50 protein-coding genes (1 of these 50 only partly in view) are annotated in these 57,671 nt (G+C 70.0%); 21 read left to right on the top strand and 29 right to left on the bottom strand.

Annotation, left to right across the window (positions count from 1 at the left end; translation table 11 throughout):
- From G6553_RS03645 to G6553_RS03635, 3 genes are all read right to left on the bottom strand, one after another.
- Positions 1 to 858: the beginning of a binary toxin-like calcium binding domain-containing protein gene (locus tag G6553_RS03645; RefSeq protein ID WP_166189258.1), read on the bottom strand. Its footprint begins 1,212 nt before the window's first position; only the first 858 of its 2,070 coding nucleotides appear in the window; its start codon is at positions 856 to 858; the stop codon falls past the left edge of the window.
- A gap of 136 nt (positions 859 to 994) precedes the next feature.
- Positions 995 to 2,929 (bottom strand): helix-turn-helix domain-containing protein, encoded by a 1,935-nt coding sequence (locus tag G6553_RS20625; RefSeq protein WP_207619309.1) that lies wholly within the window; start codon positions 2,927 to 2,929, stop codon positions 995 to 997.
- Complete coding sequence (locus G6553_RS03635; RefSeq protein WP_207619308.1) at positions 2,926 to 5,601, bottom strand: DNA translocase FtsK; 2,676 nt, start codon at positions 5,599 to 5,601, stop codon at positions 2,926 to 2,928. The genes G6553_RS20625 and G6553_RS03635 overlap by 4 nt, the downstream gene beginning before the upstream one ends.
- A 255-nt stretch (positions 5,602 to 5,856) precedes the next feature.
- On the opposite strand from G6553_RS03635, the gene G6553_RS03630 reads away from it, so the two are divergent.
- Positions 5,857 to 8,742 (top strand): M4 family metallopeptidase, encoded by a 2,886-nt coding sequence (locus G6553_RS03630; protein WP_166189255.1) that lies wholly within the window; start codon positions 5,857 to 5,859, stop codon positions 8,740 to 8,742.
- Between the two features lie 84 nt (positions 8,743 to 8,826).
- On the opposite strand, the gene G6553_RS03625 is transcribed toward G6553_RS03630, so the two are convergent.
- From G6553_RS03625 to G6553_RS03615, 3 genes are read right to left on the bottom strand one after another with little or no spacing between them, the layout of a single operon-like run.
- On the bottom strand, positions 8,827 to 10,512 hold the full coding sequence (locus G6553_RS03625) for a ribonuclease J (RefSeq protein WP_166189254.1): 1,686 nt from the start codon (positions 10,510 to 10,512) through the stop codon (positions 8,827 to 8,829).
- Positions 10,509 to 11,447 (bottom strand): 4-hydroxy-tetrahydrodipicolinate synthase, encoded by a 939-nt coding sequence (gene dapA / locus G6553_RS03620; RefSeq protein ID WP_166189252.1) that lies wholly within the window; start codon positions 11,445 to 11,447, stop codon positions 10,509 to 10,511. Before dapA ends, G6553_RS03625 begins: the two co-directional genes overlap by 4 nt.
- Before the next feature lie 10 nt (positions 11,448 to 11,457).
- Positions 11,458 to 12,396, bottom strand: coding sequence for an LLM class F420-dependent oxidoreductase (locus tag G6553_RS03615; RefSeq protein ID WP_166189250.1), 939 nt, complete (start codon positions 12,394 to 12,396; stop codon positions 11,458 to 11,460).
- A 39-nt stretch (positions 12,397 to 12,435) separates the two neighbouring features.
- Between G6553_RS03615 and G6553_RS03610 the strand changes: the two genes are divergently transcribed.
- Positions 12,436 to 13,026, top strand: coding sequence for a hypothetical protein (locus G6553_RS03610; protein WP_166189249.1), 591 nt, complete (start codon positions 12,436 to 12,438; stop codon positions 13,024 to 13,026).
- A gap of 130 nt (positions 13,027 to 13,156) precedes the next feature.
- Here the strand turns inward: G6553_RS03610 and G6553_RS03605 are convergent, their stop codons facing one another.
- The 6 genes from G6553_RS03605 to gcvT all read right to left on the bottom strand — a co-directional run bounded on the left by G6553_RS03605 (position 13,157) and on the right by gcvT (position 18,226).
- Complete coding sequence (locus G6553_RS03605) at positions 13,157 to 13,651, bottom strand: dihydrofolate reductase (protein WP_166189247.1); 495 nt, start codon at positions 13,649 to 13,651, stop codon at positions 13,157 to 13,159.
- 10 nt (positions 13,652 to 13,661) lie between these two features.
- Positions 13,662 to 14,471 carry a thymidylate synthase gene (locus G6553_RS03600; RefSeq protein ID WP_166189245.1) on the bottom strand — a complete coding sequence of 270 codons (810 nt, stop codon included), beginning with the start codon at positions 14,469 to 14,471 and terminating at the stop codon, positions 13,662 to 13,664.
- Positions 14,472 to 14,505: 34 nt separating this feature from the next.
- Positions 14,506 to 15,357, bottom strand: a complete 852-nt coding sequence (locus tag G6553_RS03595) for a PhzF family phenazine biosynthesis protein (RefSeq protein ID WP_347565467.1) — start codon at positions 15,355 to 15,357, stop codon at positions 14,506 to 14,508.
- 10 nt (positions 15,358 to 15,367) lie between these two features.
- Positions 15,368 to 16,837, bottom strand: a complete 1,470-nt coding sequence (locus G6553_RS03590; RefSeq protein WP_166189243.1) for a hypothetical protein — start codon at positions 16,835 to 16,837, stop codon at positions 15,368 to 15,370.
- Positions 16,838 to 16,856: 19 nt separating this feature from the next.
- On the bottom strand, positions 16,857 to 17,045 hold the full coding sequence (locus G6553_RS03585; protein ID WP_166189309.1) for a hypothetical protein: 189 nt from the start codon (positions 17,043 to 17,045) through the stop codon (positions 16,857 to 16,859).
- Positions 17,046 to 17,110: 65 nt separating this feature from the next.
- Positions 17,111 to 18,226, bottom strand: a complete 1,116-nt coding sequence (gcvT, locus tag G6553_RS03580) for a glycine cleavage system aminomethyltransferase GcvT (protein ID WP_166189241.1) — start codon at positions 18,224 to 18,226, stop codon at positions 17,111 to 17,113.
- Between the two features lie 39 nt (positions 18,227 to 18,265).
- Between gcvT and G6553_RS03575 the strand changes: the two genes are divergently transcribed.
- The gene (locus G6553_RS03575; protein WP_166189240.1) at positions 18,266 to 19,777 is read left to right on the top strand and encodes a leucyl aminopeptidase; all 1,512 of its coding nucleotides are present in this window, start codon (positions 18,266 to 18,268) and stop codon (positions 19,775 to 19,777) included.
- Between the two features lie 81 nt (positions 19,778 to 19,858).
- Positions 19,859 to 20,893 (top strand): MerR family transcriptional regulator, encoded by a 1,035-nt coding sequence (locus G6553_RS03570; protein WP_166189238.1) that lies wholly within the window; start codon positions 19,859 to 19,861, stop codon positions 20,891 to 20,893.
- Between the two features lie 60 nt (positions 20,894 to 20,953).
- On the opposite strand, the gene G6553_RS03565 is transcribed toward G6553_RS03570, so the two are convergent.
- Positions 20,954 to 22,252: an HNH endonuclease signature motif containing protein gene (locus G6553_RS03565; protein WP_166189236.1), complete on the bottom strand. Its 1,299-nt coding sequence runs from the start codon at positions 22,250 to 22,252 to the stop codon at positions 20,954 to 20,956.
- 172 nt (positions 22,253 to 22,424) lie between these two features.
- Entirely contained in the window at positions 22,425 to 22,784 is a 360-nt protein-coding gene (locus G6553_RS03560) for a hypothetical protein (protein WP_207619307.1), read from the bottom strand.
- 118 nt (positions 22,785 to 22,902) lie between these two features.
- Between G6553_RS03560 and lpdA the strand changes: the two genes are divergently transcribed.
- The 3 genes from lpdA to G6553_RS03545 all read left to right on the top strand — a co-directional run bounded on the left by lpdA (position 22,903) and on the right by G6553_RS03545 (position 27,176).
- Positions 22,903 to 24,294 (top strand): dihydrolipoyl dehydrogenase, encoded by a 1,392-nt coding sequence (gene lpdA, locus G6553_RS03555; RefSeq protein ID WP_347565466.1) that lies wholly within the window; start codon positions 22,903 to 22,905, stop codon positions 24,292 to 24,294.
- Between the two features lie 31 nt (positions 24,295 to 24,325).
- A complete protein-coding gene (gene sucB, locus G6553_RS03550) occupies positions 24,326 to 26,209 on the top strand; it encodes a 2-oxoglutarate dehydrogenase, E2 component, dihydrolipoamide succinyltransferase (RefSeq protein ID WP_166189233.1) in 1,884 nt (627 codons plus the stop codon).
- Positions 26,210 to 26,285: 76 nt separating this feature from the next.
- Positions 26,286 to 27,176 carry a TIGR01777 family oxidoreductase gene (locus tag G6553_RS03545; protein ID WP_166189231.1) on the top strand — a complete coding sequence of 297 codons (891 nt, stop codon included), beginning with the start codon at positions 26,286 to 26,288 and terminating at the stop codon, positions 27,174 to 27,176.
- On the opposite strand, the gene G6553_RS03540 is transcribed toward G6553_RS03545, so the two are convergent.
- The 3 genes from G6553_RS03540 to G6553_RS03530 are packed head-to-tail and all read right to left on the bottom strand — an operon-like array spanning position 27,157 to position 28,844.
- Positions 27,157 to 27,792: a maleylpyruvate isomerase family mycothiol-dependent enzyme gene (locus G6553_RS03540; protein ID WP_166189229.1), complete on the bottom strand. Its 636-nt coding sequence runs from the start codon at positions 27,790 to 27,792 to the stop codon at positions 27,157 to 27,159. The genes G6553_RS03545 and G6553_RS03540 overlap by 20 nt on opposite strands.
- Positions 27,793 to 27,816: 24 nt before the next feature.
- Positions 27,817 to 28,329 carry a GNAT family N-acetyltransferase gene (locus G6553_RS03535; protein WP_166189228.1) on the bottom strand — a complete coding sequence of 171 codons (513 nt, stop codon included), beginning with the start codon at positions 28,327 to 28,329 and terminating at the stop codon, positions 27,817 to 27,819.
- Between the two features lie 32 nt (positions 28,330 to 28,361).
- The gene (locus G6553_RS03530; RefSeq protein ID WP_166189226.1) at positions 28,362 to 28,844 is read right to left on the bottom strand and encodes a nuclear transport factor 2 family protein; all 483 of its coding nucleotides are present in this window, start codon (positions 28,842 to 28,844) and stop codon (positions 28,362 to 28,364) included.
- Positions 28,845 to 28,916: 72 nt separating this feature from the next.
- Here G6553_RS03530 and lipB point away from each other — a divergent pair, with 72 nt between their 5' ends.
- The 3 genes from lipB to G6553_RS03515 are packed head-to-tail and all read left to right on the top strand — an operon-like array spanning position 28,917 to position 31,582.
- The gene (lipB, locus tag G6553_RS03525; protein ID WP_347565465.1) at positions 28,917 to 29,645 is read left to right on the top strand and encodes a lipoyl(octanoyl) transferase LipB; all 729 of its coding nucleotides are present in this window, start codon (positions 28,917 to 28,919) and stop codon (positions 29,643 to 29,645) included.
- Between the two features lie 57 nt (positions 29,646 to 29,702).
- Positions 29,703 to 30,620, top strand: a complete 918-nt coding sequence (locus G6553_RS03520; protein ID WP_166189222.1) for an ATP-binding cassette domain-containing protein — start codon at positions 29,703 to 29,705, stop codon at positions 30,618 to 30,620.
- On the top strand, positions 30,617 to 31,582 hold the full coding sequence (locus G6553_RS03515) for a hypothetical protein (RefSeq protein ID WP_166189220.1): 966 nt from the start codon (positions 30,617 to 30,619) through the stop codon (positions 31,580 to 31,582). Before G6553_RS03520 ends, G6553_RS03515 begins: the two co-directional genes overlap by 4 nt.
- 23 nt (positions 31,583 to 31,605) lie before the next feature.
- Here G6553_RS03515 and G6553_RS03510 read toward each other — a convergent pair whose 3' ends face one another.
- The gene (locus tag G6553_RS03510; protein ID WP_166189219.1) at positions 31,606 to 32,094 is read right to left on the bottom strand and encodes an SRPBCC domain-containing protein; all 489 of its coding nucleotides are present in this window, start codon (positions 32,092 to 32,094) and stop codon (positions 31,606 to 31,608) included.
- Between the two features lie 86 nt (positions 32,095 to 32,180).
- On the opposite strand from G6553_RS03510, the gene lipA reads away from it, so the two are divergent.
- Both lipA and G6553_RS03500 read left to right on the top strand, forming a co-directional pair.
- Positions 32,181 to 33,125 (top strand): lipoyl synthase, encoded by a 945-nt coding sequence (lipA, locus tag G6553_RS03505; RefSeq protein ID WP_166189217.1) that lies wholly within the window; start codon positions 32,181 to 32,183, stop codon positions 33,123 to 33,125.
- Between the two features lie 51 nt (positions 33,126 to 33,176).
- A complete protein-coding gene (locus G6553_RS03500) occupies positions 33,177 to 33,935 on the top strand; it encodes a DUF4191 domain-containing protein (RefSeq protein ID WP_347565464.1) in 759 nt (252 codons plus the stop codon).
- A 96-nt stretch (positions 33,936 to 34,031) separates the two neighbouring features.
- Here G6553_RS03500 and G6553_RS03495 read toward each other — a convergent pair whose 3' ends face one another.
- Together G6553_RS03495 and G6553_RS03490 are read right to left on the bottom strand one after the other, a co-directional pair.
- Positions 34,032 to 34,943, bottom strand: a complete 912-nt coding sequence (locus G6553_RS03495) for a hypothetical protein (RefSeq protein WP_166189215.1) — start codon at positions 34,941 to 34,943, stop codon at positions 34,032 to 34,034.
- Positions 34,944 to 35,044: 101 nt separating this feature from the next.
- Complete coding sequence (locus G6553_RS03490; protein WP_166189213.1) at positions 35,045 to 35,464, bottom strand: RDD family protein; 420 nt, start codon at positions 35,462 to 35,464, stop codon at positions 35,045 to 35,047.
- Between the two features lie 196 nt (positions 35,465 to 35,660).
- Here G6553_RS03490 and glnA point away from each other — a divergent pair, with 196 nt between their 5' ends.
- Positions 35,661 to 37,085, top strand: coding sequence for a type I glutamate--ammonia ligase (gene glnA, locus G6553_RS03485; RefSeq protein WP_166189211.1), 1,425 nt, complete (start codon positions 35,661 to 35,663; stop codon positions 37,083 to 37,085).
- 18 nt (positions 37,086 to 37,103) lie between these two features.
- Here glnA and G6553_RS03480 read toward each other — a convergent pair whose 3' ends face one another.
- The gene (locus tag G6553_RS03480; RefSeq protein WP_166189210.1) at positions 37,104 to 37,418 is read right to left on the bottom strand and encodes a hypothetical protein; all 315 of its coding nucleotides are present in this window, start codon (positions 37,416 to 37,418) and stop codon (positions 37,104 to 37,106) included.
- 50 nt (positions 37,419 to 37,468) lie between these two features.
- Between G6553_RS03480 and G6553_RS03475 the strand changes: the two genes are divergently transcribed.
- Positions 37,469 to 37,741, top strand: a complete 273-nt coding sequence (locus tag G6553_RS03475) for a helix-turn-helix domain-containing protein (RefSeq protein WP_218279195.1) — start codon at positions 37,469 to 37,471, stop codon at positions 37,739 to 37,741.
- 105 nt (positions 37,742 to 37,846) lie between these two features.
- A complete protein-coding gene (locus G6553_RS03470; protein WP_166189208.1) occupies positions 37,847 to 39,034 on the top strand; it encodes a site-specific integrase in 1,188 nt (395 codons plus the stop codon).
- A 129-nt stretch (positions 39,035 to 39,163) separates the two neighbouring features.
- Here the strand turns inward: G6553_RS03470 and G6553_RS03465 are convergent, their stop codons facing one another.
- The 8 genes from G6553_RS03465 to G6553_RS03430 all read right to left on the bottom strand — a co-directional run bounded on the left by G6553_RS03465 (position 39,164) and on the right by G6553_RS03430 (position 53,183).
- Positions 39,164 to 39,967 (bottom strand): restriction endonuclease, encoded by an 804-nt coding sequence (locus tag G6553_RS03465; protein WP_207619306.1) that lies wholly within the window; start codon positions 39,965 to 39,967, stop codon positions 39,164 to 39,166.
- Positions 39,968 to 40,111: 144 nt separating this feature from the next.
- Positions 40,112 to 42,280 carry a BREX system Lon protease-like protein BrxL gene (gene brxL / locus G6553_RS03460; RefSeq protein ID WP_166189206.1) on the bottom strand — a complete coding sequence of 723 codons (2,169 nt, stop codon included), beginning with the start codon at positions 42,278 to 42,280 and terminating at the stop codon, positions 40,112 to 40,114.
- 11 nt (positions 42,281 to 42,291) lie between these two features.
- A complete protein-coding gene (gene pglZ, locus G6553_RS03455) occupies positions 42,292 to 44,790 on the bottom strand; it encodes a BREX-1 system phosphatase PglZ type A (protein ID WP_166189204.1) in 2,499 nt (832 codons plus the stop codon).
- Entirely contained in the window at positions 44,787 to 48,218 is a 3,432-nt protein-coding gene (pglX, locus tag G6553_RS03450; protein WP_166189202.1) for a BREX-1 system adenine-specific DNA-methyltransferase PglX, read from the bottom strand. Before pglX ends, pglZ begins: the two co-directional genes overlap by 4 nt.
- Positions 48,218 to 51,682 (bottom strand): BREX system P-loop protein BrxC, encoded by a 3,465-nt coding sequence (brxC, locus tag G6553_RS03445; RefSeq protein WP_166189200.1) that lies wholly within the window; start codon positions 51,680 to 51,682, stop codon positions 48,218 to 48,220. The genes pglX and brxC overlap by 1 nt, the downstream gene beginning before the upstream one ends.
- A 4-nt stretch (positions 51,683 to 51,686) precedes the next feature.
- Positions 51,687 to 52,289 (bottom strand): DUF1788 domain-containing protein, encoded by a 603-nt coding sequence (locus G6553_RS03440; protein WP_107767052.1) that lies wholly within the window; start codon positions 52,287 to 52,289, stop codon positions 51,687 to 51,689.
- Positions 52,289 to 52,897, bottom strand: a complete 609-nt coding sequence (locus G6553_RS03435; RefSeq protein WP_347565463.1) for a DUF1819 family protein — start codon at positions 52,895 to 52,897, stop codon at positions 52,289 to 52,291. Before G6553_RS03435 ends, G6553_RS03440 begins: the two co-directional genes overlap by 1 nt.
- A gap of 85 nt (positions 52,898 to 52,982) precedes the next feature.
- Entirely contained in the window at positions 52,983 to 53,183 is a 201-nt protein-coding gene (locus G6553_RS03430) for a helix-turn-helix domain-containing protein (RefSeq protein ID WP_107767050.1), read from the bottom strand.
- 269 nt (positions 53,184 to 53,452) lie between these two features.
- On the opposite strand from G6553_RS03430, the gene G6553_RS03425 reads away from it, so the two are divergent.
- The 6 genes from G6553_RS03425 to G6553_RS03400 all read left to right on the top strand — a co-directional run bounded on the left by G6553_RS03425 (position 53,453) and on the right by G6553_RS03400 (position 57,598).
- Positions 53,453 to 53,767 carry a hypothetical protein gene (locus G6553_RS03425; protein WP_166189197.1) on the top strand — a complete coding sequence of 105 codons (315 nt, stop codon included), beginning with the start codon at positions 53,453 to 53,455 and terminating at the stop codon, positions 53,765 to 53,767.
- Between the two features lie 98 nt (positions 53,768 to 53,865).
- On the top strand, positions 53,866 to 55,215 hold the full coding sequence (locus G6553_RS03420) for an ATP-binding protein (RefSeq protein ID WP_107767048.1): 1,350 nt from the start codon (positions 53,866 to 53,868) through the stop codon (positions 55,213 to 55,215).
- A 506-nt stretch (positions 55,216 to 55,721) separates the two neighbouring features.
- Positions 55,722 to 56,129 carry a hypothetical protein gene (locus tag G6553_RS03415; protein ID WP_166189195.1) on the top strand — a complete coding sequence of 136 codons (408 nt, stop codon included), beginning with the start codon at positions 55,722 to 55,724 and terminating at the stop codon, positions 56,127 to 56,129.
- A 110-nt stretch (positions 56,130 to 56,239) separates the two neighbouring features.
- A complete protein-coding gene (locus G6553_RS03410; protein ID WP_166189194.1) occupies positions 56,240 to 56,404 on the top strand; it encodes a hypothetical protein in 165 nt (54 codons plus the stop codon).
- Positions 56,401 to 57,117: a hypothetical protein gene (locus tag G6553_RS03405; protein WP_166189192.1), complete on the top strand. Its 717-nt coding sequence runs from the start codon at positions 56,401 to 56,403 to the stop codon at positions 57,115 to 57,117. The genes G6553_RS03410 and G6553_RS03405 overlap by 4 nt, the downstream gene beginning before the upstream one ends.
- Before the next feature lie 31 nt (positions 57,118 to 57,148).
- Entirely contained in the window at positions 57,149 to 57,598 is a 450-nt protein-coding gene (locus G6553_RS03400; protein WP_107767044.1) for a hypothetical protein, read from the top strand.
- Positions 57,599 to 57,671 lie beyond the last annotated feature (73 nt).

The following is a 57,671-nucleotide window of genomic DNA, read 5'->3' as shown; positions in this document are numbered from 1 at the left end:
GAGCGCGAACTTCGGGATCTCGCCCGAGTCGGGGATCGGCACCTCCGCGCCGCCGGGACCGGTGATCGCGAGGACCGCGGGGTCGTAGGTGACCTTGGCGCCGCCCGGCGTGCCGTCGGCGCGGGCCGTCAGGGTCGGCGGCGCGATGATCTTGACGCCGACGTTGCCGGCGAAGAGCGAGAGGTCGGCGACCGTGCCCGACGCCTGGGAGACGACGGCGCCCCGGCCGGTGTTGCCGACGGGGTCGACCCGGACGGCGTGCTGCACACCGGCGGTGCCCGGCAGGGAGACCAGCGAGAAGTCGCCGATGCCCGGCAGCGAGAGCGGGAGGACCGTCGCGCCGGCGAGCGTCGCGTCGGCCTCGGTCAGCGCGCCGCCGGCGGGCAGGCACTGGTTGTCCCCGGCCCAGCGCGCGAGCGCGGTGGCGGTGGAGACGTCGAGGTCGAGGAGGGCCGGGATGTCGATCGGCAGCGAGGTGTCGCTCACGGCCGTGTTGTTCGCGGGCGCGCCGGTGGTGGACGCCTGCTGCTGGACGGCGGCGAGCCCCGGGATGCTGAAGCCGAGGAGCCCCTCGCCGCCGAGGCCGGCGGCCGTGGCGGTCGCGCGGGGCGCCTTGCTCGAGTCGACCGTCGTGGAGACGTCACCGATCTCGAGGTCCGCGACGCTCGGGATGGGCAGCAGCGGCACCGCGACGGCGTCCACGCTCAGGACGTTGGCGGAGCCGGTGGCCGAGAACGGCGACGGCTCGGCGGCCGCAGCGGCGCCACCGCCCGTGACGGCGAGGCCGGCCGCGGCGGTCGAGACCGCCAGGGAGAGGACAGCGGCCGTTGCGGGGCCGCGGGAGGGACGAATGCGCATGACTTCCTCGAGATCGCTTGCGGGGGGACCGCCGCTCTGGCGTGGGTGACCAGGATCGGACGGCGGCGCCGACACGGTAAGACCTCGTCCGGAACGTTAAGTGGGCTAGACCACACCCGCGGGGCAGGAGCGCCCGTCAGTCGGCCGGGGCGATGAACGTCCCGGTGGCCGGCTGACCGGTCTCGCCGACCGCCTCCGGCTCGTTGCCGGCGACGCCGACCTCGAGGGACCCGTCGGAGGACTGCACCCGCACCGGCGGCGCGACCCGCAGCTCCTTGGACTCGCCGAAGGCGAGGTCGCCGGAGAAGACGATCTCGTTCGAGCCGTCCCGCACCACGACGTTCGTGCCGCCGCCCGCAGCGGTCAGCAGCACCGCGACCGGCTTGCCTACCTGGGTGCCCCCGTTGTCGATCCCGCGCGAACCGTTGAGCACGAGCGCGTCGCCGTTGAGGTCGACCGGGCTCTCCATCACCAGCCGGGCGACCGACCACGCGAGGACGAGCGCCATGACGGCCGCGACCAGCACCGACCAGTTCGGGCCGCCGCGGGTGCCGCGGATCGAGCCGCCGGCGCCGGTGGCGAGCTCGGCCTCGAAGACCCGGCGGGGGTCGATCGGGGCGTCGGCGTACCGCTCGTCGTACGACGCCAGCAGCGGAGCCACGTCGGTGCCCAGCACGCGGGCGAGCGTGCGCAGGTGGCCACGGGCGTAGAAGTCGCCGCCGCACGGGGCGAAGTCGTCGACCTCGATCGACTCGATGACGTGCGGACGGATGCGGGTGCGGTCGGCGAGCTGGTCGACGGTGAGGCCGATCCGCTCCCGGGCCGCGGCCAGCTGCGGGCCGATCACCGGGTCGACGGCCGGCTGCGCCGGCGCCTCGATCGCGAACCCGTCGATGACGACCGGGGTCCGCGGTGCGTCCGTGCGGGCGCCCCAGATCTGGGTGTCCTCGACCAGGTCGACGCTGCCCGGTCGGCGCAGCTCGCGCGCCTCCGGCAGGGTGCGCGACAACGGCGTGACGCCGTCGCCGAGGTCGAGCGCGTTCGCGCCCTGGACCGCGTCGAGCGCCAGGCCGTCGCGGACGCTCTCTGCACGCACCGCCGTCACGGGCGGCCGCAGCGGGTCGGGCGTGGGGCTGGCCGTCGTGGGCTCGGTGGTCGTGGGGCTGCCCGTCGGCAGGTCGAGCGCGTACGGCGCCACCGGCACCGGCTCGGTCGGCAGGCTGACCTGTTCGACACTGTCGCTGCGGCGGGCCAGCCGGGCCGCGATCGCACCGATGCCCCGCGCGATCGTCGGTCGCGGGTCGTGGAGGCGCGGACCGGGTCGCTCGTCGGCGTGCTCGTCCTCGGCGGCCGGGTGCTCGTCCTCGCCGGCCGGGTGCTCGTCGGCCGGCTCGTCGACGTGCTCCACGTCCACGCGGGCGTCCTCGCCGAGGTCCTCGCCGAGGTCCTCGTGGGCGTCCTCGTCGACGTCCTCGTCGACCGGCAGCGTGGGGTCGAGCTCGACCACCTCGGTGCGGCCGTCGGTGAGGGTGAGCAGCACCGAGGTCAGGTCCGGGTCCGCGCTGGTGACGCGCGTCGACATCGAGAGCGGCACCGACAGCACCTGCTCCTCGCCGCCCGGTCCGGTGGTGACCACGTCGATCCGCCCGTCGCGCAGCAGGCCGCGGCGCGGCAGGTGCTCGATCGAGAGCAGCGAGTCCCAGGTCATCCCCTGCCAGGCGCGGCCCTCGCGGATCCGCACGCCGTGGCCGTCGGCCACCAGCAGCGGTCCGCGCGAGTCGAGCAGCCCGAGCAGGTGGACCGCCGCGAGGCCGCCCATGACCACGAAGAGCACCCAGTCCAGCCAGGCGCCCGAGCCGGTCGCCCGGGCCAGGTAGGCGATGGCGACGGCGGACGCGAGACCGCCGACGGCTGCGGACAGCGCCGCGTTGCGCCGCACGACCAGGCCGTCCTCGGGGACCGCCGCCGACCCGTCGTCGTACCCGTCGTACGCCTCGTGGTGCTCGTCGGGCGCGGAGCCCTGGTCGTCGTGGTGGAGCAGTGCTGACTGCTCCTGGGCCGATCCGTTCACATCTCCCCCTGCAGGGTCGCGATGACGCCGTCGATCTCGTCGGGCTTCACGAGCACGTCACGGGCCTTGGAGCCCTCGCTCGGACCCACCACCCCACGGCTCTCGAGGATGTCCATGAGCCGGCCCGCCTTGGCGAACCCGACCCGGAGCTTGCGCTGCAGCATCGAGGTGGACCCGAACTGCGTGGAGACGACGAGCTCGATGGCCTGGATGACCAGGTCCATGTCGTCGCCGATGTCGTCGTCGAGCTCGCGCTTGGCCGCGGCGGGGGCGGTGACGTCCTCGCGGTACGTCGGCTCCAGCTGCGCCTTGCAGTGCTTGACCACCTGCGCGATCTCGGCCTCGGTGACCCACGAGCCCTGCACGCGGACCGGCTTGGAGGCGCCCATCGGCAGGAACAGGCCGTCCCCCTGGCCGACCAGCTTCTCCGCGCCCGGCTGGTCGAGGATGACCCGGCTGTCGGCGAGCGAGGACGTCGCGAACGCGAGCCGCGAGGGCACGTTCGCCTTGATCAGGCCGGTGACCACGTCGACCGACGGGCGCTGGGTGGCCAGCACCAGGTGGATGCCCGCGGCACGCGCCAGCTGGGTGATCCGGACGACCGCGTCCTCCACGTCGCGCGGGGCGACCATCATCAGGTCGGCGAGCTCGTCGACGATGACCAGGAGATAGGGGTACGGCGCGAGCTCGCGCTCGCTGCCCGGCGGCACCTCGACCTTGCCGGCCCGGACGGCCTTGTTGAAGTCGTCGATGTGGCGGAAGCCGAAGTTGGCCAGGTCGTCGTAGCGCATGTCCATCTCGCGCACGACCCAGGCCAGCGCCTCGGCGGCCTTCTTGGGGTTGGTGATGATCGGGGTGATCAGGTGCGGGACGCCCTCGTAGGCGTTCAGCTCCACCCGCTTGGGGTCGACCATGATCATCCGGACCTCGTCGGGCGTGGCCCGCATGAGGATCGAGGTGATCATCGAGTTGATGAAGCTCGACTTGCCCGAGCCCGTGGCGCCGGCGACGAGCAGGTGCGGCATCTTCGCGAGGTTCGCGACCACGAAGCCGCCCTCGACGTCCTTGCCGAGCCCGGCCACCATCGGGTGGTGGTCGCCGCGGGCGGCGCCGGAGCGCAGCACGTCGCCGAGGGAGACGATCTCCTTGTCGACGTTCGGGATCTCGATGCCGATCGCGGACTTGCCGGGGATCGGGCTGAGGATGCGGACGTCGGCGGAGGCGACGGCGTAGGCGATGTTCTTCGACAGCGCGGTGACCTTCTCGACCTTGACCGCGGGACCGAGCTCCACCTCGTAGCGGGTGACCGTCGGGCCGCGGGTGTAGCCCGTGACCTGCGCGTCGATCCCGAACTCCTCCATCACCTGGGTGAGCCGGTCGACCACCGCGTCGCTGGCCTTCGACCGGGCCTTGTGCACCGAGCCGGGCTTGAGCACCTCGTTGCCCGGCAGCGAGTAGACGACGTCGCCGGAGATCGCGAGCTGCTCCGCGCGCTCGGGGAGCGGAGTGTGCGGCGGCGGCTCGATGTCGCCCGCGGCGAGCTCACCGGTCTCGTCGGACACGGCTTCGGTGAGCACGGTCGCGTCCGGGCCCGCCGGGCCGGACGCGGCGGCCTCGTCGGCGTACGGGTCGAAGACCTCCATCGCGGCGTCGGGCTCGACCGGCTCCGCAGCCTTGCGGCCGCGCCGCTTCCTGACCTCGCGGTCCTCCAGGACCGGGGTGTCGTACGCCGGATCGCCCATCTCCGGGTCGATCTCGTCGTCGCCGAGGTCGCGGCGGCCGCGGCGCGAGGTGGGCTCGTCGGGGTCGAGCGGCTCGCGACCCAGGAGCCGGTCGCGCAGCTCGGCGAGCCGCTCCGGCACGAGGTAGACCGGCGTCGAGGTGATGACGAGGACGCCGAAGACCGCCACGAGCAGGAGCAGCGGGACGACGACGTACGCCGTGCGCAGCAGGTCGAGCAGGAGCGAGGAGACGACGAAGCCGACCGCTCCCCCGGCGCCCTGCAGGTCGCTGGCGTCGCCGGCGACCGGCTGCGGGTTGCCGTTGGCGATGTGGACGATGCCGAGCACGCCGAAGGCGAGCGCGGTCCAGCCGATCACCTGACGGCCGGCCGGGCCGTTGCGCACCGGGTCGCGCATGGTGCGGACCCCGGCGTACGCCACGGCCATCGGGACGAACCAGCCGACCTTGCCGACGGTGCCGGAGACCGCGGTGCGGGTGAGGTCCATGGCGCCGCCCGGCACCTGGAACCACACGGCCGCCGCGACGACGAGCGAGAGCCCGAGCAGCAGCAGGCCGACGCCGTCGCGGCGGTGGGCGGGGTCGATGTCGCGGGCGCCGTGGCCGATGCCGCGGGCGACGGCACCGACGCCGTGCGCGATGCCGAGCCAGACGGCGACGACGCCGCGGGCGAGCGCCTGGAAGAAGCGGGCGACCGGTCCGGTGCCGCTGCGCACCGCCCGGGGAGCAGGACGAGCCGGGCGAGCCGCGCCGCGGGCGGGCTTGCGGGCCGCGGGGCGCTTCTTGCTCGCGCTCGCGGCTGGTCGTCGGGTGGGCGTACTCCGGGATCGGGTGCTCGAGCCTCCACGGCCACTGCTGGTGCTGCTGCGTGACCTGGACGTGGACGTGCTCGTGCTCCGCGACCCCGGCGGGGAAGACGTACGGGTCGCCATGGTGGTCAACCTACTTCGGCGTCACACCAGTCACAGGGACCACAGGAGTGCGTGTCGTGCGCCCCCTCCCCCGGCGCTCCCGGCCCGGCTCCCGACCCACCGCCCGGCGACCCGGTGCGCGGTGCACGGCTTGCGGCGCCACGACGGATCCGCCGCCGATCGTCCCGGACCTATGGACCTGCGGGCCGAGCCGTCCTTAGGGTGCCCGGGTCGGCCGGACAACGGCCGCGCCACCCAACTCGGAGGGTTACCTACGTGAAGATCCTGACGACGGGGCTCAGCCTCGTTCTGCTGGGCGCCGGCCTCGCCGCCGTGCCGGCCCAGCTGGCCACCGCGGCGGAGCGGCCCGCTCCCGCGGACGGCCCGTCCCTCGTGCAGCGCCTCAAGAGCGACGCCGAGGGGGCGGTGCGGCTCGCCACCGAGCCCGCCACCGGCAAGATCGGCTTCGCCCGAGCGGCACGCGGCGGCGACCTGCTCCCCGACGTCCGCGCCACCGGGCGCGCCGGTGCCGTCGAGAAGGCGACCGCCTACCTCGACCGCCACGCGCGCGCGTTCGGCGCGACCGCCGACCAGCTGCGCGAGGTCTCCACCCAGGAGACCGCCCGCGGCTGGGCCGTGCGGTTCGACCAGACCTACCGCGGCCTGCCGGTCTTCGGCGCGCAGCTGGTCGCCAGCGTGGACGACGAGGGCGACCTGACCGCGGTCAGCGGGTACGTCGCCCCGGACCTGCGCGTAGGCACCGAGCCGCGCATCAGCGCCGCCGAGGCCGGCCGCCGCGCCGTCGCGCTCGTGCGGGCCGACCCGCCGGGCGAGGCCAACCGCGGCCTCGCGCGCCTGCGGGTCACCGACAACACGCTCTCGATCTACCGGATGGGCTCGGTCAAGGGCGAGACCGGCCCGGCCCGCCTGGTCCACGTCGTCGAGGTCGGCAACGGCACGACCGTGCGCGAGAAGGTCTTCGTCGACGCCCTCACCGGCAAGTCGCTCAACCGCTACTCGATGATCCACGACGCCCTCGACCGCGAGCTGCGCGAGGCGAAGCTCGAGAGCGACGGCGGGACCCCGGACGACCCGACCGACGACGAGATCTCCTACACGGTCGTCTACCGCGAGGGCGACCCGCTGCCCGGCTCGCTCGACGAGGACCAGCTCAACGAGGTCCACGGCACCGGCGAGGCCTACTGGTTCTTCCGCAACGCCCTCGGCCGCGACTCCTACGACGGCAAGGGCGCGAAGATGGTGACGGTCAACAACGACCCGACCATCGCCTGCCCCAACGCCAACTGGAACGGCAAGACGACCAACTACTGCTCGGGCGTCAGCTCCGACGACACCGTCGCCCACGAGTGGGCCCACGCCTACACCGAGTACACCTCCGGCCTCGTCTACCAGTGGCAGTCCGGCGCGATGAACGAGGCGTTCTCCGACATCTGGGGCGAGACGGTCGACCAGCTCAACGACCGCTACAACGAGACCCCCGACACCGTGCGCGCCGACGGCGTCTGCTCGGCGTACACCGGTGCGATCCCGGTCCTCACCATCACCGCGCCGGAGTCGATCGCGAAGGAGTGCGTCACCGGCGGCACGCTCGGCGAGATCGGCGGCCCGGTCACGGGCGAGGTGGTCGCCCCGACCGACGCCGAGGAGGACGGCGGCACCACGACCGACGGCTGCTCGCCGTACGACGACGCGTCCGCCGTCGCGGGCAAGGTCGTCCTGGTCGACCGCGGCCTGTGCACCTTCGTCGAGAAGGCCCAGCGTGCGAAGGCGGCCGGCGCGAAGGCCGTCATCATCGGCAACCGCGAGGAGGCGCCGGTCAGCTTCACCGACGCCGACAAGACCCTCCCGCCGACGGTCTCGATCGGGCTCACCGACCGCGAGGCGATCCGCGCGACGCTCGCTGAGGGCGAGACGGTCGAGGTCGAGATCGTCGACGCCGGCGGTGAGCGGTTCGACTCCTACCGCTGGCTCTCCGGCGAGAGCGACCCCGCCTTCGGCGGCGCGATCCGCGACATGTGGAACCCCACCTGCCTGGGTGACCCGGCGAAGGTCTCCGACGCGGAGTACAAGTGCTCCACCGACGACTCCGGCGGCGTCCACAGCAACTCCGGCGTGGTCAACCACGCCTACGCCCTGCTCGTCGACGGCGGCACCTCCAACGGTGTCGACGTCGCCGGCCTCGGCCTCGACAAGGCCGCGAACATCTTCTGGCAGACCCAGGTCGCGCACCTGACGCCCACGTCGAACTTCGTGGACCTGGCCGACGGCCTCGAGGCCTCGTGCGCCGAGCTCGTCGGCAAGGAGATCAACCGCGTTACCGTCCAGCCCGAGACCACCGAGCCCGCGACGGCGATCGCGACCGAGGACTGCGCGTCGGTCTCCGCCATCGTGGCGGCCACCGAGCTCCGCAAGGAGCCGACGCAGTGCAACTTCGGGCCGCTGCTGCGCAAGGGCGGCCCGGCGACCTGCGGCAGGGGCACGACGTCGAAGGTGCTCTTCCGGGAGAACTTCGAGGACGGCCTCGCCGGCTGGAAGAAGTCCGAGCGCGTCGCGTTCGACGGCGGCAGGGGCATCCCGTGGCGCGTGGGCCGCGGGATCGGCAGCAACGACAGCTTGGTCGCCTTCGACCCCAGCGACGACCGCGGCACGTGCACCTACGACGCCAACGACCGGTCCAGCGCGAACGCCATCACCAGCCGGGCCATCCGCCTAGCGGGCGGCGGCAAGGGACTGCGCCTGCAGTTCCGCCACTACATCGCCAGCGAGCTCGACGTCGACGGCGGCAACGTGAAGGTCAAGCTCGGCAACGGGAAGTGGAAGGTCGTCAAGCCGTCGGCCTACCGGTTCAACGCCCCGAACACCGAGCTGCTGTCCGCGGCCGAGGGCAACACCAACCCCATGGCCTCCCAGCCGGCCTTCTCCGGCACCGACGGCAACGTCGCCGGTGGCTCGTGGGGTCGCTCGATCGTCGACCTGGAGCAGATCGGCGCGAAGCCGGGCATGAGGATCAAGCTCCGCTTCGAGATGGGCCGTGACGGCTGCGGCGGCCTCGAGGGCTGGGCCGTCGACGACGTCAAGATCGTCGCCTGTCAGAAGAAGGCCGGCGGCAAGGGTCGTCGCGAGATGGCCGTCATCCGCTGACCCTGGTCGACCAGCACGACGAGAGGCCCCGCCCGGAGCGATCCGGGCGGGGCCTCTACGCGTCGGTGCTGCTCGACCGGCGGGTCAGGCCTCGATCACGACGGGGATGATCATCGGCCGGCGGCGGTGGGTGCCGGAGACCCAGCGGCCGATCACGCGACGTACCGTCTGCTGGAGCTGGTAGGAGTCGGTGTTGCCCTCGGCGATCGCGCGGTCGAGGGCGTCGATGATCGGCTGCTTGACCTCGTCGAACGACGCGCCGTCGAGCGCGTTGCCGCGCGCGTGGATCTCGGGCCCGCCGGAGACCTTGCCGCTGACGGAGTCGACGACGACGATGACCGAGATGAAGCCCTCCTCGCCGAGGATCCGGCGGTCCTTGAGGTCGGACTCGGTGATGTCGCCGACCGAGGAGCCGTCGACGAAGACGTAGCCGCACTCCACCTTGCCGGCGACCGAGGCGACCCCGTTGACCAGGTCGACCACGACGCCGTCCTCGGCCACGACGACGTTCTCGACGCCGGTGGCCAGCGCGAGGTCGCGGTTGGCGAGCATGTGCCGCATCTCCCCGTGCACGGGCAGCACGTTGCGCGGCTTCACGATGTTGTAGCAGTAGAGCAGCTCGCCGGCGCTGGCGTGGCCGGAGACGTGCACGAGCGCGTTGCCCTTGTGCACGACCCGCGCGCCCCAGCGGGCGAGGCCGTTGATGACGCGGTAGACGGCGTTCTCGTTGCCGGGGATGAGGCTCGAGGCGAGCAGGACGGTGTCGCCCTCCTCGATGTGCACGAAGTGGTGGTTGCGCTGCGCGATCCGGCTCAGCGCCGACATCGGCTCGCCCTGCGACCCGGTCGAGATCAGCACCTGGCGCTCCGGCGGCAGGTCGGCGAGGTCCTTGGTGTCGACCAGCGTGCCCGGCGGGACCTTGAGGTAGCCGAGGTCGCGGGCGATGGCCATGTTGCGGACCATCGAGCGGCCGACGTACGCCACCTGCCGCTCGTGGGCGTACGCCGCGTCGAGCACCTGCTGGACGCGGTGCACGTGCGAGGCGAAGCAGGCGACGATGACCCGCTGCGAGGACTCGCGGAAGACCTGGTCGATGACCGGGGTGATCGACTTCTCCGCCGGCGTGAACCCGGGCGTCTCGGCGTTGGTGGAGTCGGTGAGGAAGAGGTCGACGCCCTCCTCCCCCAGCCGCGCGAACGCCCGCAGGTCGGTGATCCGGCCGTCGAGCGGCAGCTGGTCCATCTTGAAGTCGCCGGTGTGCAGCACCATCCCGGCGGCGGTGCGGATGGCGACGGCGAGCGCGTCGGGGATCGAGTGGTTGACCGCCACGAACTCGAGCTCGAAGGGGCCGAACGTGAGCCGGTCTCCCTCCTTGACCTTGTGGTGGACGGTCTCCTTGAGCCGGTGCTCGCGCAGCTTGGAGTCCAGCAGCGCCAGCGTCAGCTCGGAGCCGACGAGCGGGATGTCGCCGCGCTCGCGCAGGAGGTACGGCGTCGCGCCGATGTGGTCCTCGTGGCCGTGGGTGAGCACCAGCGCCTCGACCTGGTCCAGCCGGTCCCGGATGGGACCGAAGTCGGGGAGGATCAGGTCGACGCCGGGGTGGTGGTCCTCGGGGAACAGCACGCCGCAGTCGACGACGAGCAGGCGGTCCTCGTGCTCGAAGACGGTCATGTTGCGCCCGACCTCACCGAGGCCGCCGAGCGGGATGACCCGGAGGCCGCCCTTCGGGAGGGCCGGCGGCGCGGACAGCTCGGGGTGGGGGTGGCTCAAGCGCGGGTTCCTTGCGTGAGAAGACCGGCGGCCTCGAGGCCGGTCCGCAGCGCGGCGACCTCGTCGTCGTCGAGCTCCACGAGGGGAGACCGCACCCGCCGGTTGTCGAGGACGCCGAGGAGCTGGAGCGCTGCCTTGGCGGTGGTCGCTCCGTAGTTGGCGACGCCCATGACGGCGTCGATCGCGGGGAGCATCCGCGTGTAGGTCTCGAGGGCGGCGGCGGTGTCGCCGGCCCAGTAGCTCTCGGCCATCGCCCGGAGCTGGTCGCCGGCGACGTGGCCGACGACGCTCACGAAGCCGACCGCGCCGTGCGCGAGCCAGCCGAGGTTGGCCTCGTCGTCGCCGGAGTAGACGGCGTACCCGAGCTCACGGATGCGTACGCCGCGGGCGAAGTCGCCGACGGCGTCCTTGACCGCGACGACCTCGTCCCAGGCGATCGCCTGCTCGTAGGTCTCCAGCGCGATCGTCGACCCGGTCCGCCCCGGCACGTCGTAGAGCATGACCGGCAGCTCGGCGGCACCGCTGACCTGTCGGAAGTGCTGCAGGATGCCGCGCTGGCCGGGCTTGTTGTAGTACGGCGACACGAGCAGCACGCCGTCGGCGCCGTTCTTCCTCGCCTGCTTGGCCAGGCCGAGCGACGTGCGGGTGTCGTTGGTGCCGACGCCGGCGACCAGGTGGATCTCGCTGCCGACCGCGTCACGGACCGCCGCGAGGATGTCGCCGTCCTCGTCCGGGGTGGTCGTCGGCGACTCCCCCGTCGTGCCGGAGACGACCAGCCCGTCGTGGCCGTGCTCGACCAGGTGGCGGGCGATCCGCTGGGTCGCCTCGAGGTCCACCGACCCGTCCTCGGCGAAGGCCGTGGCCATCGCGGTGAGGACGCGCCCGAACGGCGCTCCCGGGCTGGCTGCGGGGGTCGGGGCGGCCGTGTCGGTCATAGGGGTCAGGTTATCGCCCGACGTGGGGCATCACGTCGCGCGCCACCAGCCGGAGGTGGTCGAGGTCGGCCAGGTCCAGGACCTGGAGGTAGACGCGCTCCGCGCCCAGCGCGGCGTACCGCCCGATCTTGTCGACGACCTCCTGCGGGGTGCCGGCCAGGCCGTTCTCGCGCAGCTCGTCCTTGTCGCGGCCGATCGCGGCGACGCGGCGATCGACCTCGGCCTCGTCCTCGCCGACGCAGAGCACGAGCGCGTTGGACCAGGTCATCGTCGCCGGGTCGCGGTCGACCGCCTCGCAGGCGGCGCGGACGCGGGCGAACTGCGCCTCGGTGGTCGTCTCGTCGACGAACGGCAGGTTGAACTCGTCGGCGAACCGGGCCGCCAGCGCGGGCGTGCGCTTCTTGCCGAGGCCGCCGATGAGCACCGGCGGGCCGCCGCGGCGGCCGCCGGTCTGCACGGGCTTGGGCAGGCCGGGGCTGTCGGTGACCGCGTAGTGCTGCCCGGTGAAGTCGAACCCGCCCTCGGTCGCCCACAGGCCGGTGATCACCTCGAGCTGCTCTTCGAACCGGTCGAAGCGCTCGCCCGTGGACGGGAACGGGATGCCGTACTTGGTGTGCTCGGCCTCGAACCAACCCGCGCCGATGCCGAGCTCGACCCGGCCGCCGCTCATCTGGTCGACGTTCGCGACGCTGATCGCGAGCGGACCCGGGTGGCGGAAGGTCGCGCTGGTCATCATCGTGCCGAGGCGGATCGTGCTCGTGTCGCGGGCGAGGCCGGCCAGCGTGATCCACGCGTCGCTCGGGCCGGGGAGGCCCTCGGTGCCCATGCCGAGGTAGTGGTCGGAGCGGAAGAACGCCCCGAAGCCGAGCTCCTCGGTGGTCCGGGCGACAGCGAGCAGGTCGTCGTACGTCGCGCCCTGCTGGGGTTCGGTGAAGATGCGCAGCTCCATGGCGCCAAGCCTGCCAGCACGGCCGATACGGTCTGCACCATGCTCGCCATGGCGCACGCCGGGTTCGTCTTCCTCTCGATGACCAAGACCGGCTCGACGGCGATCCAGCGGCGCTTCGACGCCCACGCGCAGCTCGTCGTCCGCAAGCCGCCCACGATGAAGCACATGCGGGCGCGGACCTTCGAGCAGCGGATCGCGCCGACGCTGGAGGCCTACGGCTTCCCGCGGGAGAGCTACGAGCTGGTCTGCCTCGTGCGCGAGCCGGTGGACTGGGCGGCGTCGTGGTGGCGCTACCGCGCGCGGCCCGGGTTCGAGGGCAAGCCGCGCTACACCGGCGGCATGGCGTTCGAGGAGTTCGCCGAGCAGATCCTGGCCGGCGAGCTCAACCTGGGCAGCTCGGCGAACTTCGTCTCCGACGTCGACGGCAAGGTCATCGTCGAGCGGATCTACCGCTACGAGCACCTCGAGGACGCCGCCGCCTGGATGGCCGACCGGCTCGGCGTCGACCTGTCCGCTCCCTCGCGCGCCAACGCCTCACCGGCGCGCGAGCTGGACGTCTCGCCGCGGACGCGCGCGCGGCTCGAGGAGCACTACGCCGCCGACCTCGAGGTCTACCGCTCGGCGCGTTGAGCCTCGGGGCCCGGCCGGGCGCTGAAACCGCGCAATTGCGCCGGACTGTGCCGGCCCGTCGCGGTCGTGTGCCCTAGAACGAGCCGTGACGCGTCGTCAGGCACACGACCCCGGTCACCGGCCGGCGCCCTCAGGAAGCGGTGGTACGCCGCTCCCAGCGGACGACGTCGTAGCCCTCGGCGGGCTCGCGGGAGACCTCGCGCCACTCCCCCCGATCGACGGCGGGGTAGAGCACGTCGCCGGCCGGCTCGAGGTGGACCTCGGAGATCACCTGCTCGTCGGCGACGGCGAGCGCGGCGGCGTACACCTGGGCGCCGCCGGCGACCATCACGTCGCCCTGGAGCCCGTCGGCGAGGGCCAGCGCCTCGGCGAGGTCGTGGGCGACGAGGACACCGTCGGCGGTCCATGACGGGTCGCGGGTCAGCACCACGGTGGTGCGGCCGCGCAGCGGGCGGCCGATCGAGTCGTAGGTCGTGCGGCCCATGAGCAGCACGTGGCCCCAGGTGAGCTCCTTGAACCGCTTCTGCTCGCCGGGGATCCGCCACGGGATGTCCGCGCCGTTGCCGATGACGCCGTTGGCCGCCACCGCCGCGACGAGCACGACGCGCTTCCCGCCGGGTGTCATCGGCGGGCGCTCATACGGCGATCGGCGCCTTGATGCCCGGGTGCGGGTCGTAGCCGGCGACCTCGATGTGCTCGAGCTCGAGCGCGTCGACCTCGGTGACGGTCGGGTCGAGCACCAGTCGCGGCAGCGGCCGCGGCTCGCGGGTGAGCTGGAGCCGGGCCTGGTCGAGGTGGTTGAGGTAGAGGTGCGCGTCGCCGAGCGTGTGCACGAAGTCGCCGACCTCGAGGCCGGTCACCTGGGCGACCATGTGGGTCAGCAGCGCGTAGGAGGCGATGTTGAACGGCACGCCGAGGAAGACGTCGCCCGAGCGCTGGTAGAGCTGGCAGGACAGCCGGCCCGGTCCGTCGGCCTGCGGCGCGACGTAGAACTGGAACATCGTGTGGCACGGCGCCAGCGCCATGTCCGGGATGTCCGCGACGTTCCACGCCGACACGATGTGCCGGCGGGAGTCGGGGTCGCGCCGGATCTGCTCGACCACCTGCGCGAGCTGGTCGACCGTGCGGCCGTCGGGCGTCGGCCAGGACCGCCACTGGTGGCCGTAGACCGGACCCAGCTCGCCCTGCTCGTCGGCCCACTCGTCCCAGATCGAGATGCCGCGCTCCTGCAACCAGCGCACGTTGGTGTCGCCGCGCAGGAACCACAGCAGCTCCCCGAAGACCGACCTGATGTGCACCTTCTTGGTCGTCACCAGCGGGAAGCCGGCCTGCAGGTCGAACCGCATCTGGTGGCCGAACACGCTCAGCGTGCCGGTGCCGGTGCGGTCGCCCTTCTCGACGCCCTCGTCGAGGACACGGCGGAGGAGGTCGAGGTACTGCTGCACGGGGACGAGCCTAGTTGCTCGGCGCCGGCTCCGCTCAGAGGTCCAGCGTGCCGGTGATGGTGGTGCGGGTGGCGCCGCCGACGTGGACGGCTCCCCCCTCCCCGGGCACGTCGCGGGCGACGTGGACGCGGCCCCGCCGGCCGACCGCGGTCCCCTGCGCCGCGACGTACGACGCCGGCAGGCGGGTGCCCGCGAGCCACTGGCCGATCCCGGCGTTGAGGCTGCCGGTGACCGGGTCCTCCGGGACGCCGTACTCCGGGCAGAACGCGCGGACCTCGACGGCCGCCTCGTGCCCTGCGGGGTGCTCGCCGACGACGCCGATCTTCAGGTCGCCGATCGCCGCGAAGTCGGGCCGGAGCGCCAGCACCGCGTCGGCGTCGCGCAGCAGCACGCCGACCCACCCGGGGCCGTTGTCGATCCAGGCCGCGTCGACGAGGTCGTCGCGGCCGACGCGCAGCGCGGCGGCCACGCCGTCGAGGTCCGCCTCGTCGACCGGACCGGACCGGGTCAGCGGCGGCGCCTCGAAGGCGAGCACCTCACCCCGACGCAGGCGCACCAACCCGGCGCCGCACTCCTGCACGACGTCCTCCCCCGCGGGCACGCCGCCCGCCTCGAGCCAGGCGTGCGCGCTGCCGAGGGTGGGGTGGCCGGCGAACGGCAGCTCTGCGCCGGGGGTGAAGATCCGCAGCCGGTAGTCCGCGGCCGGGTCGGTGGGCGCCAGGAGGAACGTCGTCTCCGAGAGGTTCGTCCACCGCGCGAACGCCGCCATCTGCTCGTCGGTCAGGTCGTCGGCGTCGTGGACGACGGCCACCGGGTTGCCGAGCAGCGGCTCGCTGGAGAAGACGTCGACCTGGCGGAACGGCAGGGAGCGCGCGGGGCTGGTCACCCGGTCGACCCTACGGCGCGGCGAGGACCGGTACGCCGTCGCTCGCCGGCACCGTCACATGGGTGCGGCAGCGACCGGTGCGGAGCCGGCAGGTGCGCAGCTCGAGCCGGTCGGACGTGGCGGCCCGCGCGACGACGACGTAGGTGACGAGGTCAGGGCGTCCGGGCTCGAGAGCGAGCACGGCGTCGTCCGGCCCCAAGCCGGTGGGGAGCCGCTCGCCGGAGCGGGCGTCGTACGCCCGGACGACGCCGAGCGTCGACCGGTCGTCCGCCGCGGTGGTGATCGCGACCGCGCCGTCCGGCGAGACCGACCCGCCGTCGCCCGGACGCGTGAAGCCCACGCTGAAGAACGGCTGCTCGACGCGGACGGTCCCCGGACCGACCCGGCTCAGCGTGGCCCCCGACGCGCGGTCGACCAGCACCGGCGGCTGCGTCACGGTCGTCGAGCTGTCCCCCGGCGCCCACCGGACGTCGCCGTAGGAGGACGTGAGGTGGACCGCGCCGCCGTCGAGGCTGACCACCCGCACGGTGGCCAGGTCGACGATGTCGAGGCGGCGGCGGTCCACGTCCCGGTCGGTGAACAGGTCGTGGACGACCACCGTCCCGTCGGGCTCGATCCAGGCGATCAGCGTCCCGTCGTCGACCGCGAGCCCCGACTCCCGGACGTACCGGCCGAGCACGGTCCGCGCGCCGTCCAGGCGCACGCGCACGACCCGCCCGTCGTCGTCGGTGACGACCGCGCCGTCGTGGACCGCGGCCAGGTCGACGACCTCCGGCACGCGCAACGACACCGCGGCGAGGTGCAGCACGCCGTCGGCCCACCACGACACGGGCGCCGGGTTCGGCGCCTCCTCCACCTCGACCGGGGCGAGGCGCTGGAGTCTCGGCTGGTCCGGGTCGTCGGGGCTGTCGGTCTCGTCGGGGCGGACGACGCCCAGCGCGTACGTCGCCGCCACCAGCAGCGCGACCACGGCCGCACCGACGAGCACCAGCCGGCCGGTGCGCCGCGGCACCAGCCGGGTCGGCAGGTCCGCCGGCGCGGGCGCCGGCCCTACCCGCACGGCCGTCGCCAGACGGCGTACGTCGTCGACGAGCGCCGCGTGGTCGGTCCTCCCCCGGCCGAGCACCGCTGCCACGGCGAGCCTGGTCCGCTCGCGGTCGAGCAGGGCGTCGAGGGCGGCGTAGGTGGCGACGTGGTGGTCGACGGCGTCGGCGTCCGTGGGGTCGGCGGGCCCTTCGGGGCCGTCCGGACCGAAGCGGTGCCGACGGGCCTGGGCCGTGGTCGCCGTCAGGGTGGCGAGCACCTCGCCGTCGAGGTCGCCGGTGTCGCTCAGCTCGCGCCAGTCCCGGCGGCAGGAGCCGAGGGCGGCGGCGACGATGCGCTCGGCGAGGGGAAGCGACCAGCCGAGCAGGACGACGACGCGCACCAGGGGCGCCCACCGCGCGGCGAGGTAGTCCGGGAAGTCGTCCGCCGCGCGCAACCGTCCTCCCGCCGGGTCGCTAGGGGTGCAGCGACATGGGGCCGTAGACGCGACGGTCGAGCTCGAAGAGCGTCACCGCGTCGACCCCCGCGGCGGCCAGCTCGGCGAAGACCTCGCCCACCCACGACTCGGCGTCGGACTGGTTGGAGAAGCGCTCGGCGCCGAGGTCGCCCTCGACCCCGACCTCCTCGCCGGCGGCGTTCTCCAGCCGCCACCACCAGGGGCGCTCGGACTCCGTCGGCGGGCGGAAGGTGCTGGGCTGCTCGGGGAGGTTCACTCGGCGCTCCGGACGTTGCTCCGCACGAACGGCGGCTTGGTCAGCTGGAAGATCTCGCGCCGGCCGCGGATGTCGACACCGACCTCGGCCTCGGGGTCCACGAACGCCGGCAGCAGCGCCAGTCCGACGCCCTTGCGCAGCGTCGGGGAGAACGTGCCCGAGGTGACCTCACCCAGCAGCACGTCGGCGGTCAGCGAGACGCTCATGCCCGGCCGCGGGATGCCCCGGCCGGTCGCGACGAGCCCGCGCAGCACCCGCTTCGGGCCGGCCTCGCGCTCGGCGAGCAGCACGTCGCGACCCCAGAACGCCGGCTTCGACCAGCCGACGGCCCAACCGATCCGCGCCTCGTTCGGGGTGACGTCGAGGGAGATGTCCTGGCCGTGCAGCGGGTAGCCCATCTCGGTGCGCAGCGTGTCGCGCGAACCCAGGCCGCAGGCGAGCATCCCGTGCGGCTCGCCCGCCTCGACCAGGGCGTCCCAGAGCGCGGGGGCCGCGCCGGCGGGGGCGATCAGCTCGTAGCCGCGCTCGCCGGTGTAGCCGGTGCGGCAGACCACGACCTCGGTGCCGGCGAACGGCGCGACGACGAACGACATGTAGTCGTGGCCGGCCGGCAGCCCGACCGCGGTGAGCACCTCGTCGGACCGCGGACCCTGGACGGCCAGCACGGCGTGGTCGCGGTGCTGGTCATCGACCGTGACGCCCTCGGGCGCCTGGGCCTGGAGCCGGCGGACCACCTCGGCGGTGTTGGCGGCGTTCGGGACGAGCAGCACGTGCTCGTCGTCGTGCAGGTAGACGATGAGGTCGTCGACGACGCCGCCGGTCTCCTCGTCGCAGCACAGCGTGTACTGCGCCTTGCCCGGCTCGATCCGTCCGAGGTCGTTGGTCAGCGTGCTGTTGACGTACGCCGCGGCGCCGGGGCCCGACACGAGCGCCTTGCCGAGGTGGCTGACGTCGAACACGCCGACCGCCTCGCGTACCGCCGTGTGCTCCTTGACCGTGCCGGCGGCGTACTCCAGCGGCATCGACCAGCCGCCGAACTCCGCCATCTTCGCGCCGAGCGCGACGTGCCGCTCGTGGAGGGGCGACCGCAGCAGGGTGGGGTCCTCAGCCATGACCGGAACCTACCCCAGCACGTGTCTATCCTTCCTCGGGTGACGTCGTACACCCTGCGCAATGCCAGCCCCGCCAAGACCAAGGCCGACGCGGTGGTGGTCGGCGTCCTGCAGGGCGGTGACGGCCCCGAGCTCGCCGAGGGCGGCGACGACGTCGCCAAGGCCTACGGCCGCAAGCTGCGTCCGCTGCTGTCCACCCTCGGGGTGACCGGCAAGACCGGCGAGGTCGTGAAGGTGCCGACCGGCGACACGGTCGCGACGCCGCTGCTCGTGCTCGTCGGGCTCGGCAAGGAGGTCACGCCCGCCGGCGTACGCCGTGCGACTGGCGCCGCGTCGCGTGCGGTCACCAACGCCGCCTCGGTCGCGCTCGCGCTGCCCGCCGCGACACCCGACCTGGTCCGCGCCGTGGTCGAGGGCCACCGGCTGGGCGGCTACGCGTTCACGGCGTACAAGAAGGACGCCAAGGACGCGAAGGACTCCGCGCCGGCCGAGGTCGTCGTGCTCTCCCCCGCCGCCCGGAAGAAGGAGGCGGCCACCGCGCTGGAGGAGGCGCAGGTCGTCGCGGACGCCGTGGCCGCCACCCGCGACTGGGTGAACACCCCTCCCGGCGACCTCCGCCCGCCCGCGTTCGCCGACGCCGTCGTCGCTGCGACGAAGGCCGCCACCAAGGGCCGCGGCGCACCCAAGATCGGGATCACCGTCCACGACGAGGCCGCGCTCGCCGAGCTCGGCTGCGGCGGCATCCTCGGCGTCGGCGCCGGCTCGGACGCCCCGCCCCGGCTGGTCGAGCTCACCTACGCCCCCCGCGGCGCGAAGCACCACCTGGCACTGGTCGGGAAGGGCATCACGTTCGACTCCGGTGGCCTGTCGATCAAGCCGGCGCAGGGCATGCACGAGATGAAGTCCGACATGGCCGGCGCCGCCGCCGTCGTCCAGGCGACGCTCGCGATCGCCGCGCTCGGGCTGCCGGTCAAGGTCAGCACGTTCGTCCCCATGGCCGAGAACATGATCTCCGGCAACGCCACCCGCCCCGGCGACGTGCTGCGCATCTACGGCGGCACCACGGTCGAGGTCCTCAACACCGACGCCGAGGGCCGGCTCATCCTCGCCGACGCCCTCGTCCGCGCCACCGAGAAGCAGCCCGACACGATCCTCGACGTCGCCACCCTCACCGGCCACATGGTCGTCGCACTCGGCGACAAGGTCGCCGGCGTCATGGGCACCGACGCCGTCGTCCAGGACGTGCTCGACGCCGCCGTCGTGGCCGGCGAGGAGTTCTGGCCGATGCCGATCCCCGAGCACATGCGGGAGCGGATCACCTCCAGCAAGGTCGCCGACCTCGCCCAGCACGACTGGATCCGCTGGGGTGGCGGGCTGTACGCCGCCGCGTTCCTGCGCGAGTTCACCGCCGGTCTCCCCTGGGCCCACCTCGACATCGCCGGCCCGTCGTTCGCCTCCGGCGGACCGTCGGGCCACGTCACCTCCGGCGGCACCGGCGTCGCCGTCGCCACCCTCGTCGACTACGCCCGGGCGCTCGTCGCCCGCGGCTGACCCGCGAGGCTTGACCCTGCCCCTGGGGCAGGCAGCACCGTGCCGTCACCGACGCACCCGCGCCGGTGACGAGGAGGCGAGATGCCCGACGAACCGCTGCTCACCATCGGGGACTTCGCCCGCGCCAGCGGCCTGAGCGTCAAGGCGCTGCGGCTCTACGACGAGATGGCGCTGCTGACGCCGGCGGAGGTGGACGCCGCCACCGGCTATCGGCGGTACGCCACCGGCCAGCTCGCCCGCGCCCGGCTGGTCGCGCGGCTGCGCCTCGCCGGCATGCCGCTGGCCCGGATCCGGGTCGTCGCCGACCTCCCGCCGGCCGCCGCGGTGGCCGAGCTGACGTCGTACTGGCGCCAGGTCGAGGCCGACACCGCCACCGCCCGCGGCGTCGTGGCGGAACTCGTCGAGGAGCTGTCCCCCGAGGAGGAACCCGTGTCCCACGTCCTGACCCCCCACTTCAGCAGCGCCGCCCGCACCGGCGTCGGCGCCCGCGACACCCAGCTGGACGCCGTCCGCGTCGACCGCCCCCTGGTCGCCGTGGCCGACGGGTTCGGCGGCACCAGCGGGATCGCCGAGGCCGCACTGGCCGCCCTCGGCGACCCACGCTCCGTCGTGGAGCTCGACGACGCCGTACGTCGTGCCGCGAAGGCGGTCGCAGCAACAGGGGCGGGACCCCAGGACGGCACGACGATCACCGCACTGGTCGTCACCGGGACCGACGCCCTCCTCGCCCACCTCGGCGACTCCCGCGCCTACCTCGTCCGGGGCGGCCGGGTCGAGCGGTTGACCCGCGACCACACCGTCGTGCAGACCCTCGTCGACGAGGGGCGGCTGTCCGCGGACGAAGCCCGGCTCGACGACCGGCGTGCCGTGCTGAACCGGGCGCTCGCCGCGGACATCTCTCCCCGTCCCGACCTCGCGATCCGCGCGGTCCAGCCGGGTGACCGGCTCGTCCTCACCACCGACGGCGTCCACTCCGCGCTCGATGCCGCCGAGCTGGCCGCTCTCCTGGTGGCCGGAGCCGAGCCCGACGTGGTGGCAGACGCCGTCGCAGGAGCCGTCGAGGTCGCAGGTGCCCCCGACAACTGGTCGGTGGCCGTCGTCGACCTGCTGGCCTGAGGGCCCGGACGTGCCGGTGCCCCGCCGGCTGGGTGCTTCGGCGGGGCGCGGGCTAGGCGGCTACTGCGGTGGCGGGTTGCCGGGTGGGTCGGTGTCGTGGTCGACGGTGCCGTGGTGGTCGACGGTGTACGTCGTGCCGGACGGGCTGGTCCAGCGGTAGGTGCCTGGTGATGGCGAGGTCTGTTGCCAGCCGCCGTGGGTCTTGGCTCGGTGGTGGCGTCGGCAGAGGGGGCCGATGTTCTCGGTGGCGGTGGGGCCGCCGCGGTTGTGGGGGACGACGTGGTCGTCGTCGACCTGGGAGGCGGCGGTGGCGGGGCGGGTGCACCAGGGGAAGACGCAGTGGTGGTCACGCAGCCGGGTCTGCTCGGAGAGGCGGTCCGGGACTTCGTAGGCCTCGACGTGGATGCGTTCGGCCAGGTCGATGACGGGTTTGACGGTGATCCTTGCGGCGCGGGTGCACCACTCGGCGAGCTGACCGGTGAGGACGGAGCCGCGGACGTTCTCGACGCGGACGACGTGGTCGACGGTGCCGTCAGCCGTCTGGTGGACGTGGACGACCAAGGGCTTGGGGTCGGTGTCGAACTCCAGCACGAGCTGCCGGCGGGCCATGTCGCCGAGCGCGGTGGCGCGGCGCGACCCCTCGGCTTCCTTCGAGCCGAGGGCGGCGAGGCGGTCGGCGCCCTTCGCCACTGCGTCCTCGAGGTCGAGGGCGTCGGCGAGGTCGAGGGTGGCCCAGACGTCGACGTGGCCGTCGAAGGTGACCTGGCGGGTCTGGATGGTGACGTGGCGGGTCTCGGTGCGTTCGAACCGGATCCGCTCGGCCTCGTCGGGGTCGAACCGGACGAGTGCTTCGTCGACCAGCCGGGCCAGAGCGGATGGGCTGATCGACGCGGCGCAGTGGGCGACGTGGGTGTCGACGAACCGTGCGCCCTTCATCGGCAACGCAAGGGTCTTGCGGGCGATCGTCCGGGCCTTCCACGCGGGGAGGTTGCCGCTGGTGGTCTTGGCCCACATCTTGGGCAGTCGGTAGCGCAGCTCGAGCGCTTCGGACAGGTACGCGCGGCCCGCGTCCAGCGACTTCCCGAGCGCGGCGGCGAGCTCGACGACCGCGAACTCCGTCACCAGGGGCGCACCGTCGCCGGCGAGACCGACGGGCTGGTCACCGAAGCCCTGCATGGTCGCCCAGGACGCCGACTCGGTCAGGGAGTCGGCGGGGTGCATGGCGCACCACTCGACCGCCGCCTGCAGGACGCGGACCTCCGCCGCGTCGGCCTCACGCTGGCTCGCCCGAGCGGCCGCGAGGACGTCCGCTGGGTCGTCCAGCGGGGTCTCGGGTGGCGCGAGGTGGGCCAATGCCATGGCCCCATTCTACTCGAACAGGCGTTCGTATGGAAGGACCGCGCGGTCGGCTGTGGACGCGCCCGTCGGCGGGTTTCGAGACGGCCGTGGCCGGCCTCCTCAACCAGCCGGGCGGACGCCGCAGCGGTTTCGCCGACGCTCGCCAGGGCTCGCTGACCGACCAGCGGGCGGCCTACAGCCCCTGCTGCTTGCGGCGCCGGTTGTAGTCACGCATCCGCTGGGGAATGCCGACGACGGCGGCGTCGTAGGAGGGGATCTGGAAGCCGTTGCAGAAGCTGTGGGCCCACTCGACCGAGGGGACGCGGCGGCGGGTCCACTCGCCGTCGTGGGCGACGAGGAGGAGGGTCACGTCGCTGACGGCGGTGCGGGGCTCGACGAACCCCTCGACGCCGCGACGCTCCTCGACCCAGGTGCGCAGGTGCTGCTCGTCCACCTTGTCCGACGCACGCACCCGCGTCGAGCCGGTGCGGTAGCCGTCGGTCGCGGGCTTGCTCGTCCGCGGGCGACGTCGGAATCGGTCGGTCCATGCCATGGGCACCAGTCTGCCGGGGCGGGCCCGACCCGGTGTGGACACGCCCGGAAAGGGTGCAAAGATGGTCGGGCGCTCCTCTGCGATCCAGAGGAGGCGAGGCCGACAGGGAAGGACCACGGTGGCCGACGCCGACTACGACGTACTCATCCTCGGTGCGGGTTCCGGTGGCTATGCCTGCGCGCTCCGCGCGGCCCAGCTCGGCCTGACCGTGGGACTCGTCGAGAAGGCCAAGGTGGGCGGCACCTGCCTGCACGTCGGCTGCATCCCGACCAAGGCGCTGCTGCACGCGGCCGAGGTCGCCGACAGCGCGCGCGAGGCCGAGCAGTTCGGCGTCCGGGCCACGCTCGACGGCATCGACATGGCGGGCGTCAACACGTACAAGGACGGCGTCGTCAACCGCCTCTTCAAGGGCCTCACCGGCCTGGTCAAGAGCCGCGGCATCACCGTGGTCGAGGGCGAGGGCCGGCTCACCGGCCCGAAGCAGGTCACCGTCGGCGACACCACGATCACCGGCCGCCACGTCGTGCTGGCCTCCGGCTCCTACGCCCGCAGCCTCCCTGGCCTCGAGGTCGACGGCGAGCGGGTCCTCACCTCCGACCACGCCCTGCAGCTCGACCGCGTTCCGCGCAGCGTCGTGGTGCTCGGCGGCGGCGTGATCGGGTGCGAGTTCGCGAGCGTGTGGCGCAGCTTCGGCGCCGACGTCACCATCGTCGAGGCGCTCCCCCGCCTCGTCGCGGCCGAGGACGAGGCCAGCTCCAAGGCGCTCGAGCGCGCGTTCCGCAAGCGCGGCATCGCCTTCCGCACCGGCACCCGCTTCTCGTCGGTGGCGCGTACCGACGACGGCGTCGCGGTGACCGTCGAGACCGAGGCCGGCGAGCAGAGCACGATCGAGGCCGAGCTGCTGCTCGTCGCGGTCGGCCGCGGTCCGGTCACCGATGGCCTGGGGTACGACGAGCAGGGCATCGCCATGGAGCGCGGGTTCGTGCTGACCGACGAGCGCTGCCGCACCGATGTCGAGGGCGTGTACGCCGTCGGCGACATCGTCCCGGGGCTCCAGCTCGCGCACCGCGGCTTCCAGCAGGGCATCTTCGTGGCCGAGGACATCGCGGGGCTCGACCCGCGGCCGGTCGACGAGACGGCGATCCCCCGCGTGACGTACTCCTCCCCCGAGGTCGCCTCGGTCGGGCTCGACGAGCGGACCGCCACGGAGCGGTTCGGCGCCGACGGCGTCGAGACGGTGACCTACGACCTCGGCGGCAACGGCAAGAGCCAGATCCTCAAGACGCAGGGCTTCGTGAAGCTCGTCCGTCGCACCGACGGCCCCGTCGTCGGCATCCACCTGGTCGGCGAGCGCGTGGGCGAGCTCGTCGGGGAGGCCCAGCTGATCTACGGCTGGGAGGGGTACCCGGAGGACGTCGCCCCGCTCGTCCACGCCCACCCCACGCAGAACGAGGCGCTCGGCGAGGCGCACCTGGCTCTGGCCGGCAAGCCCCTCCACGCGCACTCCTGACCACCGCAACCACCGAAGAGCGAAGGAACTCATGGCCACCGAAGTCAACCTCCCGGCCCTCGGCGAATCCGTCACCGAAGGCACCGTCACCCGCTGGCTGAAGTCCGTGGGCGACTCGGTCGCCGTGGACGAGCCGCTGCTCGAGGTCTCCACCGACAAGGTCGACACCGAGATCCCCTCGCCGGTCGCGGGCACCCTGCTCGAGATCAAGGCCCAGGAGGACGACACCGTCGAGGTCGGCGCCGTGCTCGCGCTGATCGGTGACGAGGGCGAGGGCGGCGGCGACGACTCCGCCCAGGAGTCCGCCGAGCCCGAGGCGCAGCCCAAGGACGAGGCCGAGTCGGAGAAGAAGGCCGAGCAGGAGGAGGAGATCGCCGAGGAGACCGGCGACCTGCCCCCGGGCGACGAGACGCCCGAGAAGGAGAAGTCCGACGCACCCGCCGCCTCCTCCGGCGGCAGTGGCGGTGGCGGCGGCGGTACGCCGGTCACGCTGCCGGCGCTGGGCGAGTCGGTGACCGAGGGCACCGTCACGCGCTGGCTGAAGTCGGTCGGCGACGAGGTCGCGGTCGACGAGCCGCTGCTCGAGGTCTCGACCGACAAGGTCGACACCGAGATCCCCTCCCCGGTGGCGGGCACCCTGCTCGAGATCAAGGCCGACGAGGACGAGACCGTCGAGGTCGGCGCCGAGCTGGCGATCATCGGCGACAAGAACGCCGCGCCTCAGGCCGAGGAGAAGGCCGAGGAGAAGGCCGAGGAGAAGGCGCCCGAGCCGAGCCCGGCCGAGGAGGAGACCAAGCCGACCCAGCCGACCGACGAGGGCGAGGCCGCCACCGAGCAGCCCGAGCCCGAGAAGGACCACGAGCAGGCCGACGAGACCGCCCCGGCCCCGAGCTCGCAGTCGCCCGACACCGGCGAGCGCAGCTCCGACGACAGCAGCAGCGGCGACAAGGAGCAGGCGCGCTCGGAGAAGACCTCCGACGGCTCCGGCTACGTCACCCCGCTGGTCCGCAAGCTCGCGGCCCAGCACGACGTCGACCTGTCGACCGTCGAGGGCACCGGCGTCGGCGGCCGCATCCGCAAGCAGGACGTCCTCGAAGCCGCCGCGAAGGCCAAGGAGGCCCAGCAGGCCCCGGCCCAGCCGGCCGCCCCGCAGCAGGCTCCGGCCGCCGGCCAGCAGCAGGCGCCGTCGGTCACGCCGTCGCCGCTGCGCGGGACGACCGAGAAGATCAGCCGGCTGCGCAAGATCATCGCCGAGCGCATGGTCGACTCGCTGCAGACCGGCGCCCAGCTCACGCAGGTCATCGAGGTCGACGTCACCAACATCGCGCGGCTGCGCGACGCGGTGAAGGCCGACTTCCACGCCCGCGAGGGCGTGAAGCTGTCGTACCTGCCGTTCTTCGCCAAGGCCGCGATCGACGCGCTCAAGCAGCACCCGAAGCTGAACGCTGGGATCGACACCGAAGCCGGCGAGATCACCTACTACGACCGCGAGAACCTCGCGATCGCGGTGGACACCGAGAAGGGCCTGATCACCCCGGTGATCAAGGAGGCCGGCGACCTGTCGATCGCCGGCCTGGCCAAGAAGATCGCGGACGTCGCGCAGCGCACCCGGACCAACAAGATCGGTCCCGACGAGCTGTCCGGCGGCACCTTCACGATCACCAACCTCGGCAGCGTGGGCGCCCTGTGGGACACCCCGATCATCAACAAGCCGCAGGTCGCCATCCTCGGCCCGGGTGCCGTCGTCAAGCGCCCGGTCGTCATCGACGACCCGAACCTCGGCGAGACGATCGCGGTGCGCCACATGGTCTACCTCGCGCTGACCTACGACCACCGCCTGGTCGACGGCGCCGACGCGGGCCGCTTCCTCCAGGACGTCAAGAAGCGCCTGGAGGCCGGCGTCTTCGACGTCTGAGCACCACCTGCTCCACGCCAGGGGCCCGGGACCGCACAGGTCCCGGGCCCCTTGTGCGTCCTGCGAGGCTCGGGACATGCGGATCGTGATCGCCGGCTCGTCCGGCTTCCTCGGCAGCCACCTCGTCGACGCGCTGCTGGGTCGGGGGCACGACGTCACCCGGCTCGTACGGAGGCCGTCCACATCACCGCAGGAGACGTCGTGGTCACCGAGTGAGGGCGCGGTAGATGCGTCCGTCATCGCGGCCTCGGACGTGGTGGTGAACCTGGCCGGCTCCCCCACGCTCGGCAACCCGCACTCGAGCCGCTGGGCGCAGGAGCTGCGCGAGAGCCGGGTGACCTCGACGCGGGTGCTCGCGCGGGCGGTCGCCGAGGCGCCCCGCCCGCCGGCGTACCTCGCGGGCAACGGCATCTCCTACTACGGCGACCACGGCGACCAGGTGCTCACCGAGGAGTCCGACAGCCGCGGGCACGCGCTGCTGACCGAGGTGACGCGGGAGTGGCAGGCGGCCGCGCAGCCGGCGGTGGAGGCCGGCGCCCGGGTCTGCTACCTGCGGACCGCGCCGGTGATGGACCGCCGGGCGGCTCCGCTGAAGACGCTGCTCCCGCTGTTCAAGGCCGGTCTCGGCGCCCGGCTCGGCACCGGCAGGCAGCACATGGCGATGATCTCCCTGCGCGACTGGGTCGACGCGGTGGTCTTCCTCGCGGAGCACGACACGGTCAGCGGCCCGGTCAACCTGACCTGCCCGGAGACCCCGACGAACGCTGCGTTCACCCGCGCGCTCGCCCGCGCCGTGCACCGGCCGGCGGTGCTGCCGGTCCCCTCCCTGGCGTTGAAGGCCGGCGCCGGTGCGATGGCGCCGGAGCTGCTGGGCTCGCTGAACGTCCGCCCCGCGGCGCTCGAGGCGGCCGGCTTCACCTTCCGCGACCGCGACGTCGAGGCGGTGCTCAGGACCGGGCTGCGCTGAGCCGGCCGCGCAGCGTCGCCAGCCCGTCGCCGTCGAGGTGGCCGAGGGCGGCGCTGCGACCGGTGAGGCCGAGCAGCAGCGCCTCGGCCCTGCCGCTCACCGTCGGGCCGTCGCCGGCCGCCCAGTCGAGGTCGTCCGCCTCGAACCGGAGACCGTCGAGGCTGCCCGGCGGCACGATGCCGCCCGGGGCGCCGGCCACGAAGTCCAGCGTCGCGCGGAGCCGCCCGGCAGGGACCTCGCGCTCGATGCCGAGCGGCCACCGGACGTCCAGGCCGTGCACGAGCAGGTCGGTGAGCGGCGCCTCCGGTCCCATCCCTGGTGGCGTGAACCGCGACTCGGCCCGCTCCCGCAGCACGCCGAGGAGCTCCTCGAAGGGCCGCTGCGCCCACTCGCGGGCCAGCCGGGCGTTCGCGCGGTCGAAGCTCCCGCGGCTGCGGACCATCGCGAGCGCGAACTTCGCGAGGCCCACCTCGAGCGGCACGACCAGGTGGCCGACGACCGCGTGCACGTCCCACTCCGCGCACAGGCTCGGCGTCGCCTGCGCCTCCGGCGCCAGGCCGGTCAGCAGGTCGGCCAGCGCGCGACGCTCGTCGGCGATCTCCTCGAAGAGGTCCATGGGGCCATCCTGGCCGCGGTCGCGTCAGTCGATCCAGTAGCGCCGCTTGCGCACCCGCGCGCCCGGCTCCTCGACGACGTCCTCGAGCCGCCCGCCACACCGCTCGATCACCGCGGCCGAGCCGATGTTGTCGTCGTCGCACGTCACGAGCACCCGGTCGACGCCTCCGGCGCGCGCGAGCACGAGCGACTGGCGCAGCATCTCGGTGGCGTGCCCGCGGCGGCGGTGCGCAGGTCGCACGCCGTACCCCACGTGCCCGCCGTACGCCGCCAGCCAGTCGTTCAGCGCGAAGCGGATCGACGTCCGCCCGACGAGCGCGCCGTCCACCTCCGCGACGAGGAACACGGCGGGCACCCGTCCCTCGGGGAGGTCGAGACCGAGCCTCTCCCGCTCGTACTGCTCCAACAGGTCGGCCCACGTCCGCTCCGGCGACCACCCGAGCAGGAGCTCGAAGCCGTCGGCGAGCAGCTCCTCGTGCGCCCGTAGCGCCTCCGTCTCGTCGTCGGTCCGGAGGGGTCGCAGTCGCAGCTCGGGCACGCACTCATCCTCCCAGCCAGTCGTCCCACCCGTCACACGACTTTCGCCACGACCCACTCCCCGCCCCGCCGGACGAGCGTCAGCCGACGCGTGCTCGGACCGTCCTGCGGCAGGCGCAGGTCGAGGCCGTTACCCACGGCGCGGCCACCGGTCACCCGGTCGGTCACGCGCAGGACGAGATGGTCGACTGAGGCGGCGAGCACGTCCACCGACAGCAGGTCGAGCCGGAGGTCCTCGACGACCAACCCACGCCGCGTCCAGCGCTCGAGCATCGCGCGGTCGTGCCGCCCCGCCGCCGAGCCGGGGGCGTAGAGCCGCGCGAGCGCGCCCGGGTCGCCCGCGGCCCACGCCGCCGAGCGCCGACGGTCCCACTCGGCCAGCACCGCGCGGGCGGTGGGAGCCTCGGCAGCGACCGGCCGGAGCGGCGGGGACGGACCGTCGGCGAGGAGCACGCCGGGCACGACCAGCGCGGCGGTGAGCAGGACGGAGAGGAGGAGCAGGACGAGTCGGCGCACCCCGACCACCTACCCACCGGGCGCCGACGGCCCGGCCGTCCTCCACAGGCGGCGATGGGTAGAGTCGAGGAGGTGAGCAGCCTGACGTTCCGCACGGTCGGCCTCGGTGACGACGCGCTCGACTACCTGGCCGCCTGGGACCTCCAGCGCGAGGTCCACGCCGAGGTCGCCGACGGGGCGACGCCGCCCACCGTCCTGCTGCTCGAGCACCCGCCCGTCTACACCGCCGGCAAGCGCACCGACCCGCACGAGCGTCCCCTGGACCCGGGCGGCGCCCAGGTGGTCGACGTCGACCGTGGCGGCAAGATCACCTTCCACGGCCCCGGCCAGCTGGTGGGCTACCCGATCGTCGCCCTGCCCGACCACGTCAAGGTCGTCGACTACGTCCGCCGGGTCGAGGAGGCGCTGATCCGGGTGTGCGCCGACCTCGGCGTCATTACCGCCCGCGTGCCCGGCCGCAGCGGCGTGTGGCTGCGGGCCGACGACAAGGGACCGGAGCGCAAGATCGCGGCGATCGGCATCCGCGTCAGCCGGGGCGTGACCATGCACGGGTTCTCGCTCAACTGCGACGTCGACCTCGGCTGGTACGACCGGTTCGTCCCCTGCGGCATCGCCGACGCCGGGGTCACCACCCTCACCGCCGAGCTGGGTCGCCGCGTCACCACCGCCGACGTGCTGCCGCTCGTCGAGCGGCACCTGGCGGCGTACCTCTCCTGGGAGCCGTACGACGCCACGCCGGACTACGACCCGCGCCCCGAGCCCGGGCGCGGCCCCCGCATCGAGCTCCTCACCCCGAAGTAGGAGCTGCCCCCGGCGCGTCCCCGCCCCACCGGTCGTGCCCGCTGCTTTCATCAGCGGGTGCCGGACCTCGCGATCCAGACCCAGGGCCTCCGCAAGGAGTTCCGCACCCGCCGTGGGACGCGCGTCGCGGTGTCCGACCTCGACCTGGCGGTGCCCGCCGGCGGGGTCCACGGCTTCCTCGGGCCCAACGGCTCGGGCAAGACCACGACCATCCGGATGCTGCTCGGGCTGGCCCGGCCGACGCGCGGCACGATGCGCCTGCTGGGCGAGCCGGTACCCGACCGCCTCCCGGCCGTCATCGACCGGGTCGGCGCGGTGGTCGAGTCCCCGAAGTTCTCCCCCAACCTGACCGGTCGGCAGAACCTCCTCCTGCTCTCCCGCTCGATCGGCGTCCCGGACACCCGCGTCGACGCCGCCGTCGAGACCGTGGGGCTCACCGGGCGCGACCGCGACCGGTACAAGGCCTACTCCCTCGGCATGAAGCAGCGGCTCGCCATCGCCGCGACGCTGCTCAAGGAGCCGGACCTGCTCATCCTCGACGAGCCGACCAACGGGCTCGACCCGGCCGGCATCCGGGAGATCCGCGAGACCATCCGCGGGCTCGGCGCCGCGGGCGTGACCGTGCTGCTGAGCTCGCACATCCTGGCCGAGGTCCAGCAGGTGTGCACCTCCGCCACCATCGTCGGCCACGGCCGGCTGCTCGCCTCCGGCACGGTCGAGGACCTGCTGGGCGGGAGCACGGCGCACCGTCTCGTCGTCCCGGACCTCCCCGCCGCGCTCGCCGCGCTGTCGGCCGCCGGCGTCCCCGCCACCGAGCAGGACGGTGCCCTCCGCGTCGAGACCGACGACCCCGCCGCGGTGACCCGGCTGCTCGCCGCGCGCGACCTCTGGCTGACCGAGCTGACCCCGGTGCGCGCCGACCTCGAGTCGTTCTTCCTCCAGCTCACCGCGGCCGACCGCGAGGACGCGGCATGAGGGGGCTGGTGCGGGTCGAGCTGACGCGCCTGCGGTGGCGGCGGGCGGTGCTCCTGCTGCTCCTCGCCTGCCTGGTGGTGCCCGTGCTCATCGCAGCCGCGACCCTGTGGGACACCCGTCCGGTCTCCGAGGCCGAAAAGGCGGAGATCCGGGCGTCGTCCACGCAGGAGATCGCCCGGTGCGAGCGCAAGCCCCGGCAGTACGGCGTCCGGCCGGCGCGCGCCGAGACCCGGTGCGCGGAGCTGGTCGTCGAGTGGCAGACCGCCCGACGGGACCTCAGCCTCGCCCGCGAGCGGACCGGTTCCGGGGTCGGCGTGGCGGGCGTGCTCGTCGTGCTGCTGATGCTGACCGCGACCACGTTCGCCGGGCACGACTGGAACAGCGGGTCGATCAGCAACCAGCTGCTCTTCCGCCCGCGCCGCGGTCGGCTGTGGGCCGCGAAGGCGATCGCGGTCACCGGCGTCGCGCTGGTCGCGGCGGCGGTCGTCAGCACGGCGTACTGGCTGACGATGTGGGCGACGATGCGGGCTCGCGACCTGCCGATGCTCGACGGGGCCCTGACCGACTCGCTCGCCCAGGGCCTGCGCGGAGCCGGGCTCGCAGCCGTGGCCGCGCTCGGCTGCTACGCGTTGACCATGCTGCTGCGCAGCACGGTGGCGACGCTCGGCGTCGTGCTCGCGTTCGGGTTCGCCTCGCTGTTCCTCGTCGAGGCGCTGCCGGTCAGCGGCCGGTGGGAGCCGCTCGACAACGCGGCGGCCGTGCTCCGCAACGGGACGGAGTACTACGTCGACGTGCCTCCGTCCTGCTACGACGGGCGCTACCGGGACCGGCCGGCCGAGGGCTCCACCTGCGACGAGACCCGGGAGCTGCCCGGGTGGCAGGGCGCGTCGTACTACGGCGCCGGCGTGCTGCTGGTCGGCGCGGCGTCCGTGCTGTCCTTCCGCCGCCGCGACGTGCCCTGAGGCCCCGGCGCGACGACCGCAGCTCAGCCGACCCGGCGGTAGTGCGCAGCCATCGCCGGGTAGTAGTCGCGGTCGAAGTCGATGGCGGAGACGTCGCCTCCGGTCTCGGCCGCCACGAGCCGGTCGAGGTAGTACTCCCACCCGGGGCCGACGCTCTCCGCCGCGGCGGGGTCGACCCCCGGCTGCTTGAAGGTCAGCAGCGTGCCGCCGTCGGCCGCCGCCCCCAGCTCCAGCTCGAGGTCCCACCAGTCGTCGCCGACGCGGGAGACCAGGACCAGCCGCAGCGGCGGCTCGCAGACGCTGATCGTCATCTGCTCGGCCGGCGCGTGCTCGCCCTCGGCGGTCATCGTGAACATCACCTGCCCCTCGGCCGGGTCTCCCGTCCACGTCCCGATCCAGCGCTCGAGCCGTGCCGGCTCGGTCAGCGCGGTCCACACCTCCGAGGCGGGCAGCGGGAGGTGGCGGGTGAGCATCAGGGTGCCGCCGACGACGCGGCCGGTGGGAGCGGGCATGGCCCCATGGTGCACCCGGGACGCGTGCCGGGCGGACACGGCTGCCGACTCGGGGCGCCGCACCCCCGCGGCGTACAGTGAAGGACGTGACGCAGGCTCCCGCTCCCGAAGGAAGAAAGCTCCTCCGCCTCGAGGTCCGCAACGCCGAGACCCCGATCGAGCGGAAGCCGGAGTGGATCAAGACCCGGGCGAAGATGGGGCCGGAGTACAAGCACCTCCAGAGCCTGGTGAAGTCCGAGGGACTCCACACCGTGTGCCAGGAGGCCGGCTGCCCCAACATCTTCGAGTGCTGGGAGGACCGCGAGGCCACGTTCCTCATCGGCGGCGACCAGTGCACCCGACGCTGCGACTTCTGCCAGATCGACACCGGCAAGCCGCAGGCGCTCGACCGCGACGAGCCCCGCCGGGTCGCCGAGTCCGTGCAGACGATGGGGCTGCGGTACGCCACGATCACCGGCGTCGCCCGCGACGACCTGACCGACGGCGGCGCCTGGCTGTACGCCGAGACCGTGCGCGCCATCCACGAGCTGAACCCGGACACCGGCGTCGAGAACCTCATCCCCGACTTCAACGGCAAGGCCGACCTGCTGACCGAGGTCTTCGAGTCGCGCCCCGAGGTGCTCGCCCACAACGTCGAGACCGTGCCGCGGATCTTCAAGCGGATCCGTCCCGCCTTCCGCTACGAGCGCTCGCTCGACGTGATCACCCAGGCCCGCGACTTCGGCCTGGTCACCAAGTCCAACCTCATCCTCGGCATGGGCGAGACCCGCGAGGAGGTCAGCCAGGCGCTGCGCGACCTGCACCAGGCCGGCTGCGAGCTGATCACCATCACCCAGTACCTCCGCCCCTCGGTGCGTCACCACCCCGTGGAGCGCTGGGTCAAGCCCGAGGAGTTCGTGGAGCTCGCGGCCGAGGCCGAGGAGATCGGCTTCTCCGGCGTCCTCTCCGGGCCGCTGGTGCGTTCGTCCTACCGCGCCGGACGGCTGTACCGTCAGGCCATGGACGCCCGCGCGGGCGTCGTGACCGCCTGAGCGGCGGCCCACCTCACCTCGGCACGACAGCAAAGGGCACGAACCACCCCCATGGCCAAGGACGCCAAGAACGCCGCCAAGAACGCCGGCAAGGACGCCGCGAAGGCACCGGTCGCGACCGCCGACATGAACCGTCGGCAGCAGCTCGTCGAGACCTACAAGATGACGCGGCGCAACGACCCGAAGGTCGGGCTGCTGACCTTCGGCTCCGCGCTGCTCGCCGGCGCCCTCGGGTTCCTCATCTTCTGGGTGCTGCCCGGCGAGGGCGTCATCGGCTGGATCCTCGCCGTCGTCGGCTCGCTGCTGGCCGGCTCGCTCGCCGCCATGATCGTCTTCGGCCGCCGCGCGCAGAACGCCGCCTACCGCCAGATGGAGGGCCAGCCCGGCGCCGCCGCGGCCGCGCTCCGCATGCTGCGCCGTGGCTGGAAGGCCGACCCGGTCATCGCGTTCAACAAGAACCAGGACGTCGTGCACCGCGTCGTCGGCCCTCCGGGCATCGTGCTCGTCGGCGAGGGCACCAGCCCGACCCGGATCAAGCAGCTGCTGGTCAACGAGCACCGCAAGCACGAGCGCGTCGCCTCCGAGGTCCCGATCCACGAGGTCGTCTGCGGCAACGGCGAGGGCCAGGTCCCCCTGCCGAAGCTGGTCCGCCACGTCCAGAAGCTCGGCCGCCAGGTCAAGCCGGCCGAGATGACCGACGTGATGAGCCGGCTCAAGGCGCTCGACGCCACCCGCTCCAACATCCCGCTGCCCAAGGGCCCCGTCCCGACCTCGATGAAGGGCATGCGCGGCAACCTGCGCGGACGCTGAGCAAGCCAGCCCCGGTCGGCCCCGACAGACACAGAACTGGGGAGGTCCCCCCGCACCTGGTGCGGGAGGACCTCCCCAGTTCCCGTTCGTACGCCGTCAGGCGGTCGGCGAGGGCGCCATCTGGCCCATCATCTGGCTCGGGTCGGGCATCTCGGTGACCTCGCTGGCCGGCGGCGCCTCGATGGTGACGTCGGTGCCCCAGTCGTCGATGACCATCTCGGTCGTCGAGGACTGACCCATGACCGGCATCTCCATCACCATCTGGCCGAACCGGCCCTCCTCGTCCAGCCACACGTCGTACGTCAGCGCCTCGGGCATGCCCTGCAGCGCGGACTTCGGCAGGTCGCCGCCGAGGCTCTCCATGGCGGCCCCGAGGTCGACGGTCATCTCGAAGTGGTCGAGGTCGCGGCCGTCGACGTCCTCCTCGCCGACGTAGACGACCTTCTCGATGCCCTTCTCCATCGCCTGCAGCGAGGCGACAGGGTCGCTCTGCTGGAGCATCTCGTCCATGCCGAGCTCGGCGAACGGACCGTTCGGGTCGGCGGGGTCGACCTTCCAGTACTTGCCCTGGCTGAGGTCGCCGAGGTTCACGTAGCTGATGCCGTCCACGGAGATCACCTTGGTGGTGCCGCCGCCGAAGTCCTGGTCCATCTCGATGGCCGCCGGCGTCTGGGTGTAGTCGATGACGCCCGTGCCGGTGACCTTCGTGCCGCCGAAGGTGGTGCTGGTGCTCAGCTTCGCGGTCGTGGACGCCTCGACGCCGGCGCCGACGAGGTCGACGAACTGCGCGGCCGGGACCTCCTGGCCCTCCTCGAGGTCGTCGGCACCGTCGCTGTCGCTCTCGGCAGCGGCGTCCGCGTCGGGCTCGCTGCTCGCGCTGCTGCTGGCCGCCGGGTCGCTGGCCTCCTCGCTGTCCCCGTCACCACCGCAGGCGACGAGGGCGGCGGAGAGGAGCGGAGCAACCGCCACGGCGGCGAGGAGGCGGCGGGTGCGAGGACGACGGATCACGTGAGGGGCCTTTCGCGGAAGGGAGGCTGACGTCTCCAGCATGGCCCGCGCTCCCCCGCCCCCAAACCTGCGCGCGGGTCACGACCCGGTCACGCAGGGCCTCAGCGGCCGAGCGAGCGGTACGTCTGCAGGGTGACGGTGGCGGTCCCGGCCATCACGTCGTGCAGGCCGCGTCCGTCCGGGCGGTAGACCAGCGGGGGGATGACCAGCGCGATGCCGACCTGGCGCGCCAGGAGCACGAACGGGTTGAGCGGCCGGGTGCCGAGGTCGGCCCGCACGACGCGCAGCCGGGTGGCGAGCTTGCCGAAGCTCCCCCCGGCGGCCCAGGTCAGCAGCGCCGACTCCACGACGTACACGACCAGGACGTACGCCGGCGCAGGACTGCCGGTCGCGGCGTAGTCCTCGAGCCCGATGAACGCGATGACGACCAGCGTCGAGGCGAGCCAGTCGACGAGCAGGGCGGCGATGCGTCGTGCCCAGGTCGCGGTCTCGAACGGGGTCCCCGCGGCTGCGCTCGTCACGGTCCGAGCCTAGGCGGAGGCGCGGGTGGGCTGGACCGCGGGACACCTGTTACACGGCGGAAACAATCTGGATATGGTCGAGAAACCGCCCCCGAGCAGGGTGGCGGCAGTCGTCCGGTGCAGTGCCGCCCCGGCCGTCACGACCCCACAGATTTTCGCCGGCTGCCGGCCCCACGTCGCAGCCACAGGAGGACGAATGTTCCAGAACAGCGACGAGCTGCTCGCATACATCAAGGACGAGGGCGTCGAGATGATCGACGTCCGCTTCTGCGACCTGCCGGGCATCATGCAGCACTTCACCGTGCCGGCCGGAGCGTTCGACCAGAGCGTCTTCGAGGACGGGCTGAGCTTCGACGGCTCCTCGATCCGCGGCTTCCAGGCCATCCACGAGTCCGACATGTCGCTGTTCCCGGACCCGACCACCGCGTACCTCGACCCGTTCCGCAGCGCCAAGACGCTCGTCGTGAACTTCTTCATCCACGACCCGCTCACCGGTGAGGCCTACTCCCGCGACCCGCGCAACATCGCGCGCAAGGCGATGGCGTACCTCGCGACCACCGGCATCGGCGACACGGCGTACTTCGCTCCCGAGGCGGAGTTCTACGTCTTCGACAACGTGCGGTTCGAGACCAAGGCCAACGCCGGCTACTACGAGATCAACTCCTCAGCCGGCGCGTGGAACACCGGTGACGCGTTCGAGAACGACAACCGCGGCTACAAGGTGAAGTACAAGGGCGGCTACTTCCCCGTCGCGCCGACCGACCACTTCGGCGAGCTGCGCGACGAGATGGTCATCGAGATGGAGCGTGCCGGCCTCCAGGTCGAGCGTGCCCACCACGAGGTCGGCACCGCCGGCCAGGCGGAGATCAACTACCGCTTCAGCGAGCTGCTCCAGGCCGCCGACGACGTCATGAAGTTCAAGTACATCGTCAAGAACGTCGCCTGGCGCAACGGCAAGACCGCGACCTTCATGCCGAAGCCGATCTTCGGCGACAACGGCTCGGGCATGCACTGCCACCAGTCGATCTGGAACAACGGCGAGCCGCTCTTCTACGACGAGACCGGGTACGCCGGCCTCTCGGACATGGCGCGCTACTACATCGGCGGCATCCTCAAGCACGCCCCGTCGCTGCTGGCCTTCACCAACCCGACGGTGAACTCCTACCACCGCCTGGTCCCCGGCTTCGAGGCCCCGATCTCGCTGGTCTACTCCCAGCGCAACCGCTCGGCCTGCGTCCGCATCCCGATCACCGGCTCGAACCCGAAGGCCAAGCGCATCGAGTTCCGCTGCCCCGACCCGTCGGCGAACCCCTACCTCGCCTTCTCGGCGCTGCTGCTCGCCGGCCTCGACGGCATCAAGAACAAGATCGAGCCGGCCGCGCCGATCGACAAGGACATCTACGAGCTCCCGCCGGACGAGATGGCCGACATCGACCAGGTGCCCACGCGCCTGGACCAGGTCCTCGACTCCCTCGAGGCCGACCACGAGTTCCTCACCGCCGGCAACGTCTTCACGCCGGACCTGATCGAGACCTGGATCGACTTCAAGCGGACGCAGGAGATCGCGCCCGTCCAGGCCCGTCCCCACCCGCACGAGTTCGAGCTGTATTACGACATCTAACCGGGCCTCCGGCTGCGGTCATTCAGCAACGCCGAACGACCGCAAAGAACAGCCGCTGACCTGCACAAACGCCGCCGAGCGACCTTTTGGTCGTTCGGCGGCGTTTGCTGTTGGTAGCCGCTCGTCTGTTACAAATCCGGTACAAATTTGGGTAGCGCCATCTCCTGCCACACGGTCCTCAGGGGACTCTTCGGGTAGGTCGCGGCCCGGGTCGGTTGCCCGAGCCACCAGCCTGGCATCGCACAGTTGGGCAACCACCGCCGCGATGCCCGAGTCATCTTGCTGCCACATCGTTTCCGCCGACGTGATCGCTCCCATGCCGCCGTCGGACATAGGTGCCCGTAGACCAACTGTCCGTCAACGCCGCGAGGAGGGGCTGGATGATGGCAACGAACTCGAACGTGCCGGCTATGGAACCGGGAATCTTTGGGCCGCGGCGGCGCGGAGACCGCGGAAGCCGGGCACCCAGGCTGGTCGAGGCCCAAGAGTTGTGGGACATCGACGATGTCGCTTCCTACCTTGGCGTGACAAAGCAGACCATCTACTCCTGGCGGACGACAGGTTACGGCCCGGCCGGCTTCCGTGTCGGCAAGCACCTGCGCTGGCGGGCAGCAACCGTGATCAATTGGACGGTGCGACTCGAGGAGAATCAGTGATCCCGACAGGCCATCAGCCTGACCCGGAATCGACTCCATCGCCACCAGCGAGCAGATGCTCATCAGCATGTTTGGTCACCCGGTCCGACGCTGCCGAGGGCTGCCATGGCAAGCATTAGCTCTGGGAGACCATCCGACGACGGCAGCCCTCGCTACGTCGTCAACTACCGAGATCCCGAGGGGCGGCAGCGTCGTAAGACCTTCCGACGCAAGGCCGAGGCGGTTGCGTTCCGCAACACGGTCGAGGCGGACAAACTTCGTGGAACCTACCTTGATGTCGACGCCGGCAGGATCTCATTTCGCGCCTATGCCGAGGAGTGGCTCGACAGTCGGACCTTCAGTCCGCTGACCTACGAGGCGACCGAATTGCGACTCAGGCTCCATGTGTTCCCGACGCTAGGACACCTCGAGCTGCGACAGATCAAGCCGTCGACCATCCAGAAGCTCCTACGGTCGATGGAGATGGCCGAGACCTACAGGCGCGTCATCTTCTCTAACGTGTCTGCCATCTTCTCGGCTGCGGTCGACGACGACATGATTGCCAAGAATCCGTGCAAAGCGAGTTCAGTGACAAGACCCGCAACGTCGCGCCGCAAGGTGGTGCCTTGGCCGACCGAGTGGGTCTCCTCCATGCACGACGCGCTTCCGCCGCAGTACAGGATCGCAGTCACGTTGGGATCGGGGCTGGGACTACGCCAAGGCGAGGTATTTGGGCTCGCGGTCGAGGATGTCGACTTCCTCCGCGGAGTTGTGGAGGTCAGGCGGCAAGTCAAGGTGTTCGGAGGCAACCGCCTGGTCTTTGGCCTGCCGAAGGGCGACAAGACCCGAACCGTCCCCTTGCCCGAGAGCGTCGCGACGGAACTCAGCAACCACCTCGCTACCTACCCGCGACGGAGCATCACGCTTCCGTGGGGAACGCCCCAGGCGGACAAGAAGTCGAGCGCAGGGCTCATACTCACCACACGCGAGCGTTCTGCCCTCAACCGCAACTACTTCAACACACGGCTCTGGAAGCCCGGCCAAGCCCATGTGGGCATCGAGCAATCGCGTGACAACGGCATGCACGCTCTACGCCACTGGTACGCCTCCGTGCTGCTAGACGCCGGCGAATCGATTCGCGCCGTGTCCGAATACCTCGGCCACAGCGACCCCGGGTTCACCTTGCGCACATACACCCATCTCATGCCCAGCAGCACGGAGCGAACCCGTGCAGCAGTGGATGCTGCCTTTGCAGCCGGGCGCCACGCGGGCAAAGAGGCTGACACAGAACTCGAGCAACCCTCTCGGGGCTAGCGGGCGCCAGTCCAGCAACGCAAGTTGACTGACTACCGCAGCGACAGAGGTCGACCCGCTCATGGTCTGCGAGAATGGGCCCTCTCGATGTCTAACACTAGGAGGTCTTGGCACGGTCGAACGCCGTCACTAGCTGTCGAGGAAGTCCCATTCGGCCCCGAGAACCCAGCGGATCGCAGAGATCTTCCCGGAGAGCATCCCCCAGTCGAACTGAGTCTCGGTGTCCTTGCGGAGCAGGTCGACTCCGTACTGTTCCTCAACTCGGCGGGCGGCCGCCTGTGCTGTCGCCCAGATCTCCGCCGAATAGCCCTCGGGGCGCTCGTCACCAATCGAAGCCTCCGAGCGCCCGTACCAGAGCCGATCGAACAGCTCGTGTTCGACCGCCATGATTTCGGAGACACGACGCAGCGCAGACGTCTCAACCTGATGCCTGAACGCGAGATCCATCCGGTCAGCCAGCAGCCTCCGCAGTTGCGGCATTTCCCACGTTCTCACGCGGAACGCCGGCCTCGTCTGGTTGAAGCTCGAGATCCAGTCCTTCGCTCCGTTGGTGAAGAATCCTGAGGCAACAAACAGCACCGTGTCCGGCCGCTCGGCCGTGGCCCAGGCGATCGTCCCTTGTAACGCTTCGGGCGGCACTCCACGTGTGTAGTGCTTGCAGTCGACGAACCACGTCTCGAGATACTGGTGCCCGTCAACGTCGCGGCGTTCGAGCTGAGCCACGATGTCGCGCCCGCGATCGGCCGGCGAGGATTCCTTGGGCGTCCCCTTCCGCCAGTCGACGTTCACGAAACCCGTCTCTGACATCAGGTCGAAGCAGAACTCTTCGAAGTCGGTCGGGCTGAGTGCGTCGAAGCCGACCGCGCCCAAGAGCATCTCAGCTGGGTCCTCTGGGAGAAGGTCGTCAGCCGAGGAGAGCCCGTCGTCGGTCATGCGCCCACACTAGGACGCCAGCGGCCGGCTACTCCCTCTCATCAACTCCCGTCCGTGCCAGTTGCGTGAGATCGAATGAGACGGGAGCCGCCGCGGCCACACTGGTGCGCGTGAAGCCAGACGATCAGGCGCACCCAGGAGGAGTTAGTCGATCGGCTGGGTCGTCGGCTCCTTGATGTAGGTAATGCCGAAGGCCTTGACTTGGCGGTACTGCTGAATCTTGGCGGCAATGTCGAAGGTGTCGTTAGAGACGAATTGGAAGATATCGAGGCCGCGGCCGAGATTGATGCGCCAGCCGGAGTTGGCGCGGATCGACCGGTCGTGGATGGTGTCGCTGAGCTCGACGTCGAGGGTGATGCCCGCGACGGCTGCGGCCTGCTTGACGCGTAGCAGGAACTCCAGTTGCTTCTGGACCTTCTCGGGGCCGTCGGAGGACTCGGTGGTTATGAGCTTGAGCTTGACCTCGTCGGCCGGGTCCTTGACCGCGGCTAGCGCTTCCACGAACTCCATCAGATTGCGCGCCTGATGGAACTGGCGGATGTAGGGGTCGGTGAGGGTGATCTCGGTGGCCCCCCGCAGATACGGGATCAGCATGGTGGCGTAGGAGACGCCGCGCTGGTTCTCCTGGTATTCGCGGTGCCCGGCGTACAGCTCCGGCTTAACAGGCGTGCCCGCAACCCCGTCGGCCGCGCTGGCGGTGGCGCCGCTCCCCTCCTCGCCGGTTGAGTCGGTGGCGTCGGCGCCCTCGGCGTGGCGGGTGCGGTGATAGTGCGTGGGGTACTCGTCTTCTTCGAGGGTGGTGACAGGGTGCCAGCCGCCGTCGTTGTCGAAGTAGCCGAACTTGACCTCGGCCATGGTGGCGTCGATTCGGAGGATCTGGTCCTTGACGCGCTTGCGGCCCTCGATGGCGAACCGCAGGGTCTCCTCGATCTCCTCCTGGGTCGCTTCCCCGTGGGGGTAGAGGATCTTCATCAGTCCGGAAAAGGTCTTGTGGATGCCGTCCCGGTCGCGGGTCGAGATGTCCGAACCCAGCGTGAAGTGCTGCTGGTAGCGGTCGGAGTAGTCCGCGTTGCGCATCGACTTGAGGACTTCGGCAATGTAGTCGACGACGAAGCCGTAGCCCTCGGAGAACATCTCTCCGCGGATGGTGTCGACTTCCCAGCCCGGGATGAAGTGGTGGAGGCGGTCGAGGTACGCCGCGTCGTGATAGCTCTCGGGCAACTCGTCGAACAGGTCGGAGTGCTTCAGCATGTACGGCACATTGTGGGACGTGTTGCCGACGAAGACCATCGACGCTTCTGCGCCGAGCGTCTCCACACCGCGCGAGAACGACTTGTTCGCCATGTAGTTCTTCATGATGTCGACGAGCGCCTTGTCGGTGCGCTTCTTCCTGCCTGCGAACTCGTCGAATGCGACGACGTCCCAGTATCCGACCAGGCCGATGCGACCGTTGGAGTTGTTCACGAAGAGCTTGGGGACGGTTACCTCTCCCCCGGAGATCAGCATGCCGTGGGGTGAGAACTCCGAGAAGATGTGTGACTTGCCGGTGCCCTTGGGGCCGAGCTCGACGAGGTTGTAGTTGCGCTCGACGAACGGGATCAGGCGAACGAGCTGGATGAGCTTGGCGCGACGTCCGAACAGGGCAGGGTTGAAACCGATCGACTGGATCAGCAGGTCGATCCACTCGTCGGTGGTGAACTCACGGCGCGAGGTGGTGTAGCTGTCGAAGTCGAAGTTCGAGAGCTGAATCGGCTTCAGCGAGCCGAGTTGCCAGGGCACGACGCGGGCGTCGTCGAAGTGGAAGTAGTCGATGTCGCAGATGCACCAGACGCCGCCGACGAGGAGCTTGGGGTGAGCGTTGATCGTGGCCGACTCCACGACTACTCCCTTGATGCCGAGGTTCGAGAACTCTGCCTCGTACCGATCGTCCTTGTCGTTGAGAGAGACAGAGACCTTGTCGATGATCTTGTAGCGCCCGCGTTCCTTGATCGTCGACTTCACCAGCTCGGACTGGTTCCGTTGGACGTAGTGGTCGGCGAGGATCTTGCGCACCGAGTCGATGCCGGCCTGGATGGTGGCTTCGTCGTCCGAGGCCGCGTACTGGCCAAGGAGGTACTCCAGGACGTAGGAGGGCACGATCGCGTTGCCCTTGACGGCCTTGACGAGGTCCTTGCGGACCACGAGGCCGGCAAAGTGCTGGTTGATCTTCTTGTCGAGCGCCGTCTGCTCGGGGGTCTGATCTTCCGTCTGCCCCTCGATGGTGCCGTCGAGGAGGTCGGCGGCGATCACGTCGAGATCGGTCTCTTCAGTCATGTCGGCCGCCCTTAGAAGTCGAAGTCCGAGGTGAAGGAGCGCTTGAGGGTGAACATCGCCTTCTCGTACACACGCCATTGGTTCGTGTTGGGAATGAGCTCCTCGAGGCGGAGCTCGACGGCGCGGTTGTTGTAGTCGTTGGCGTCCTGGTTGAGCAGCAGTTGGACGCTCTGGTAGCGGTCCCGCTGCTCGGGAGAGGAGGAGTCGAAGGTCAGCACCGGCGGCGGGTCGTTGGAGATCAGCGTCTCCCCCACGTAAAGCCCAGCGCGCAGCACGCGGGCCTGCACCTTGTCGCTGACGGGCTCCGCCTGGAATAGCTTCACGACCAGCTGGCCGGTGGTGATCTTGTCGGTGTCCGGGAGAACCTTCACGTTGACCAGGCGGGTGTCGCTCTTGCGCTTCTTGTTGATCACGAGCACCGGTACGACGATCTCCTGCAGAGTCGCACCGCCGTGGACGAATCGTGTTCCCCCGCCAGCGAGCTTGAGGCGGTGGATCGACTTGGGAATCTGGACCTCGATGTCGCCGTCGAGATTGAGTTGCTCAGCGGTGAACGTGGCGAAGGCGTCGTCGACCTTCAGCCCGTGACCGAGCACGTAGCGCTTGTTGGCGACGAGAATCTTGTCGCCGTGTGCCTTCTCGGAGAGGAAGAACTGCTCGGGCAGCGCCTCGTCTTGGAAGAGGAAGCCGTGGTCGGCAGTTACGAAGATGTTGGTGGCGTTGGCGTTGGCGGTCTTCTTGACCAGGTCCACCAGCTCGGCCAGCGCCAGCTCGGCGGCTTCGAACACCCGGCGCTCGGTGCCCGGCTTGTCGCCGATCGCGTCGATGACGTCGTGGAAGATGTACAGAACCCGGTTGTTCTTGAACATGTCCCGCCGCTCGTCGGCGGTCAGGGCTCGGAAGGTCTCAGCCTGGATGGCACTGCCGCCCACGGCCTCGAGCACCTTCGAGCGAGGACCCACCCCGTTGGTGGGCAGGCCGTCGGCGAGCACCGTCTTGCCGTCAACGGAGTGTTTCAGAGTGCGGTGCGGCAGGAGCGCGGCCATGCCGAGCTGGGTGTAGCTCGGCAGGACGCCGAGGACGGCCTCGAGGTCGGCGTTGAACCGGTCCTCCTGGCGGATGCGGGAGCGTAGCTCGTCGGCGACCTCGTATCGGAGGGCGTCGGAGACGATGACCACGGCCTTCTTGTCCTCGCGGAGCAGTTGTTCGACGTAGTCGCCGTAGAACAACCGCTGGGAGCGCAGGACGACCGACTGCCAGCTGGTTGCTGCGTCGACCTGCTTCTGCCAGGCGTTGCCGAGCTCGTAGACGAACTTGTTGGTGTACGTCTTCTCGACGAGGTCTCGCAACGCGTCGAGTGGGTTCGGTCCCTCGAAGGAGCGGCGCGCGTAGGTGAACTGGCGGTAGAGCTGGTCGATGCGGAACCAGTCGTTCCGGTAGCGGTCAAGTCCCTCGTCGAAGGCCGAGATCGTGAAATCGATCGTGCTCAGCCGCGACAGCAGGTCGGCGGCCGCGTCGATCGCCGCATACAGCTGGCGGTAACCATCGATCCACACGCTGCTCTGGCGGGCCCGGACGACATCGGCCACCTCACGAGCGGTGACAGTCTGTTCCGTGACCGCTCGAGCAAGGTCCGCAATGATCTTGCGGTCGGTCTCCTCGAACAGGTCATCCGCGACGAGATCTCGGAACGTCGCGTTCTCGATGCTCGCCGTGTAGTCGAGGTCTGCCGATGCCTGCTTGGCGAGGATCGACATCGCGGCTTGGCTGCGGCGATCGTTGCGGAAGCTGGCGAAGTCGAGCTGAATGTTCTGCAGCCCCCCAGGGCGGTCGGACTTGAAACCTCCGAGAGCCGCGCGGAACATCCACAAGACGAAGTCATCGACACTCGGTGCGGTCGACTCGTAGCCGTAGATCGAAGCCGCACCGAGCCAGAGAAAGTCCGCGAGCTCGAGATCGCCGAGGGCGTTGTACTTGGAGTGCTGGCCCTTGGATTTCTCAACCAAGAGCGTCCGCATGATCTCAAGGAGGCTGTGCTCCTTCTGCCCGAGCACCACCGCGGACATCTTGGCGCGAAGGCGGGCCACGTCATCTTCGGCCGTGAGCAGACCCTTAAGGGTCTCGACGCGCTTCCCCGCGTTGAAGAACTTCTCGTGCCGCGCCACGACCGCGTCGATGCCTTCGGCGGTCAGACCGAGCTCTTCCGAGACCAAGGAGCTCCGGTCTGCGGTGAAGACGCCGTACGCCAGTTCGAGATCCAAGAGCCAGTTCCCGACGCCCGCCGGCAGCGGGCCCGATCGGTAGATCAAGAACTTGTCACCGGGCTGCTCGTGCAGCAGTCGGTACTTGACGGCGTACTCGTCGTTTGCGACCCGTAGCGTCGTGACACCCGGCAGGCCAAGGCTGTCGACGACGGAGGCGTATTGACCCTGCGGGTCGTGCCAGAACACGACTCGGCGGTCAACGAAGCGGCGCTCCAGGTGCGGCTTGATATTGGCGACGTCACTCATTCGCTCGCCTCCAAGCCGGCGATCTTCTTCAATGCGCTTCCGAGCTTGGGGTAGTTCGTCTTCACTCCCTCGTCGAGGTCGATGGCGACGTTCCGCGAGGCGAGGGGGTAGAGCACGTCGTGCTCGTACTCATCGAGCTCCAGCAAGACCTTGCGCAGTCGGTCGGCCTCCTTCGCATTGCTGGAGCGGTCGGCGTGCTCCAGGCTCGCCTTCAGCTTGGCCTGCAACTCTCGTAGGTACTCATTGAGCACCGTCGACACAGTCGATGGCGAGTAGCGGTGCATATAGATGAGCGCGTTGAACGAGCCCTTGGGGCTAGAGAACAACCAATAGATCGGCCGCTTCTTGTACCGCTGGACGTGATCCTTGTAGAAGGACTTTACGAAGTAGTCGCGCAGGTTCTTCGAGCCAAGAGACTCAGTGACGAACCGCAAGTTCTCCTCGAAGTGCTGTTGGCCGAACGCCGCGCGAAGAAACGTCCGGAACCTCTCCACGATGTCGTCCTCGAACCACTCGCCATCCACGATCGGAATCACGTTGTCGGTATCGGGCATGAACGTGGGCGACGGGACCTTCGCGAGGTAGTCCTGCAACGTCGCGCCCTGGTCAGCGAGGATCAGCCCGGGCTCGTCCAGGCTGTAGCGCCCAAACATGCATCCGACCGCGTACGACACGAGGTCGTCGATCTTGGCCCTCGTATCGAGTTCAATCCTGATCCCGCGTTCAAACTTGCGAAACTCAAACTCTGGGTTGTTCCGTAGGGTGACATCTTCAGGTGTAGGTGCTTCAGCCATTCGTGCCGGGAGCGACTCTGCCGAAGCAACGAGCCTGTTGTTTCGTTCCTCTAGCTCGGTCATGCGTGAGATGCGCTTCTCCCAGTCGCCACGCACCCTCTCGATTGACGCCTCGACACTCCCCCCGTAGTGGGCTACTTGATCCCGCTCGAAGGTTCGATCAAGTTCGGTAGTTCTGAGATCTTCGTCTGAAATGCCGATCAGTTCCTCGACGTCTCCGACCAGATCTGGATCCGAACGCAGCATGGCGGGGAGCGCCTCGAAGTTGCCGATCTTGAAATGAGTACCCGGGTTGAGGAGTAGGGAGATCTCTGCAACTGCCCGAGTGTTCAAGAACGCGAGAAGCGCATGGCGGTCCTCCAGTTTCTGGGGGAACACCGAATTTGCAGAGGCGTCGAACGCGTACTCGGCTCCGTATGCTCGCCCAACCACGGACCCGATAGACACATCCGACCAACTGACGGATGGGGCAAAGAACTTGTCTACGTTCCGCATCGTCGCTGTAGGCCGCAGGTCGAAAAGCTCTTTGCCGTCGTGGCGCCAGTCAAGAACGAACTCTCTGTTGCCCGACCACTTCCGGTACGGACCTCCCTTGTTGATCGGCACCCACGGCCCATTGGAATCCTCTGTGCGAACGTCGCGGCCGCCGACCTCCCACCAGTACCGGAGAAAGCGTCCGTTGTCGGACGTCGTAATGCCATTCCCTGAGGAGAAGCGCTTTCCAATCGGACCGCAGCGGCTGAAGGCGTCGGCGACCTCGCGGTCGACCCAGTATGCGAACGCCTTCCCTGGCAGGGACTCGATCGCATGCTGCGCAACAAGGTATGAAGCATGTGAGTGATCCAGGAATAGGTCCCTGATCTCCTCGGGCGTCCTGACACTGGAGAAGACGTCGTACAGCTTGCGGTAGACGCCGACGGACCGGTCGTCGTGACCGCGGGTGGCGGCAAAGGCGACCGTTCCATAGTCGACGCCGAAGATTCCTCGCCCTAGGTGCAGGAGGGACGAGATTGTCGAACGACCCAGGAGGTCCTTGCGAAAGTTCGCCGCATCTTGATTGAACATCCAGCTGGCAAGCGTGATCATCGCGAACACGCCGCCTTCAGGCACCAGTGACGCCGCGCGCTCGATGAACATCGTCATGAGGTCGGATTTCGCGGCCGGATACTTCTCCCTGGCGAAGCCCGCGAGGAGCGGACCCATGTTGCTGCTGCCCATGTAAGGCGGGTTCGCGACGACAACTCCGTACCGAGGAAGGAGGAACTCTGCTTGGTAAACCAGCCGGTGTGCCCGCTCGATGGTCTCAGCCCTCAGCAACTCGTCCCCGTGCTCGAAGGTCGCCAGATGGGCGGCCAACTGCGACGTGATGTCGGGGTCAGGCTGGATCAATGAGCCGAAGGTGGCCGCCTCGGCAAGCTGATTCCAGAAGGCTTCTTCAGCGTGGCGATCCCCATCCTTAGTGCGGAGGAAGTCGAGTTCGTCTGGACTGAACGAGATGGGCTCCAGCACGCAGATGTTCGGCTCGACCTGCTTGGTGAAGAACGTCCGCTGTCTGGCGCGGGCCTTCATCGTGAGCGCGAACGCGGCGAGGGCCCCTGCGCGCGGGTCGATCTCTGTGCCGTAGAGGTTGTTGGTGAGGATGAGGCTAGGAATCTCGGCGGGGCCGTATCCCTCTTCCTCGTAGATCGCGTACAGGAGGTCGAACGCGTAGGTGAGCATGTGGCCCGAGCCGCAGGCTGGGTCGATGACCTTGAGGTCCTCGGGCTTGGCGATCCTGAGGAAGTCTGTCACCTCCTCGACAGGTGCAAGGTAGTACTCCATTTGGTCAACCAGGCCAGACGACGGTCGGTTGAGCAGCCAGAGTCGGCCTAGGGAGTTCTCCACGAGGTAGCGGACGATCCAATGCGGGGTGAAGAGCTGGGTGGCGGCGGGGATCTCTCCGGCGCCCGCCTTCTTACTCTTCTTGAACCCGGCGAATACCTCGTCCTTCCGCTCGGCAATGTAGAACTGGTAGAGCCAGCCAATAACTTCGACGTCCCTGCAGACCTCTTCGGTAAGTACCTTGACCGAGCGGTTAAGGACTGAGTCGTCGGCGAGCAGGTTGGCCGGGATGAGCAGCTCGGTGTAGTCGCCCTCGCGCTCGAACATGAAAGGCATGGCGCGGTTCCAGTGTCGGCAGTAGTCGGCGAGCAGGAGTGCATATGCCTCGCCCTGGGGGCTGGCGCTTGCGCGCGTGCCGTCAAGAAGCGCGGCGACCGCCGTACAGGTCTTTTGACTCGCGACCTCGGTGTCGATAACTCCGCGCTTGGCTTCGGCGAGGATCTCGGGTTGGCCGACCTCGACGCCGGCCTGGGGGGAGACGACGCCAATGCCGGTGTAGCCGTTGGCATCCATGAAGCGAAGCGCGACGATCCGGTTGAACCAGGTGTAGGCGACCTTGTCTGCGACGGCCGAGCGACCCTCATCGCCGCCGCCGGCAGCGGTGACGGCCCTCTCCAGGGCATAGACCGCCTTGCCCTGCTCGACGCGCTCCGATGAGCCTGGCGCGAGCACGGCAGCGACGCGGGCGGTGACCTCGCGGATGAGCGCGGTACGTGCCCAGGTCGCGAAGTTCTTCAGCAGTGCGGTTTCCATCAGAGGGTGATTCGCTTTCCGTCGTTCAAGGTCTCAATGAGCGCGCTGCGCAGGGCGGTCAGGTAGTTATCGACGTCTGCCTCGGTCTCGAGGACTCCAGACGCACCTGGCACCAGGACGGTCTTCACAGAGACGGTCTGCTTGACCGGCTCTGGATCGGGGCTCGGGGTCGCCGGCGACGATGCGAGTAGGTCGAGTAGCCCCGGGTACTCGCTGGACTCGAAGTTCGAGCCGATCTGCTGGATGAGCGCGACCTGGTTCTCGGTGGCGATCCGGGCGAGCGTCTGGTCGATCCGCTGGACGGCGCGCTGCTGGGCCTCCGGTGTGGCGGCCACGTAATACGCGGTGTCGGCGAGCTCGCTGCGGCGGCGCTCCACGGTGCTGGCGACCGCCGCCCGACTGTCCGCAACAACACTGTCGATCTGGCCTCGCAAGGCGTCAGTTGCTTGCTTGAGCTGGGCCATCTTGCTGCCACGGAAGGCGTTGGGGTCGGCGAGCGCAGTCTTGATGGCCTCATCGCTGCCCGAGGGCAGGTAGTTGAGATTGCTGGCGTGGGTGGTGAGGAGAGCTGCGGCGTCGTCGTAGATCGTCCGCTGTGGTCCGTTGACGAAGGACTGGATCGGGTCGATCACGTGGTCCTTGGCTTCGAGGAGGTCGTCGCCGAGGTCGAAGTCGTTGAGGTACCAGTCGTCGCTCTTGCCGACCGCCTGTTCCAGCAGGTCGATCGGGCCGCCGAGCTGCTGGACGAACGGGTAGCGCGAGACGTTCAAGGCGGCCCGCAACTCGTCGAGCTTGCCCTTGAGCTTGTCGCCGCCATGGCGGGCCAGCTCGAGTGGGTCCTTGGGAGCGCTGGGCTCGTCGAAGAAGTCGATGCAGAACTTGCGGAACGTTGCGAGCTTGCGCTCGTCGAACGTCTTCTGCGCCGCGATGACCTGGTGGCCGTGCTTCTGCGTGTTTCGCAGCGCGGTTGCGATTTCGGTCCGCTTGAGGACGTTGCCATCCATCGTCAGCGTTACCTTCGAGGCCCCGACCAAGGAGGCCACGATGACCTCGATCGAGGCGAGGTCCCATCCGTAGGGCTTGGCCTGGAAGGTGTCGACGATCGTCTTCATCGTTACCTGTTCGCCTTGTCCGGTCTTGCGCAGGATCGTCGAGAGGACCTCTTGGGCGGCCTGGTCGATCTTCATCAGTGCGTCGGCGTCGAAAAGGCCGCTGTCGGGGTTCGCGGCGCCCGCCACCTGCTGCTCGCTGTAGGTGATGCCGCCGAGCAGCTTGAGCTGGGTGTAGGTGCGGCTGATGAGTTCCTGGAAGCCCTCTGTCACTCGTCCGAGTGCGTCGGTCGAGCTGGCGGGGACGTCGGCTGCGTTGATGATCAGCCCTGCCTTGCCGACGGCGGTCTGGATGCGCTGGGCGAGTTCCTTCTCGCGTTCACGGTTGAGGGTCGCCTTGGTTTGGAGGATCTGCTCTTCGATCGCTGAGAGTGAGCTGGTGCGCTTGCGCTTGATGTACTTGTCGGTCTTGAGAAGCAGCCGCAGGTCGGTCAGCACGCGCTCGTCGGGGTCAAGCACCACCCGCAGCTCGTCCTTGCCGGCGCTGTGCATCCGGGTCTCGTCCGCGGTGTAGGGGTAGTCCGGGGTGATGAAGTGGGCGGAGAGTTCCTTCTGCTGTCCGTGGACCTGGTCGTCGAGCTTGAACCCGAACGGGAAGTCCTGGCCGTTCTTGGCGTAGCGGATCTTGTTGGTCCTGATGACTTCGACCGAGAGCACCTTGAACAGCTGGGAGCTGACCTCGGAGGCGTCGATGTCGACGTTCTTGATTTCCTCCTCGATGACCTGCTCTTCGTTGGTGAGGTACTCGTAGACCTGGCCGTTGCGCTGGATGTAGGTCTGCCGCTCCAGCTCGGCGAGCGCTTCCTTGACGTCCTCGGCCAGCGCCGGCAGATCGAGCCCGAAGCGGTCGTAGACGAGCACGGTGAGGTTGCGGGCGGTGGCTTGGAAGCTCTCGACGTACTTGACGAGGAAGAGTGCCTTGAGGAGCCGGATGGCCAGCTCGTTGTCGAGGTTGCGCTCGGCGACGAGGATTTGCTGCTGGGCCTGTGCCTTGAGCGAGGCGCGGATGCCTTCGAACATGCGGTCAAAGGTGGCCAGCGTTCCGAGCTCGCCGGTGCCGACGACCTTGGCGACGTCCTGGACGACGCCGAGCATGGACCGCTCACCGACGGAGCTGTTGCGGCCTTCGAAGGCGTTGTGGTCGGAGATCCCGATAATCGCGGCCTGGAAGAGTGGGAACTGGTAGCTGACGAATGGGTAGGTGCCGACGAAGTGCTCTTCGTCGGTGTAGTTGCGGTACTTCTTCGCGCCGTCGACGAAATCGAACAGTGTCTTGAAGTTGGCCGACTCGAAGGCGTAGATCTCTCGGAGCGCGGCGGCTCCGTCGTCGTTCTTCTCGAGCAGGCGCTTGCGGATGACTTCCTCGACGTCGGCGCTGGTGAGGTGGACGCGGGTCTTGAACCGTGCCTGGATCTTGGAGAAGTCGTTGCCCTGCTGCTTGGTGCGGTCACCGACGACCTTGTCCATGTCCTCCTGGGAGGTCACGAAGACCCAGGCCCGGCCGCCGCACTTGGTGTTGAGGCTTTCGGCGATGGTCTGGAGGTTGAGCATCAGGTGGGTGTTGGACCCGATGAACTGGCCGACCTCGTCGACGTAGAAGTTGAGGCGGAAGCCGTCGGGCTGCTGGTCGAGCCATGCCTTGACCTCGTCGGCGAAGTCCTCGATGGAGACCGCGTAGGACTGCTGGTACTGCTTGATGATTCCGTCGGTCGCCTGGCCGTTGATCTCGGCAAAGGCACGGTCGATCGAGGCGCCCTCCAGGGCGCTCTGCTCGCGGCCCTGGCTCCACGGGATCTTGGCGATCTGCTCGAAGGCCTCCTTGAACGCCTCGTACTGGCCGCGGGTGTCGAGGTCGCGCTCGAAGCGGGCGACGTGGCCCTGGTTGCCGTAGTAGCCGCGGCTCTCGTCGAAGACCTTCACGAACACCTTGAGCAGCGCGTCGGCCTGGTCCTTTGTGATGAGGGTGGCCTTCTGGTCGATGTTGAACAGCAGGCTCTTGGCCGCGATGCGCTCGGCCTTGGTCAGCAGCGCGGGCAGGAACGATCCGGTGGCCTTGGAGCGAAAGCTCTCCGAGACCTGGCTGCGGTCGAAGTCCTGGCCTTCGACGTCGCCGAGCAGGTGCGCGAGCATTTTGAGCAGGTGTGACTTACCGGAGCCGAAGAAGCCGGAGATCCAGACACCGTTGGCGTTGGTGTAGTTGGTGTAGGCCTCCAGCAGGAGCTCGAGGCCCTTGGCTGCCTCGTTCGTCAGGACGTACTCGTCGACCTCGGTGCTCAGGTGTGCAGCGTCGTCGGCCTTGATGACGCCTTCGATGGGGCGCTGGACGTCCTTGGCGAAGGTCTGGTTCAACAGCATCGGGTCACGCTTCCTGTTCCAGGATGTTCTTGGCTCGGTAGTACTGGTCGTCGGTCAACGTGTTGAACAGGACGAGACTCGACCCGAGCGAGTCTGACTGCCGGTAGTCGCCGGGGAAGAACATGAGCATCGGCCTTCCGGTCACCACGCTCTGCAGGTTGTTGAGCACGTTGTGGGACCGGATGTAGGGGAAGACCTCGCCTATGCCGGTAAGGAAGACGATGTCGAAGGCGCCGTCCTGCACCTTGGCCTGCAGCGCCGGGGCGAGGTGGAGTTGCGGGTCGAGCATGGCCTGCAACATTTCGCGCAAGTCGTCCTTGTCGTGGTCGGGCTCGAACGCGAGCACTCGCTCCCAGACACCGCGTCCTTTGAGAATCTCCACCGACAGGTCGTAGAGGTTGACCTCTCGCACGGTGATGCCGTGCTTGGTCGAGAGCTTGGTCTTGATCCGCTTCTTCGCCTGCGCGACCGCGAGGGAGGCCTCGGGCGGGAACGGGTAGATGAAGAACGGGACTTCGTTGCTCAGTCCCTCCATACGAAGGAACCGCTGGCTGCTCAGCACGGCGAGCAGGTGCGCTTCTTGTGCGTTCAGGTCCATCGTCTTCATCAGGCTGCGCTCCGGGTGGGGAAGAAGCGGATGTCGCTCGGCGTGCGGAGATTCAGGAGAGCGAGGAGTCGTTCGGACAGGACGGCGGGCACGATGTGCCCGGACTCCGAGAGCAGCTCGGCTTCCACAAGCATCTTGAACACCGTGGATCGCAGCTTCTGCATGGTTGAGTCCTTGATCGTTGCGAGCTCGTCGTGCCACAGGGCCTTGCTCCGGATGAAGCCGTCGAAGTCCTCGTAGGCGAGTGTCGGTGCTAGCAGCAGGAACCGCTCGCGCAGGACCTCTTCGGCGAACTCCGCGATGAGGCTGTAGCGGCGGCAGGCCGCCACCCACAGCAGGTGGCCGCGCTCGGTGGCCGTGAGGTCGCCGAGGAGCTCGAGCTCTGGCTCGGTCAGGGCCGAAAGGCGCTTCACCGTCTCGCGGACGAGGCGGACGCCGCTGCGGTGCGTGCGCGCCTGGAGAAGGTTGTCGGCCACGGCTCGGTCACGGGCCTTCTCCCAGTCGCGTTCCTCGAGGTAGGCGGGCGCCAGGAGGGCGGCCTCACGGGTTAGGAGCGTGCCGGTGGTGAACGACAACGCATAGCGATCGCTGGTCTCGGCGTCGGTCACGGCTGGCACCTCCTTACTGGCGTCTCGGGCAAAGTCGTTCAGGCTATCGGGGACCGGCGACAGTTCTGTCCTGTCGGGCGACAAGTCAGCCGGTGTTGCTCGGTTCATCTGAGGTAGCGGCACCGCCGCGGCGCACCCATTCGTCGACCTCGCTGGTCTGGAACTTCCAGAGCCGGCCGACCTTATGGGCTGGCATGGCCTTGTCGGCGATCCAGGCGTAGACCGTGTCCTTCGTGACGCCGAGATGGGCGGCGATGTCCTCTGCGGACAACCACGGTTCGGACACGACGCGTCGACCCTTCCCTCGGCGAACCGGCTTTAGCCGGGTGTGTCCGAGCGTAGTCGAGGATGAGCCTGGTTTCGGCCGGTTCAGCAGAACCAAGGGCCTGTCTTGGAGCCGCCGGCCCACTGTCCGTCACCGGCGCTCCGGCCCGGCAACCTGACCAGCTCCCACGACACCCGGGGCGCCCGCTGCCGAGCTGGCGAAATGCTCTCGCCCATCTGATCGCTCCCAAGGTCCGGGATCACCTAGGTGACCAAGCAGAGGAGGACCCAATGAGCACTTCACCCGCGGAGCAGCCGGGCTCGGGCATCGTCACCTTCACCCAGCAGGGCGACCGCGCCCTCGATCGCCTCGCCGCCGACCTGGTCGACCACTGCGACGGCTCCATCGCCAGCATCGCGGACGTCCTCGAGCAGGTGCTGTCGGCCGACATCGCCGAGCTTGCCGACAAGCTCGGTGAATCCCTAGTCGCCGACGAGGCCGGCCTACCCCCCAAGAGTCCCGACCATGCAGCCCGTCGACGCCTCGGCGCCGACCGGTCCATTGCCGGCGGCGCACCTCCCCCGCCACCCCGGATCGGCCGTTGACGCGCCGGTCACACGCGCGAGAGCTCCTCCGGCCGAGTGAGCTGACTTCCACCTAGACTGACCTAGAAAACCCTCTAAATCTAGGTGAGTCTAGGAAGGTGGCGCTGGTGGATCAGAGCCCATACACGCCCGGTGCCGGCCACAACCCGCCCGTCCTGGCAGGACGAGACGGCCTTCTCCGTGACTGGCATTTGGTGCTCAACGACATTGTCTCTAGCGGCCGCGTCCGCGCACAGGACATGATTCTTGCCGGCCCGCGCGGCGTGGGGAAGACCGTCACGGTGAGCGCGTTCGCGGACCTGGCCAAGGAGCAAGGCTTCGAGGTGGTCAACCTCCAGGCTGTCTCGGGCCACGCTGGTCTGGTAGAGGCGCTGCTCCAACGCGCTCGCACCCGTATGGCCGAGGAGGCCGGCCCGTGGCAGCGCGCCCGCAAGGCCTTCGAGCGGGTCGGTGGGGTCAACCTGAGCATCGCGGGTATCGGTGCCGGTATCTCCACTCGCCCATCCGACGCTCCCGCAGCAGGCTTGGACGCGGGAACGCTCGCTGACGCCCTGGCTACGCTGGCGGCTGAGGTCCGCAAGGACGCCCACAGCGGGGGCCTGCTGATCACCGTCGATGAGCTCCAGGTCGCCTCTGGCCCTGACCTCGCCCTGCTCGCGGCGACGCTGCACCGACTCAACGTCGACCACCCCTCCGCGCCGGTTCTCTTCGCCGGCACCGGGCTGCCCTTCACTCCCGATGCGCTCCGCAAGGCTGGCGTGACCCACCCTGATCGCCTCTTCGTGCTGGAGCCCATCCCCCTCACTCTCCAACCCGATGACGCCCGCTACGCCGTGGTGGAGCCAGCACGCCGGGTCGGTGTCGCGTGGACCCCCGAGGCGGCGGCAGTCGTGGTGGAGGCCAGCAACGGCTACCCGGCCCACCTGCAGCTGTTCGCCCACGCAATCTGGACATCCGCGCCGGGGCCCGACCAGATCACCCTCGGCGACGTCGAAGCCGCACTCCCCCGGGTTGCCGACATGCTCGAGCGCCGCACTCTTGGCCCCCGCTGGGACCGAATCAGCGATCGACAGATGGAGTTCCTTGCCGCCCTCGCTCTGCACGGCGGGCGCGCCTCGACAGCGGCGATCGCCAAGACTCTCGGTCGCTCCCAGCAAGAGCTGTCCTGGCTCCGTGAGGAGCTCATCGAGGAGGGCGACGTCTACGCACCCAAGCGAGGCCAACTGGCGATGGCGGTCCCGCTCTTCAACCGCTTCGTTCTGAGCCACTACGAACGCACACGACCCGAGGCAGCGACCGAGCTGCTGAGCTTGCAGGAGATGATCGCGAACGCCGGGCTGGATCCCTCAGCAGCGCACGCGGGTGGGGACATGCTGCGCCTAAGCGAGCAGAACGAAACCCGCCAGTTGCCACCGCCCAGCGCCGGATCTGGGCGGCCGCGTTCCTGAGTGGCGGCGCACCTCTACCGAACGGTGTTGGCATACATACAGTTACACAACGCAGCTGAGCAACGGGCTTGGAGCGGGCCGACACGGACCGCGATAGCGCTAGAGCTGGCGGCTGGCCCGTCGCAACATGGGCCCTGTCACGTCGGGCAGCAGCGCGGCAAGGGGCTACGGCGGCGCGACATCGGCCAAGCTTGTCGAGCAACTCGGAGTCGTCTGACGTCAGTGTCTCCGTCGTCGGGGCGCAGTAGGCGTTCCACTCGCTGACCCCCGCGGCGAGCCGGCGATAGGCCTCGACATCCTGGGGGCGTTGAACCATGCAGGGCGGACATCGCGAACCCGCCGCGCGATCAGGGCCCCTTTGTCCTCGATGGCTGCTCAGTCTCCCGCCTCGCAGGAATGGAGGGGACCCTGCGGTTATCCACAGCCGGCCGCCGACGGCCACGCGTCCGCCCGCGAGATCCGGGAGACTCGAGTCAGCGACACCTCTCGGCAGGAAGGACAACCCGGTGGACGACAACGACCAGCTCGGAGCGGGCGGACACGCGGCGGCCGCCCGCGAGCACGTCTACGGCTTCAACCGCGCCACGATGTGGGAGCGCGACCAGATCCCGGCCGAGACCTCCGACCAGCTGGCGGAGTTCGCCGACCTCGCGGCCGCGCTCCCCCAGGCCTTCTCGCAGCTCTCCAGCAGGCTCGAGCAGGCCCTGACTCACCAGGTGCTCAGCATGGACTCGATGACCGACGAGTCCGACCCGGCCATGGCGATCGGCGTCGCCCGTCTCGTCCTGGAGGAGGCCCGCGGTCTCGCGGTCGACCTCCACAAGCACCTCAACGCCGCGCGGAACGCCACCGCGCACATCATCAGCCAGGGCGCCGACGAGGGGCAGGAGTCGATGTCCTGGGACCAGCCCTGACCCGGCTCCACTTGAACATCGCGAGATTTCTTCGCGTCGGGTGATCGCCCCGACGGGTCGACCTTCCTTTGGTGACTGAGAGATGACCCCGGTCCACCAAGGAGCTGCCCGTGAGCACGCCCACCGATTCCCCGTTCGTCACGGCCAACCGTGACCCGGTTCAGGAGGCCCGCGCCTACCTCGAGCTGGCCGTGGCTGCGCTCGATCGACTCCGCGAGGTACTGCCGCCTCCGACCGCTCCCCGGCCCGAAACCGGAGACGGTGTGTCGGCATGACCACCGACACCACGCTGAACGCCGCCGACGCTGTGTTCGAGGCCGAGCAGGCCGTGAGCAGAGCGTGCTGGGTCGTGGAGGAGCTCCACGAGACGATCGCCTCCGCACTCCGCGTGCTCGACGACGCCGAGCTTGACTCGGCCAAGGCCAAGCTGTCCGAGCGCGGCTCGTTCTACCTCGAGGCCGCCGGCGAGCACCTGGGCCGGCTGCGCACGCGGTGCAACGACATGCCGGACCTCACCCACGACCTGTTCGCGCACCTCCACCGCGCATCGCAGTCGGTCACCGACGCCCGCACCCTCCTCGACCTGGCCGACACCTCCGATCCCGTCATCGCCAGCGAGATCGCGCAGCTCAAGCCGCGCATCGCGGTCGTCGGCGAGATGGTCGCTCTCGCAAAGCCGGTCGCCCAGCTGGCTGCCCAGCACGTCGAGACCGCGCACCAGGCCAGCCGGGACGTCACTGCCCTGGGCCTGCTGGAGCCGGTCAGCCTGGAGCGAAGCATCGCGACCGCCGGCAAGGAGCTCGGCCGCGCCGACGAGGACGTGCGCCTGCTCGGCAACATCGTCGACCACGCCGCGGCCAGCGCCCGTGAGTCGGCCGGGATCGCCAGCGAGATCACCGACAGCGCCCGCCGACGGATGTCCGAGCGGAGCCGGGACCCGATCCCGAGCGCATCGTCGCTCCCGACGCCCCGGTCCCCGAGTCGGTAGAGGGAGCCATGGACCTCGACCAGGGCAGGTCATGGACGGGCAGCTGACGATGGCCGCGAAGACGCTGGCCCGGTGGTGCTACGCCCGTGGCCTCGACGAACGACTCCTCGGCCGTGGTGAGCAGCTGCTCAAAGCGGTCGTCGACCAGGCGCTCGGTCAACCGGCGCCGGCGCACCTCGAGCGTTTGCTGTGGCGACAGACCGCCACGCTGCTGCGTCAGCGACGCGACTGGGACCGTGACCACCAAGTGAGCCCACCGACGCCCGCGGCGTGCCTGCCCTGCGTCGTGGCGGTCGACCAGTGCCCCACCCACGCCGGCCGGCGATGTCGTGCCTGCGGTGGCCAGCTGCACCGCGTCGTCGTCGACGAGGGCTTCGACACCCATCCGTGCTGCGACCGCCCCGGTGAGCATGTATCCCTGGCGGTCGTCGAGCACACCGCCCAGCTGCTGGGAGCCACGCTGCTGGCACAGCCGACCTGACCTGCCCGGGGCGCCAACCGGATCAGCCGAAGTGATCGCTCCCACAGCTGGTCCGCACTTAGGAGACCAAGGA

The organism is Nocardioides sp. IC4_145 (assembly GCF_011250565.1).
In the GTDB taxonomy this organism is placed as follows: domain Bacteria; phylum Actinomycetota; class Actinomycetes; order Propionibacteriales; family Nocardioidaceae; genus Nocardioides.
Note: the sequence above shows the minus strand (reverse complement) of the source record. Positions and strands in the feature narration are given on the sequence as shown.

Bases quoted from the DNA above. Each gene is read 5' to 3' on its own strand.
- G6553_RS03610 (WP_166189249.1), top strand. From the start codon at position 12,436: ATGCTCGCCATGGCGCACGCCGGGTTCGTCTTCCTCTCGATGACCAAG.
- glnA (WP_166189211.1), top strand. From the start codon at position 35,661: ATGTTCCAGAACAGCGACGAGCTGCTCGCATACATCAAGGACGAGGGC.
- G6553_RS03475 (WP_218279195.1), top strand. From the start codon at position 37,469: ATGGCAACGAACTCGAACGTGCCGGCTATGGAACCGGGAATCTTTGGG.
- G6553_RS03400 (WP_107767044.1), top strand. From the start codon at position 57,149: ATGGACGGGCAGCTGACGATGGCCGCGAAGACGCTGGCCCGGTGGTGC.
- G6553_RS03565 (WP_166189236.1), bottom strand. From the start codon at position 22,252: ATGGCATTGGCCCACCTCGCGCCACCCGAGACCCCGCTGGACGACCCA.
- G6553_RS03465 (WP_207619306.1), bottom strand. From the start codon at position 39,967: ATGACCGACGACGGGCTCTCCTCGGCTGACGACCTTCTCCCAGAGGAC.
- pglX (WP_166189202.1), bottom strand. From the start codon at position 48,218: ATGGAAACCGCACTGCTGAAGAACTTCGCGACCTGGGCACGTACCGCG.
- G6553_RS03405 (WP_166189192.1), top strand. From the start codon at position 56,401: ATGACCACCGACACCACGCTGAACGCCGCCGACGCTGTGTTCGAGGCC.
- G6553_RS03635 (WP_207619308.1), bottom strand. From the start codon at position 5,601: ATGGCGACCCGTACGTCTTCCCCGCCGGGGTCGCGGAGCACGAGCACG.
- G6553_RS03540 (WP_166189229.1), bottom strand. From the start codon at position 27,792: ATGGACCTCTTCGAGGAGATCGCCGACGAGCGTCGCGCGCTGGCCGAC.
- pglZ (WP_166189204.1), bottom strand. From the start codon at position 44,790: ATGAGTGACGTCGCCAATATCAAGCCGCACCTGGAGCGCCGCTTCGTT.
- gcvT (WP_166189241.1), bottom strand. From the start codon at position 18,226: ATGGCTGAGGACCCCACCCTGCTGCGGTCGCCCCTCCACGAGCGGCAC.
- G6553_RS03440 (WP_107767052.1), bottom strand. From the start codon at position 52,289: ATGAAGACGATGGACCTGAACGCACAAGAAGCGCACCTGCTCGCCGTG.
- dapA (WP_166189252.1), bottom strand. From the start codon at position 11,447: ATGACCGACACGGCCGCCCCGACCCCCGCAGCCAGCCCGGGAGCGCCG.
- G6553_RS03500 (WP_347565464.1), top strand. From the start codon at position 33,177: ATGGCCAAGGACGCCAAGAACGCCGCCAAGAACGCCGGCAAGGACGCC.
- G6553_RS03480 (WP_166189210.1), bottom strand. From the start codon at position 37,418: ATGTCCGACGGCGGCATGGGAGCGATCACGTCGGCGGAAACGATGTGG.
- brxC (WP_166189200.1), bottom strand. From the start codon at position 51,682: ATGCTGTTGAACCAGACCTTCGCCAAGGACGTCCAGCGCCCCATCGAA.
- G6553_RS03510 (WP_166189219.1), bottom strand. From the start codon at position 32,094: ATGCCCGCTCCCACCGGCCGCGTCGTCGGCGGCACCCTGATGCTCACC.
- G6553_RS03545 (WP_166189231.1), top strand. From the start codon at position 26,286: ATGCGGATCGTGATCGCCGGCTCGTCCGGCTTCCTCGGCAGCCACCTC.
- G6553_RS03515 (WP_166189220.1), top strand. From the start codon at position 30,617: ATGAGGGGGCTGGTGCGGGTCGAGCTGACGCGCCTGCGGTGGCGGCGG.
- sucB (WP_166189233.1), top strand. From the start codon at position 24,326: ATGGCCACCGAAGTCAACCTCCCGGCCCTCGGCGAATCCGTCACCGAA.
- G6553_RS03605 (WP_166189247.1), bottom strand. From the start codon at position 13,651: ATGACACCCGGCGGGAAGCGCGTCGTGCTCGTCGCGGCGGTGGCGGCC.
- G6553_RS03570 (WP_166189238.1), top strand. From the start codon at position 19,859: ATGCCCGACGAACCGCTGCTCACCATCGGGGACTTCGCCCGCGCCAGC.
- brxL (WP_166189206.1), bottom strand. From the start codon at position 42,280: ATGACTGAAGAGACCGATCTCGACGTGATCGCCGCCGACCTCCTCGAC.
- G6553_RS03470 (WP_166189208.1), top strand. From the start codon at position 37,847: ATGGCAAGCATTAGCTCTGGGAGACCATCCGACGACGGCAGCCCTCGC.
- G6553_RS03425 (WP_166189197.1), top strand. From the start codon at position 53,453: ATGAGCACTTCACCCGCGGAGCAGCCGGGCTCGGGCATCGTCACCTTC.
- G6553_RS03560 (WP_207619307.1), bottom strand. From the start codon at position 22,784: ATGGCATGGACCGACCGATTCCGACGTCGCCCGCGGACGAGCAAGCCC.
- G6553_RS03615 (WP_166189250.1), bottom strand. From the start codon at position 12,396: ATGGAGCTGCGCATCTTCACCGAACCCCAGCAGGGCGCGACGTACGAC.